Here is a 57671-nt window from a genome sequence, read left to right on the forward strand (position 1 = left end):
GCGACGTTCATGCCGAAGCCGCTGTTTGGCGTGAACGGTTCCGGCATGCACGCTCACCAATCTCTCTTCCGCAACAAAGAAAATGCGTTCTACGACGAATCTGATCCGCTGGGCCTCAGCCAAACGGCTAAACACTACCTGGCCGGCATTCTGCACCATGCACGCGGATTTGCCGCCATCACCAACCCGCTGGTAAACTCTTACAAGCGTCTGGTGCCCGGCTATGAAGCGCCGTGCTATGTGGCCTGGTCGGCGAAAAACCGCTCCCCGCTGGTACGCATCCCGGCTTCCCGTGGTTTGAGCACGCGGATTGAAGTGCGCAACCCGGACCCGGCTGCAAACCCGTACCTGGCTCTCGCTGTCATGCTGAAAGCAGGGCTGGACGGCATCAAGAAAAAACTGGAGCTGCCGCCGTCGGTGGACCGCAACATCTACGTGATGACCGAAGAAGAGCGCGAAGCTGCCGGCATCGAAAGCCTGCCGGCAACCCTGAAGGAAGCGATCGACTGCCTGAAGGCCGATCCGGTCATCTGCGAAGCGCTGGGTGAGCATGCCCTGGTACACTTCACCGAGGCAAAAGAAATCGAATGGGATATGTTCCGTACCCGCGTCCACGATTGGGAACGCGAACAATACATGAACACCTACTAATCAGCGAACCCCCTTTGCCTGTTGGGGCGGGGAAGTTCCGGGAGTGGGGCCGAGTGATGGCCCTGCTCCTTTTTGTTATTTTTGAGGACGAGGGCGTATGGGCTCCAGAGAGCAAAAAAAACAGCAGCCCCATGGCAGGGGCTGCACAGCGTGTAGACAAAGTCCGCGGCACATGGGAGATCAGGCCCGCTCGCTTGCTTGACGCCCAGCACAGAAGCGAATGATGTCCGCTCCAAAACGAGACGCGGGCAGGGGACAAACATCTGGGTATTTCGAGGAAGTGAGACTTGTGTCCCCTGTTGATTCCCGCGTCTTCGTTTTTCAGCTGAGCAGGTCGTCAAAGGAGCTCGCTTGGCCCATCCCGCCATGCGATGAACATTGTCTTCCGCTTCGGTTGATGAATAGGCAGGCCTTTCGGCCTGGAGATCATTTTTTGTGGACGCTAACTCAATGAACCGTTTGTCTTCAGTCTGAGCAGCCCCATGGCAGGGGCTGCGTTATGATTGTTCGTTTTCCAAACGTTTCTTTTTCACCCATTCATTCCAGTATTCAACTTCCTCAGCGCCTTCACCTAAAACTTCAATTTCGCCTATACAATATTCACAGATGTTATAGATTTCTCCATCGCGGAGAATGGAGCACTTCTTTGGTCTCAAATGCTCGATTTCGCACCAAAAAGAAAGTTTCTTGCAATGTTCGCATCTTATATCATCGTCTTCCATATTACTTTTGTACCTCCTAAGTATTAATCGACCGTACACTTACAGACGTATTCCAAAGAATACATTAACCATAATGATAAAATATGTCAATTATTATGATTTATGGAAAAAGAAAAATCTGTTTATTTTTACTGATACGTGCATATTGACCAAGATGAGTCATATGAAAAACGAATCCAGGCAGTGATAAACCAGTAATTCGCTTGCTTTCCAGCACGGATGTGAATATGAAATGGAACCGCATGGGGCCGTGTAATTTTGCAGCCTGGCTGGCTTCTGCAAAAATGTGGACGAGAATATATAGAAGGATGCAACGATTGGCGAGGTAATCCGTATATCCTAAGAGAAAGGAGTGTGCCCGATGGAAATACTGCTGTGGATTGTCATCGTGGCGTTGTTTGTCGCAAGCATCGCCGGTATTTTTCTTCCGGTATTGCCGGATACGATTTTGCTTTGGGCCGGGTTTTTGCTGTACCACTTTGTCCTCGCCGAGCCGGGGGCCGGGCTGCCGGCATCGTTCTGGTGGGGGATGGTGGTGCTGAGTGTGCTGCTGTACGGAGCCGATTTGCTGACCAACATGTACTTCGTGAAGCGGTACGGCGGTTCCAAGTGGTCGTCGATTGCAGCGGCGGTCGGTATCTTTCTCGGGATTTTCCTGTTCCCGCCGTTCGGGATGCTGATCCTGCCGTTTTTGTTTGTGGTGTTGGTAGAGCTGTTCGTATCCAACCAGCCGTTTGAACGGGCGATTAAGGCGGGGGTGGGATCGCTCGTCGGATTTCTCGGCAGCGCAGTCGTCAAGGTCGTCCTGCAAATCGTGATGATCATCTGGTTTTTCATCGCCGCCCTGTAGATCATGCTCCAAGGGGGCGAGATGCAATTCCTGCACCGGATCGTGCCGGTCTGACAGCGCCATAGAAAAAACGAGCCCGTATCTTTCGACGATGGTCGGGAAAGATACGGGCTATTCGTTTTCCTAGTGAATCAACCGGTACACTCCGATGACTTTTCCCAGAATGGTGACCGAGTCCAGGATGATCGGCTCCATCGTGGAATTCTCCGGCTGCAGGCGGAAGTGGTTTTTCTCCTTGAAGAACCGCTTGACGGTGGCTTCGTCCTCATCGGTCATCGCCACGACAATGTCGCCGTTGTTGGCCACGTTTTGCTGGCGCACGATGACGTAGTCGCCGTCGAGGATGCCTGCCTCGATCATGCTGTCACCCGACACGCGAAGCATGTACACCTTGTCCGAGGTGACAATGTGTTCCGGCAGGGGGAAGTAATCCTCCACGTGTTCCACGGCCGTAATGGGCTGCCCGGCCGTTACCTTCCCGATGACGGGCACGCGCACGACGGATACTTCATAGTCATCCTGATAGCGGTCGCCATCGGTCAACAGCTCAATCGCGCGCGGCTTGGTGGGGTCGCGCCGAATCAATCCTTTCTTTTCCAGACGGGCCAGGTGACCGTGGACGGTGGAGCTGGAGGCCAACCCGACGGCCTCGCCAATTTCACGAACGGACGGCGGATATCCCTTGTCGCGGACTTCCTTGCGAATGAAATCGATAATGGCTTGTTGTCTGCTGGATAGCTTGGACATGGACCACACCCCTGTTTTCTCGAACATGTTTTCTATATTGTACCATGGGATCTTGCGTTCGACAAACGTTAGTTCGATTTCGCTTGACACAAAACACATGTTCGCATTATGATGAAAACAAGAATATAGAACGTATGTTTGCAGGGGGATGGTATCATGCATGCTGTATCCGCACACAACCGTTTCACCAAAAAACAGGAGCGCCATAGCCGCACTGGTGTGAGACGCGGTGGGGCATTGATCTTTTTCGTGGTATTCTCTCTCTTTTTTTACTTCCTGACAGAACTTGTGTTCGCATCGGAGTCGTCGTCGATCGTGCCTGTGAAGGTAGTGACCGTTCAGAAGGGTGACAGCTTGTGGAAAATTGCCGTTGAGCACCAGGACGAAGCCGACATGGAGGTGCGCGAACTGGTGTACGCGATCAAAAAGATGAACCGACTGGACAACTCCGACATATACCCCGGACAGCGCCTGGCTGTTCCCGTCGGAGAGTAGACGGCAGCCAAGACAGCGGAGCAGGCCAGCGTATATCCTTTCGCTTGCGTTGTGCCGCCGATGTGTTATAATAGAGCGGCATTACAGAGAGTAGGGGGAGAGGCTGTGGTAACCGACGCGGAAATCAAACGGATCAACGAGTTGGCCAAGAAATCCCGCGAACAAGGCCTGACCGACGAAGAAAAACAGGAGCAGCAGGCACTGCGGCGCAAGTACATCGACGCTGTCAAGGCGTCCCTGCGGGCTAACCTGGAATCGATCCGCTATGTGGAAGATCTTGAGGACAACGGTCCCAAACATTAAGATAACGTGTACTGGCACAAAAAGGCATCCACGCGCTTCGCTTGGATGTCTTTTTCTACGACGAAACGGAGCGAACAGGGAGGAATGCGCATGTCGTGGCTTGTTGTGGCAGTGGGGGGCGCTGTCGGATCAATCGTGCGGTATGGATTGGGCCTGGTGCTGAATCAGCCGGGCTGGCCGGCAGGTACGTGGGGAGCCAATGTTGTCGGCTCGTTTTGCATCGGTCTTTTGTACGCCTGGGGAAAGGAGCGGGGGTTTCTCCCGCCGGAGCTGTACCTGCTTTTTACCACCGGGCTGTTGGGCGGCTTTACGACCTTTTCTACCTTTTCTCTGGAGGTCATCACCTTTTTTGGCGACGGGAACATTGGACGCGGATTGGCGTACGTGCTGCTCAGCGTCGGCATTGGGCTGTTGGCCTGCGGAGCCGGAGTCTGGCTGGGCCGGCATGTGGGCTGACGCCAGCGCGTTTGAAGCGAAGGGAGGATGGACGTGACGATTCGGCATCCCGATTACGAACAGGAACAAAAGCGGCTGGATGAAACGGTGTCCGCCATTGAACGGGAGATCGAGATACTGCGCGAGGAAGTAAGGGAAGTGACCGACGACTACGTGAAGCAGGTGGTCGGGTACAAAAAGGCCAAGGAACTGCGGTATCTGGAAGACCAGGGGAAGGACAAACCTTACTTCGGCCGGGTGGACTTTCTCAAGGATGAGACATACGAACTGGACATCGTCTATATCGGCAAGCGCGGCATTGTCCGCAGCGATACGTTTGATGCGCTGGTCGTGGACTGGCGGGCTCCGATTGCCAGCCTGTACTACAGCGGCGAAAGCAAGGACGCCTTCTACCGGACCGACAAGGGCATCGTCCGTGGAGAAGTTCGCCTGAAGCGCAACTTTGCGATTGAGAAGGGAAAGATTACCGGCATCTACGACGGGGCGGTCAAGGAGACGATCCGCCGGGGTATCGGCCATCCCGACGAGTTTCTCGAGGAAGGGTATATCGATGAGTTCCTCGCCGCCAATCTCAACCAGACCAACGACAGTCGGCTGAAGGACATCGTGGCGACCATCCAGTCCGAACAAAACGACATCATTCGGGCGGACAAAGACCGTCCCATCGTCGTCCAGGGGGTGGCCGGGAGCGGGAAGACCACCATCGCGCTGCACCGCCTCTCCTACCTGATCTACAACTACCAGGATACGATGATGTCGAAAAAATTCATGGTGTTTGCGCCGAACCGCCTGTTTCTGAACTACATATCGGACGTGCTTCCGGAACTGGGGGTGGATGACGTCCAGCAGGCCACGTTCTTGGACTGGGCGGCCAAGCTGGCCAAGCCGCTTCTGCCCAAAGGCTGGCGCATCACCGACCCGCAGAAGCTGCTGCGCCTGTTTTTTGAGGAAGGACAGGACCTGAGGGAACGTGAGATAACGCAGCGCCGCCTGCGGTTTAAAGGTTCGCTCGCCTGCAAGACGGCTTTGGACAACTACCTACGCTATCTGGCCGAGCAGGAGATCCCGTTCAAGACATTGAGTTTTGTCTACAGCCGGACCCAACAGGTCTTTTCCATCAGCAAAGAGACGATCAGGGAACTGTTTACCACCGTATTCGGCCACCTGCCTTACCGAAAGCGCCTCGAGGCGCTGCGCAAGCATCTGAAGCAGGAGATGAACAAGCAGCTGTTTGCCCATTTGCGCGAGATGCGGATTGATTTGGACAAACAGGGTTTGACAAGGTTTGAGCGGATGATGGAACAGATTCTGGAGAAGTACTTGTCGTCCTTCCCGCAGGTGGATGTATTCGCGGCGTACCGGAAGCTGATCACGGATGAGACGCTGCTCAGACGCCTGGCGCCGGATGACGTGGAGGACAGCGTCATTGCGGACGTCTGTCAATCATCGGAGGCGCTTTTTGCCAACGAGCGGATCGAGCCGGAAGACGTGGCGCCGCTGTTGTACCTGCGCCATCTGGTGGACGGGCTCGAACAGGCGGGGCAGTTCGACCATACGGTGGTGGACGAGGCGCAGGATCTGAGCGCCTTGGAGATTGCTGTGATCGCCCTGGTGACGAAGCGGCAGTCCTTGACCGTGGTGGGCGACATCGCACAGGGCATCCACGGCTACCGGGGCCTGCAGACGTGGGACGAATTGACAGGCGGTGTGTTTGTCCAGCCTCCCGCTGCGTATTACACGCTGGCGCAAAGCTATCGGTCCACGATTGAGATCATGCGCTGTGCCAACGAGGTGCTGCGCAGGATTCGCCTGCCCGAGTCGGTGATGGCCAGGCCGGTGCTGCGGCACGGAGAAATGCCGAAGATGCTGTCGTATGCGGCTCCGGCCGAAAAGTGGGAACAAACGGCACGGCTTGTCCGGGAATTGCAAGAAGAAGGCTTTCAGACCGTCGCCATCGTCACCAAGACAGCCGAAGAGAGCAAACAGGCGCACAAGGCGCTGCGCGGCGCGATCAGCGAACTGGTCCTGCTCGGCTCCAAAGACAGCCGATACCCCGGCGGTGTAACGGTCATGCCGGCGTATCTGACCAAAGGGCTGCAGTTTGACGCAGTGATCCTCTTGGATGTGGAGCGATACACGGACAGCGAGTGGGACGCCAAACTGCTGTACGTGGCGATGACCCGTCCCGTTCACCGGCTGTTGATCCTGCACGAAGCGGGCCGAATCAGCCCGCTGCTGTGCGATGTTCCCGACGAGTTGTTGTCCGTTACATTATAGAAACGCGTTGTTCAATTTTGCTAAACAAAGAAAAGAGCTCTCTGCGCAGATTGTCGTGCAGAGAGCTTTTTCGTTGGAATCAGTGATCCCCGTGATTGCCTTTGGACGGATTGGTGATAACGTAGCCTTCTTCCGGCAGGTACAGGTAGTCAATTTTTACGCCATCCAGCAGCGGCTCGTTTTTGTTGACGATCACGTCGATCTCCTTGTCGGTGGAGACGACCTCGTCGTCGGCACCGGGCTTGTCCAGCGCCAGGCCGTAATGGGCGTGGTCGCCGTGCTTATGCGTGATGTAGACGCGCAGTTTCAGCTCTTTGTCTTCTTCTTGATCCAGCACAGCTTTCAATTGCTTCGCAGCGTTGCGGGTGATTTTTACCTTCATGCGGGGCAGTCTCCTTACTTGTAAAAGTGTCTTCTTCATCTTACCAACAGAAAAATCGCTGTGCAATGCGCAAAGTGTGAAACGTCAGCAAGACGCGTGTGATCAAGCGCATCGCCCTGACGAAGCAGCGGCGGAAACGTGCAGCCTGGGTCCATCGTGCTGCACATTTTTTTGCCTGAAACCCACGAGCCCTCTTGATTTGCTTTAAAAAACAGGGTATACTATCACTCGTCACGAATACGGATGGGTGTCCGAGTGGCCGAAGGAGCACGATTGGAAATCGTGTAGGCGGTGTTGAGCCGTCTCGTGGGTTCAAATCCCACCCCATCCGCCATTACGCGTACACCATACGTCTTCCGGAAGCGGGAGGCGTTTTTTTGTTCCTTTTTTTGTTCCTCAGTGTGTAGACAAAGTCTGTGTCGCATGGGTGATGGGGCCCGCCCGCTCTCTTGACGACCAGCAAGGAAGCGGAAAGTGTCCGCTCCAAAACGCGACGCGGGCAGGCGGCAAACAGCTGGGTAGTTCGGTCTCTACCTTTGATCAATGTGCAGGCCTTGCAGCCTGGGACCGATGGGAAGATCAGTTCCTTCTAATATCGTATAAAAAGGCATGCCCTGATGGACATGCCTTTTTTTCTTTATATATCACTGTAGTTCGGTGCTTGCCTGCGGTGAGGGGGTGTTTACTGTCGTCTGTCGCGGCGTCATCACCGGATAGAGCAGCAGCCCGACTGCGTAGAGAGCCAGTCCAAACAGCAGCGTTTTCATGTCGGCTGTCCCCGTCTTGATGACCCAGAGCGAGAACAGCACAGCCAGCACAGCCACCACACCATCAAAGAGGCGTGCGGCCGGCTGCCGTTCATACGTCTGACCGACAACCACCAGCTTCAGCTGGAAAATGGCAGAAGCCAGATAGGGCAGGAGGATGGCCAGTGTTGCCACCGTGATGACAAAGTGGTACGCTTCGGCAATCGTGCCGGAGATCGTCGAAAAAATGAACAGTTGCGACATGAGATTCGTAACGGTCAGCGAGCGAACCGGACTCCCGCTGGCGTTTACCTTGGCAAACGAAGCGGGGAACATGCCGGCGCGGGCCGCTTGAAACGGCGGCTCTGCTCCGATCAGGAGCCAACCGATTGTGCTGCCGATCAGCGAAATGATGGCCAGCACAGCCATGACGATCCCGCCGGTGCTGCCGATGACTTGGGACAAGGCGTCTACCAGCGGCTTGTCCGACACGCGCAGTTGTTCGAGCGGCAGGACCCCCATCGTCAGGAAGGTGATGCCCATGTACAGGACGAGCGAAATCAGCAGCCCGGCGATCGTGGCCGACCGCACGTCACGTTGGGAACGGGCCCGACCGGAGAGGACCACGGCCGATTCAATCCCGATGAAGGCCCACAGTGTAGCCACCATCGCCATGTTTATCTGACCGGGCAGATCGTACACCGCACCGTTTTCATCCGTGATCGAGGCATAGAAATCGCCCATGTTGGCCGCATTGAACGCAAACAGGCAGACGACGATAAACAGCACGAATCCCAATACCTTGGTGGCGGTGGACAGGAAGTTCAGCTTGCCGGCACCGTTCAACCCTCGCACCAGCAAGGTGTGGAAGCCCCACAACAGCGCGGTGCAGACGAGAAATGTCGTGAACTTTCCTTTTTCCACCGGAAAGGAAAAGAGCGAGAACAGGACGGTTTTGTCCTGCATAATCGGGAAAAATGCGGACAGATACCCGGCAAACGTGGTGATGACAGCGACATTGCCCGCCCAGTTTGCCACCCAGTACCCCCAAACCATGCTGAAGCCGGCAACCTTTCCGGCGCGCGGATTATCAAACATGGCGCGGGCGTAGCTCTGCGGGCCGGCAGTCAAATCGGGCCGGCGGACGGACAGGTTGCCGAAGACGAGCGCGATCATCAGCACGCCAAACCCGGTCAGCAGCCAGGCGAACAGCACAGCGAGCGGACTGGACGCTTGCACCAACGTGTTGGGCAGCATGAAAATGCCGGAACCGACCATGTTTCCCACCACGAAGGCGGTCAGCAGCCAGAAGCCCCATTTTTGCGAACTCATTGGAATCCCTCCACAGTCATGAAGTCATACCTTGATGTCAGCCCATCCGTAAAGGCGGGGTCCCGGCCGTACAAAACCGGACAAGCGGGAATGTGTGCAATAGAACAGTGACGTACCCGCTTCCGCATAAGGTTTTACCATTTTACTTGTTTAATTATTTAATTGGATAAAGTAAAACGAACGTTAAAAAGTATAGCAATGTTGAAATTGACCGTCAACAAGAAATGTGCGGGAGGAGGGCGTCCGCTTTCGGGGAGTAAATCGCCCGAAGCGAGCAATACTATAGGTAGCCAACAATAGGGAAAAGAAAGAGGGATGACGATGATTTCCCCCAAACAGCGCCAGTTGGTGCAGCGTCAGATGCAGCGGGACGAAAGCAGGATCGTCAACATTGTGTTGAGTGACGCCAGACAGGTGGCGGGTGAAATTGAAAAAGCCACCCATCAGGGTGTATACCTGACGGATGGCAGCTACTACCCGTATGCGGATATTCGGGAAATCAACGGATTGTACTGAGGGAACGCGACGCCGTTTTTACAGCGGCAGGGCGGGAAAAAAGTGGCGCAGACCGTCCGGCAGTTCCTTTTGCCACAGTCCCCAAACGTGGTTACCCGGTTTTTCGCGATACGACACGGCAGCATGCTTTTCCATGAGCGACTGCCGGGCGGCGCGGTTCCACTCCACAAAATCAAATGTGCCGATATGTGTCTCCACAGCAGTTTCCTCCAGCCCGACCACCATCCAGATGTCCAGCCAGGAGAGAGTGGATTCCTGAGCGATCCGATCCAGAGTCGGCTGGAAAAAAGCGCCGGAGAGAGACAGCACGCGTGTAAACAGATCAGGACGGTCCAGCGCGATGTGCAGGGAGACTGTTCCCCCCAGCGAGTCGCCCGCCAGGACGCGGGATTTTGGATCACGACGCACCGGATAACGCTCCTCGATGTAGGGGAGCAGTTCGTCTGTAAAGAAGCGTTTGTATCCGTCATGGCGCGAACCGACGGGGGAGTATTCACTCGTCCGTTTGCTTCGTTCCACGGATACGCCGACGATGAGAAACGGCTCCACCCCATCTTCCAGGATCAGTTGATTGGCGATGGTGGCAATCCGGCCCATGGTAAAAAAATCGTTGCCGTCCTGGCAGTAGACGACTGGATATGAGAGCAGTTCGTTGTATCCGGGCGGAAGGTATACCTTGACGGAACGGGGAGTGTCCACGTGAAGGCTGGGCACTTCTTCTTTGACAATTGTACGTTTTACATAGTCGGACATGGCGATCCGCCTCCTAAGTGCAGGAATTTCCGAACTTAGCCTTGAAAAAAACTGATACAGATTTTATAGTAAATGATAACAGCAAGGAAATAAACCCTGTAATATCAATAGTATAACACGTTAAACAGATGATTGTACTGAGATATAACAGGGTGTGCGATCGTGTTTGTAAGCACTTTCAGCACAGGTGAAATTTCCCCAATGTTTTTTAGGCAGTTTTCCCTTTCTGCACGAGCGCGGCTTGGTTGCGCCGGTGTCGGTGAGGGGCTGTCTCGTTTCCACGATACCAGTGACGAGGTGAAAGTGATGAGTGTGAAAACTGCTGTTGAAAAAACAGGCAACAACACCCCGCTGCAAATCCTTGCTCCAGACGGTACAGTTGTTCGTCCTGACCTGATGCCCAAGCTCTCCGATGATGAACTGCGTGAACTGATGCGCAGAATGGTCTTTACCCGTGTGTGGGACCAGCGTGCCATCAGCCTGAACCGTCAAGGCCGTCTCGGCTTCTACGCCCCTGTGGCCGGTCAGGAAGCGTGCATGATCGGATCGGAAGCGGCCCTGTCCAAAGAAGACTTCATCCTGCCGAGCTACCGCGACATCCCGCAAATGGTGTGGCACGGCTTCCCGCTGTACAAGGCGTTCCTGTACTCCCGCGGGCATATTGAAGGCGGCCGCATCCCCGAAGACGTCAATGTGCTGATGCCGCAAATCATCATCGCAGCTCAATGTACCCAAGCTGCCGGCGTTGCCATGGGGTACAAGCTGCGCGGCGAAAAGCGCGTGGCCATCACCTACTTTGGCGACGGTGCCACCTCTCAGGGCGACTTCTACGAAGGCATGAACTTTGCCGGCGTCTACAAACTGCCGGTGATCTTCTTCTCGCAAAACAACGGCTACGCCATCTCCGTTCCGTTTGAGAAACAAACCGCTGCTGAGAATATCGCGGTCAAAGCGGTTGCAGCCGGTATCGCCAGCGCGCGTGTAGACGGCATGGACGTCTTGGCCGTTTACCACGCTGTCCAAGAAGCGAAACAGCGCGGCATCAACGGTGAGGGCGCTACTCTGATCGAGGCGCTTACCTACCGCTATGGTCCGCACACCATGGCCGGCGATGACCCGACCCGTTACCGCACCGGGGAAGAGCAAGGCGAGTGGGAGCAAAAAGACCCGCTGATCCGCTTCCGCAAGTTCCTGGAAAGCAAAGGTCTGTGGAGCGAAAAAGACGAAGAAGCCGTCATTGAAGAAGCGAAACAGGCGGTTGCCGACGCCATCAAGAAAGCGGACGAAACGCCGAAGATGAAAGTGAGCGAACTGATCGACGTCATGTTTGAAACACTGCCGCCGGCGCTGGAAGAGCAGAAGGCAGAATATCTGGCGAAGGAGTCGAAGTAAGCCATGGCACAAATGACTATGATTCAAGCCATCACGGATGCATTGCGCTGTGAACTGAAGCGCGACGAAACCGTTCTCGTCTTCGGGGAAGACGTAGGGAAAAACGGTGGGGTCTTCCGCGCGACAGAAGGTCTGCAAGCTGAGTTCGGTGAACATCGCGTGTTTGACACGCCGCTGGCAGAGTCCGGTATCGGCGGTCTGGCCGTGGGTCTGTCCGTCAACGGCTTCCGTCCGGTTGCGGAAATCCAGTTCTTTGGTTTTGTGTTTGAAACCTTTGACGCGATCGCGTCCCAGGCTTCCCGGATGCGCTACCGTTCCGGCGGGCGCTTCCACAGCCCGATCACGTTCCGCTCCCCGTTTGGCGGCGGCGTGAAAACTCCGGAGCTGCACGCTGACTCGCTGGAAGGCCTGATTCTGCAGACGCCTGGCGTGAAAGTGGTCATCCCGTCCAACCCGTACGATGCAAAAGGGCTGTTGATCTCCGCGATCCGCGACAACGATCCGGTCGTGTTCCTGGAGCACATGAAACTGTACCGCTCCTTCCGTCAGGAGGTGCCGGAGGGCGAGTACACCATCCCGCTGGGCAAGGCCAATGTGGTGAAGGAAGGCAGCGACGTTACCATCATCACCTATGGCGCCATGGTTCATACCAGCCTGAAAGCGGCGGAAGAGATCGAGAAGGCGCGCGGCGCGAAAGTGGAAGTGATCGACCTGCGCACCATCAATCCGATCGACATCGACACGATCGTGGAATCGGTGAAAAAGACCAACCGTGCCATCGTCGTGCAGGAAGCGCAAAAAACTTCCGGCGTAGCTGCCGAAATCATCGCTCAAATCAACGAACGCGCCATCCTGCACCTGGAAGCGCCGGTGCTTCGCGTGGCCGCGCCGGATACGGTATACCCGTTCGCGCAGGCAGAAGACATCTGGCTGCCTGATGTAAAACGCGTCGTGGACGGCCTGACGCAAGTTCTCGACTTTTAACGATTGAACTGCACATGCGGCGGAAAGATCAGCTTTCCGCCTTCTTTAGGCACACCTGTGAGCGATTACGTCGGAGCGTTTATTTTAAGGAGGAGATAACGTGAGTCGTTTTACATTCAGACTCCCGGAGCTTGGCGAGGGCATCCATGAAGGCGAAATCGTCAAATGGCACGTGAAGCCGGGGGATACCGTTGAAGAAGACCAAGTAATCATGGAAGTGCAAAATGACAAGGCGGTCGTGGAAGTACCGTCTCCGGTCAAAGGGAAAGTGCTGGAACTGAAAGTGACCGAGGGCACTGTTTCCGTCGTCGGCGATCCGCTGATCGAATTTGAAGTCGAAGGCGAACTGCCCAACCTGCCGGATCACGGTCATGGAGAAGCTCCGGCTGCGGCCGAGCCTGCAAAAGAAGACAAGATGGAACCGGGCTGCGACATTGGCTCCCAAGTAAGCGCCAACGCCAACCAGCCGATCGACACGCCGATGGCGCAGGCGACTGCAGCAGCAGCACCTGTAGACCGCAAACACGTGCTGGCAACGCCGTCCGTGCGCAAATACGCGCGGGAAAAAGGCGTTCAGCTCGCACTGGTGCCAGGCACCGGCAAATTGGGCCGCATCACGCGCGAAGACGTAGACCGCTTCCTCGCAGGCGGCGCGGCACCCGCACAAGCTCAAGCTGCCCAAGCACAGGCTGAAGCGGCTGCACCTGCAGATCAAGCGCCGACCGGCGTACAGCAAGCGGCTGCTGCACCGACCGTACACTACACTGCACAAGCAGGCGAAGTGGAGGAGCGCGTTCCGCTCAAAGGCATTCGCAAAGCCATCGCCAAAGCAATGGTCAAATCGGCGTACACCGCTCCGCACGTTACCATTTTCGACGAAGTGGATGTCACCGAGCTGGTGGCCATGCGCAAGGAAGCCAAACCGCTGGCAGAGGAGCGCGGTGTAAAACTGACCTATCTGCCGTTCATCGTCAAGGCGGTCGTGGCCGGACTGAAAAAGTTCCCGGAACTGAACGCTTCCATCGACGAAGAAAAACAAGAGATCGTCTACAAAAAGTACTATAACATCGGCATTGCCACTTCCACCGACGACGGTCTGTTGGTGCCGGTTGTCAAAGCGGCAGACCGCAAATCCATCTTTGAAATCGCCGGCGAAATCAGTGAACTGGCGAAGAAATCGCGCGAACGCAAGGCGACGGCAGACGAGCTGAAAGGCTCCACCTTCAGCATCACCAATATCGGTTCCGCTGGCGGCATGTTCTTCACGCCGATCATCAACTACCCGGAAGTTGCCATTCTCGGTGTAGGCCGCATCAGCGAAAAACCGGTAGTGAAAAACGGCGAAATCGTGGTCGGACAAGTGCTGTCCCTGTCGCTCAGCTTTGACCACCGCCTGATTGACGGCGAACCGGCGCAGCGTTTCGTCAACTACGTGAAGCAGCTCCTGGAGAATCCGACGCTGCTCGTCATGGAGGGATAACAACAATGGTAGTAGGGGAATTTACCACAGAAGTTGACGTTCTCGTCATCGGCGCCGGTCCGGGCGGTTATGTGGCGGCCATTCGCGCCGCCCAACTGGGCAAATCCGTCGCCGTGGTGGAGAAAGCAGACCTGGGCGGTGTGTGCCTCAATGTCGGCTGCATTCCGTCCAAAGCAATGATTCACGCCGCTCACACGTATGAGCATGCTCAGCACACGGCGAACATGGGCATTACCATGGAAAACGTAAAAGTGGACTTCGCCAAAGTCCAGGAATGGAAAAACGGCATCGTCAAGCAGTTGACCGGCGGCGTTGCTTCGCTGTTCAAGGGCAACAAGATTCAGGTAATCCCCGGCGAAGCGCTGTTTGTCAACGAAAACGAAGTACGGGTCTTCCACGGTTACGACGTGAACCGCTACCGTTTTAACCACTGCATCATCGCGACGGGGTCCCGTCCGATCGAACTGCCGGCGTTCCCGTTTGGCAAGCGCGTGCTCTCCTCGACGGAAGCCCTGTCCCTGACGGAAATTCCGAAGAGCCTGGTCGTAATCGGCGGCGGCTACATCGGAATTGAGCTGGGTACCGTCTTTGCCAAGTTTGGCACCAAGGTAACCATTTTGGAAGGCTCTGACCAAATCCTGCCGGGATTCGAGCCGGAGATGACCCGCCTGGTAGAACGCAAGCTGAAAAAGCTGGGCGTGGACATCAATGTCAAAGCGCTCGCCCAAGGCATGGAGGAAAAGGAAGACGGCGTGGTCGTCACTGCGGAAGTAAAAGGAGAGCAGAAGCAGTTTGATGCAGAATACGTGCTGGTAACCGTCGGCCGCCGTCCCAACACGGACGAACTGGGCGTACGCGACATCGGCATGAACCTGACCGATCGCGGCTACATTGTGGTGGACAAACAGGGCCGCACCAACATCCCCAACGTCTACGCGATCGGGGACATCGTTGCCGGTCCGGCTCTGGCCCACAAGGCGTCCTACGAGGGCAAAGTGGCGGCGGAAGCAATCGCCGGTCTTCCGTCCGAAGTGGACTACAAGGCCATCCCCGCTGTCGTTTTCTCCGATCCGGAGATCGCCAGCGTCGGGATCAGCGAAAGAGAAGCCAAAGAACAGGGCATCGACTACGTGGCGGGCCGCTTCCCGTTTGCCGCGAACGGCCGCGCGCTGTCTGTCAATGCCGGTGAAGGCTTCGTGAAACTGATCGCCGAAAAAGGCACCAACCTGGTGCTGGGCGCCCAGATTGTCGGACCGGAGGCGTCCAACATTATCGCCGAAATTGGTCTGGCCATCGAGATGGGAGCGACGCTGGAAGACATCGAGCTCACCATTCACGCTCACCCGACCCTGGGCGAAGTGACGATGGAAGCTGCGGAACTGGCTCTCGGCCATCCGATTCACGTGCTGAACAAGTAAACGCACAACATGCCCTGCATCAGCAACAGATGCGGGGCTTCCTTTTTTTGATGCGTTCTCGCTGGCATTCTCCTCTTTCCATGCATTATCAATTAATGTAAAATAGTGGTTGACTGAGTCGGTGGGGGTCTGGCAGCATGAAAATTACGCAGAAGAAGATTGATGATCTGCGGCAGCAACTGGAACGCGCAGCCAAAGATGCCGGTTACAATTTTAACGACCCTAAAATTGTGAGGATGAGTCAACAACTGGATCGGTTAATCGTTGCGCACATGCTGCAATACGCAAAACGCCCTTAACAGGGCGTTTTTCATTGTTCAAAACGATAAAGCAGGTGAGCAGTTTCCCCTTTTTTGATGAGAGAAGCAGCGGCAGTGTAAAAATGGCTGGGGGAGAGGACCAACTGCTGGACGGGTTGAGCGCCGGGATCTCCGTTTTCCCATACGAGCTGTTCCTGCTCGTCGTCATAGCGGAAGCGGGGATCGATTATCCGCAAATAGGACGTGATCTCATCCAGTGACCGCAGCGACAGATGGATGCGTTCCGCTTCCCGTACAAACCGGGGCGCCAACGCCTCCCACTGCGAGGCGAAAAAAAGCTGCCAGTAGGTGGAGAGAAACAGATTGAAGCGCCCTTTAACAAACGCAGGGTCTTCCCTCAGGTCAGCTGCCAGCGGAACATCCTCACAGCGAGTCTCCCATGCGTCCAGCATCGGCCGCAGGTTGTCCACAAACGCTTCTTCGGACAGCGTGAAGAAGTAATTGTATTGATCGTCAACGGCCATCACGCCTCGCGTTTGCACAGGATCAAACGCGTCGGGGATGGCGCGGGTAAACATCGGACGGAAGTATTCCCAGTCTGATGAAATGCGGGCGGCACGAAAGCCGGCCAGTACGTCCGCGGCCCAGTCGGCCAGACGCGGGTCGGGCGTTTCCTGAGCCAGTGCGTGGAGGCTTGCCGCCAACTCGTACAAGGGAGAAACACTGTAGCTGATTTTGTGCGGAAGTGGGCTGCCGCCCGAAAGCGGAATGAGAATCATGATTGGTTGACCTCCATCCAAGGATACTGTATTCATGATAGTTCATCCTTGTGGGACAATTCAATCATTTGATTGTAAAAAACAGGAAGGCTCAGCGGATCAGCCTTCCCTCGTCTTTACCTGGCGCGAGTGATTCGCCTGTTTTACCTTTTTGGAGCCGGGCATCGGCTCGCCGGTCTGTTCCATGGGTTGGTAGGTGTTGTTGTACATCTGATGGGGATTTTCTTCGCGTACGCGATCCTTGTCCATCATCATATCAACTCCTTTTTGTATAGCATGCCGGACAAGCAGGATGACGAACCATAGGAATTGCTGGTATTCTATAAGGAAGCATGTTGCAGACTGCAGAGTAGATGACATAACATTTATTATGTAATCTTTTTGGGCTGAACCAAGACTGCCCGTCGGCTGCACGTACCTGTCCAGAGCCGGAAAGGAGAGACGCCCATGCCGTATCTGATTGCCCCGGTCTTTAACTCAACGACGCTCAGACCGGTTCGGATTGAATTGCCTCAGTCGTTTCTGCTGCTGTCGGGAGAGGAAAAACTGTACAAGCTGGCCTCCCGTTTTCTTAAAAATCAAATGGACGAGAGCCGTCTGCTGTTTGACCGCAAAGTAAGGGCGGACAGCCTGTTTTTGTTTGCCGAATACCCTGATTTGAAGGTAAGGCAGGACCAAGCCTGGATCGAAGAAATTGAACAAAAGCTGAACCTGGCGGCATTGGACGGCATCTGCTCCATCCCGTACATCATCACGGCCCAGCCGCCGGTGTTTGGGATCACCTATTTGAAGCGGTCCAATGACGGGAAGAAATTTATCTTCGACGAGCGGACCGAAGAAATTTTTCAGTCCCTCATCTGGGACAAGCCGTCTTTGCCTCAACTGGCCGTTCGCCGCTACGCCCTCTCCCTGGAGAAGAAAAATCTGGAGGATCAACTGCTGGACTTGTGGATTGCGCTGGAATCGCTGTTTGTGCCCGACGGCAAAAAAGGAGAGATCACCTACAAGCTGCGGCTGCGCATGGCCTATTACTTCGGGGATACGTTTGCCGAACGGGAACAGGTGGCCCAGTTTGTCAAGCGCTCCTACAACCACCGCTCGGAGATCGTCCACAGCGGGAAGATGCTGGGCAAAGCGTTGGAGCACGATGTGCGCCGCCTGCGGCAAATGGCGCGCGCGGTTATTTTAAACACGGCGATGGAGGGCATTACGCTGCAAGAATTGCGCATACGGCTGGACGAGCTGGTCATCGCCGGAGAGAGTTACGCCAGCCGGTACAAGCCCGCCTTCTTTGAACGAGTAAACTTGGAGTCGATAAACAAGCGGAAATCATGAGTGTTCTCCTGGAGATAAACTCCAGGTGCCGGACAAATCGAGTGGATGCAAAACAGGCAGCCCGACACTTTCTGTAAGCGGGCTGCCTGTTTTTGATGCGTGAGACTGACCATGGGCGTGGTGGAATGCGGCGGATGGGGCGTGGTTCAAACCGGACAACGATTGGTCTTAGTAGACGGCCCATGCATTGGGCAAAAAGCGGCCGCGTTCGTACGGGCAGGATGTCCTGGTGATGGCTTCCCCGTTGTACAGCATCATCGAGCTGGACCCGCCGTCCATGGCCATCGCATTGACGACGCCCCGTGCTGCCAGGATTTCCGCGACGTCGTTCATGCTGGCCCCGATGGAGTGGCCGGGCTGCCGTCCGTCGATGACCAGGAACACGATGGTGCCGTCCGCTTTTTGGCCGACAGCGGTGCGCGGCTGTATCCCCCAGCTTTTGGCGGGCTTGTCCGCAAACAGGTTTTTGCCGTTGACGATGAGCTGCGGCCGGAAACTCATCGCGTCCCGAACGCCCATGTTTACCAACTCCTGGGCGGAGTAATTGCCGGTCACCAGCCTGCCGTCGTAAGTGATGCCCAAGGCTGTTTCCCCGCTCTTGGGGTTGTACCCCTGCAGGATTTTGCCGTCCTTGATCACCACGCCGTAAGCTTTGGTTCCCTTGCCGTAGCCGTCCGGGTCGTAAAACCCGCTGGCGTTGACGATCCCGATGGCGTTGTACTTCTTGGCGAACTCGTCGAGAAGATCGCCCCGGTCTTTGCGCGTGGTGACAACCAGATGGACGCGGTTGGGATCGCTGATGTACATCAGCTTGCCTTTGAAATAATAACTGCCGCGCGCTTCGTCGATCTCCTCGATCTCGATCAGCTCCTTTGGCTTTTCCGGCGCGGGGATGTCGACCGGCCGGACGTCCGGCTGCTTCGTGTCCGCCACCGAATTAATGACGACAGGATTGCGAATCTGTCTTTTTAGTTCTTCCAATTTGTCGTCGGGCAAAAACGTGTACGGTGCCCAGTAGTCGTGCTGCGTCGTCAGCAGCGTGCCGGCTGCCCATTCCCGCAGCTCTTCGCCCGTATCCGTGCAAAACAGAAAGAGCGCGCCTCCCAGGGCAAGGGTGGAAAACGTGAACGTGCAGACAGCCGTCAACCGCCAGAACCAGTTCCACCGCCGGCTGCGCCGATGCCTTCGCTTCCGCGTCAAGGTTCGTGACAAGGTGGTCATGCGTGATCTTCCCTACATTCATATTTATTTTTGTCGTATAAGTTTGACGATCGGACGGGAAAAAAGTTTCAGGGGACAGCGGGAGCGTTGGCGGACAGACTAACTGCAGGAGGTGAGGCGCATGCGCGGTTATGACAAGGAATTTCAACAACAGGTGGAAGAGTACATGAAAAATCCGCCCGGGACGCACAACCAGCACAGCGAGAAAGATCGGCACGACAAAATGGAAAAACGGGAAACCCGTCTCGATTCCAACAACCGTTGAGGGCATCAGGCGGATTTCAGCCGGATGGATCAGGTGGACGTACGGGTAGGATCAAGCGTTGAGGCATCCTGATTGGCGGTTTCGCTTGGCAGTCATTTGTGGTAAGCTTACCCATGATCATGTCTTGCCAGGAGGATTGTTGTGAGTACCACGTTTGCTGATTTCAAGCTGAGCGCACCGCTGTTGGAAGCGCTTGAGGAACGAAACATGAAGCGGCCCACATCCGTGCAGCAGGATGCCATTCCCGTCATTCAGAGCGGCCGAAACGCTCTGGTGGAATCGCCGACGGGAACGGGGAAAACGCTGGCCTATCTGCTGCCGCTGATCGACAAAGTGGAAGCGGACACCAAGGAGCTGCAGGTGCTGGTGCTGGCACCGACGCATGAATTGGTAATGCAGATTGCCAGAGAGGCGGAGCCGCTGCTTGCAAAAAAAGGGGCAACCGTGGTGCCGATCATCGGCGGCGTCGATGTGAAGCGGCAGGTGGAGCGCCTGAAAAAACGGCCGGCGCTGATTGCCGCCACACCGGGACGTCTGCTGGAGCTGATTGAGCAGCGGAAAGTAAAGGTGCACACCGTCAAAGCAGTGGTGGTGGATGAAGCCGACCGTCTTTTGGACGAAGGGTTTTCGCGACCGGTCCAGGACGTGTTGAAACGGACGATGCGGGACACGCAGCGGCTGTTTTTCTCCGCTACCTTATCAGAACAGGTGGTGCAGCTTGCCTCGGCGCTTGCCGCCGAACCAGTGGTGATCCGATCGGCGGCGCCGGAGAACACGGCGGGTGTGGCGCACATGTACCTGGTCAGCGATCCCCGCAAAAAGGCGGACACGCTGCGTCGGCTGCTGCGTCTCGTCAACGCACGCGCGTCGATCGTGTTTGTCAATCAGATCGACAAGGTGGAGGAGATCACCGCCAAGCTCACGTATCACCACCTGCCGTGCCGGTTGCTGCACCGTGACGCCAGCAAGGAGGAGCGGGCCCATACTTTGCAGCAGTTTCGCAACGGTGCATTTCCCGTCCTGATTACCACGGACGTGGCGGCCCGCGGTCTTGACATTCCGGGCGTGGAATGCATCGTCCATTACGATCCCGCTCCCGATGCGGATACCTACATCCACCGCAGCGGCCGTACCGGCCGGATGGGACGGGCGGGTCTGGTCTTTTCCATTGTCACGCCGCAGGAGTTGTTTATCGTCCGCAAGTTTGCCAAGCAGACCGGTTTGTCCATCGTGGAAAAAGCGATGTCGTACGGTGCGCTGGTCGATCCCTCTGACCTGCGCAAAAAGAACAGCGGCCGCGTACATAAGAAAGGACGCTTTCGTACAAAGTAGGAAAAGGAATACCTATTGATGCCCACAGGAGGTCTCCATGCGCAAAGATCGATTGGATGAAGAAGCTCTGCTGGTAAACGGCCCTGTTGGCGGCGAGCGCCTCTCCAAAAGCGAGCGGCAAACGCTGCGCCGGGAAGCGGGGGAACTGAAACGGCAGATGGAAGCGGCCAAGAAGCAGCCGATTCACGAGTAAGCAAAAAAGAGCAGACGCAATCGGTATTGTTCATCGATTGGACTGCTCTTTTTTCACGTTCAAATACCCATCCAGATCAGCGAGCCACTCCTCGACACTGTCGTATGCCGGGTCGATTTGCAGCAGGCGGCGGATCATCTCCCGGATCTGCGGGGAGAGCGTCAACTCTTCTTCCCAACTGCGCTCCGGCTGGTTCTCATCTGCGCGATACCCGGAGTAGAGCAAAAACAGGAAAAAGTGGCCGAGGGCATACAGGTCGCTTGTCGGCTCCACTTGCCGCTTCAACTGTTTTTCCTCCGGATAGTCACTCAGGTCCTGGGCGATGCAGGTGGGCGGGTCTCCCCGGAATCGGGCCAGTCCAAAGTCGATCAGATGGAGCCTGCCTTCCTGCCAGATCACGTTGGGGATGCGGATGTCGCGATGAATGACGTTTTTTTCGTGCAGATAGGCGACCAGCTCACCCACCTGCCGCATCAAGCGGGCCGCTTCCCACTCACTGAGCGCGGTCCCCTCTTCGAACAGCAGCTCTTCCAGCGTCGGCCCGGCGATGTATGACATCACCAGAAACGAATCGTTCCCGTGCCGAAACGACTCCAGCCAGCGCGGGATCTGCGGGTGGGAGAGGGCAGCCAGCACTCGCTGTTCGTAGTGCTGCATCACTTCTCCCTTGGGGGAGCGGCGCAGGCTGGGCTTCACCTGTTTGATCACGACAACCCGTCCGGACGGGAGATGGACGGCCCGGTAGGCGATTCCGTAGCTGCCCATGCCCAGCACCTCTTCGATCCGGTAGCTGCCGACCAGCGTGCCGGGCTTGTACGGTCTGTCGCGCACGTTGAGGTTCCACCAGGCGCAAAACTGTTTCCACATGAAGTGTCCCTCCTGTCTCCATGATACCATTTTCGGAAAAACGCCTGACCGTTTTTTCCGGCTTTGCTATAATCATGTCGTTCAGATATGGGACAGGAGCGAAGAACGGATGAATTTTGTCATCGATTGGCTGACGTTTTTTTTGATCGAACAACCGGAAGGAGAGGGAGGAGCCAAGCACGTTCGGATGAGCCGGTTCTTGTCCGGGGATGAATATCAGAAAAGCGAGCTGCGCCCGTTCTTGGACGGGGAATTTGCCCGGATTGCCAAGCGCAAGGTGGAGCCGAACCCGAAGAGCGAGGCAAGCCCAACCAAGCTGGGCCGCTTTGTGCTGGAGGAGGGGCATCCGCTGGAGTCCAACCCCAATTACGCCCTGCTGCAGCGGCTCTTGGCCGCAGAGACGCCGGGGGAGAGCAGGGAACCTTGTCAGGAGCTGGTTCAGTCCTATCTGCGCACATCCCAGGTGAGGGGCGGGGTGCTCCTGGTCGTCCGCACACGGCTGGAAACGCTGGACGACCGGTACGTATTCATACTCAAATGCGACTTTGAACAGAAAACGGCCATCATCACTGATGAACACAGCCTGATCGCCAACGTCAACATGGCGATCAGCGCGAAAAACATGAAGTCGCTGATGTACCCGCACATGGTCGAGCAGGGGATGAACGATCCGTATCACGTGAAGATCCATCAATTTTCCCATGCCCGGTACTTTGAAGAATTTATGCGTTTCATTGAATATCCGCAAACGCTGACCCAGCTCGTCTCGGAAGAAGTGCTGTCACTGGCCCGTCAGCACATCGAATACGTCTATCCGGAAGAAACGGAGGAGCGGCTGCGGGCAGAAGAGGAGATCGAGCTGATCGCCGCCAGCCCCAAGCGGGAACTGGCCGAAAAATGGGAACACGACACGGTGATGGAAGCCGCGCAGATCATCACCGAGCGGCAGCCGGAAGCAGAGCTGAAATTCAAGCTGGACCACATGCAGGTGCGGGCACTGTTGGCCGACTACGGGATCAATCTGCACATCGCCAAGACAAACGGCCGGTACGTGGTGCTGCTGGAAGGAGATACGCTGCAGTTTGAACGGGGCGTATCACCTGTGGAATTTGCCAAGCCCAAAAGCCTGCATGAGGTCATAAGCGAGATTGAGGAACGCAGCCGTTCCTGCTCGGCAGCGCCGCCCGCCGCCGATCCGGACGACCGGCCGCCGTGGGAGTGAGATATGACAAACGAGGGGGAATCATCATGACAAACAATGTGCGCCAGTCACTGAAGCGGCGGGTTGTCGAACTGATCGGCAGGGAACTGCCGGACGAGCTGTTTTGCGAAGCGGAGGAGGACAGCCTCAGCATCATGCGGAGAGCGGACCGCTCGCCAGTCGTGTCCGTGATCCCGTTGGAGCCGCTTTATCGCCGCGTAGAGGACAAGCCGGACGAGCGGCGGACGGCTCTATACGCATTTGTCTCCCGCGTGCTCGCCGCCGTTCGCGGGCATACGGCTGATCGCACCTTGGCCGGACGGGAAAGTCGGATCTATCCAGTCCTGCAGCATGCCTCGCTGCTCCGGGAAAATTCCGGGCGCTGGGTGTCTCGTCCGCACACGGAGGAGACGGCCATCCTGTACGCCTTGGACCACGGTGAGGGGTATACCCTGATTGAACGGGAGGCGTTGGCGGAAGCGGGCTGGTCGGAGGAGGAGCTGCACCGCCATGCGATGGCCAATCTGCAGGGACTGCCCGTTCCCATCAAGACACAGCTGGTGGGACTCAACCGCATTCATTTTATCAGTCCGCGCGACGGGTATGCAGCCAGCCGCGTGCTGCTCACATCCATGCTGGAGGAGATGGAACGCAGCAAGACAGGGGATGCCCTCGGCGTGGCTGTTCCCCATCAGGACGTGTTGATCGTGGCCGATCTGCACGGTGAGACCGGGGCCACGCTGCTGGCCCGGCTCGCGCAAGATTTCGCGGCCAAAGGGCCCGTGCCAATCTGTCCGCTTCCCTTTTTCTGGGAAAAGGGTGAATTGGTGCCGTTCCTGGTGGTGCAGCATGGCACTCACCACCGCGTCAGGCGGCAGACGAACCGTCGAGATTAGGCGGCGGATGCACCGGCAGCCTGCATCAGTTCGATAAACCGGCCCGATTCGTGGATGAGCCAGTAGGGATGGCGTGGACCGCGTATGTACAGTTCAGCCGCAGTCTGCAGCATGCGCTCCACCCTGCGCACGTCGCCCACCCGTCTGGCGCATTCTCCCATGATCATCCAGGGGTACAGGTCGCCGGTCTGAAAGATGTCGTAGTGGGGAAAGGCGGCCGTAATGCGCTCGTACAGGCCGCTGGCTGCATCGGGGGAGGCCAGTCCGTACACGATCGGAAACGCCTGGGAGGTGACGTCCGGGTACCACTTGCGCCAGCCGGGATACTTGCGATCGTACATCGCGTAGGCTGCCCGCGCCGGGCTGTACATCGCCGCAATTCCCCTGCGGCAGGCTTCCGCCCGATACTGCGCTTCCTGCGCCAGCGCGTCGTCACCGATAGCTGCAAACAGGGTGGCCGCATCTTCCAGTCCGACGGCCACTTCGCAATTGTCCATCAAATATTTGACCCGATACGAATGCTTCGCCCAGGTCAACCCGTCTTTTTGCTGCAGCCGCCCCACTGCCTGAAGCATTTTGGCCAACTCATCCCGGCGCTGCCGCAGCCAGTCTGTGTCGCCGGTGAGCCGCAGCCACTCCACAAGCAGACTGAAAAGCGTGGCGTGATAGCTGTCCTCGCTGTCGGCATCGCCGGTGTCCACTTCCCGTTCGCCGTCCAGCCGGTAGTCGTTGATGTAACCGCGTTCGTTGACGTGGTCCAGATACCAATCCACGTACTTTCGCACTGCCTCCCCTTCGCCGAGCCGGACCAGGGAGATCAGCGCCAGGTTGGTGAAGTACGGATTGATCTGGACGCGCCTGGGGGCCAGCCGAAATGCGCCGCTCGACAGTTGGCAGCCCAGCAGATACGCCTTCTGGTTTTCGATCAATGATTTCACGCTTCCGACACCTCCACATCGTGTCATTTCATGGCCGTAATCCTCTCCAACCCTTTCTCGGCGAGCTGCAGCGAGCGCAGATACGCCTCGCTCTCCATCGTCGGCAGATCATCCTCGTCTTCCAGCGCCTCCAGCCATTTCTCGTCACGATACCAGTCCACGCCGTCAGCCGGGGCGTGTTCCACATCCGGCCAGACAGCGCTCAGCACTGGGCTGTACAGCTTGGGACAGCCCGGCCGCAGCGCAGTGCCGTCGATGCGCGGCACGTAGACGGGGGCCGCTATTTCGTCGTGAGGTTTGGGAGAAAACAGGTGGGGCCAGTAATCGGCACGCGATCCCGTATGCGGAATGCGCTCCGCCCACCTGACAATCGCCTCGTGCCGTTGGTCATCGGCGTAGAGGAGCCGGTACAGCGTCTTGCCTGTGGATATGCGCTGCCGGACAGCGGGAAAACGGTTTGTCGCGATGCCGACGATGCTCAGCCGCCGGTCGGCGGGATGGGCCTTGTAGGGAAACAACACCTGGTTGAGCGAAAGCACGGACTGCACCTGATCCGTGAGGTTGGCCAAGACCTGCTCTCGGATGAACGGTTTGCGCACCACGCGCTGCTCAATGTACTGCTGTTCGTTGACGATCAGGGCGCGGGTGAGCCGCACGCTGTCCTGCTTTTCCAGAAACTCGCGCCACACTGGCTGCATGAAGCGGGAGACACCGAGGTGGGGCAGGAGGTGAGTCAGATCGGTTCCTGTCCGCTTCATCTCCGCATAGAGCAGCAGTTGGGCGTAGGCGTCGTGAAAAATCAGCCAGTTGTTTCGCTCCAAAAACCAGAAAAACGCCCGGATGTCCTGCTCGTCGATCAGGCGGGGGAGCCATTCGCCGCACAGATCGGTCATGCTCCAGCCGCTGTTGCGGGAGACCAGGTGGGCAAGCAGGGCCCAGTGCACTTCCGGGTGCTCGCGATAGAATGCGAGGTAGGCGGCCGTGCGGCTCACATTGTTGCGGTTGGCTGCCGCTGTCCGCCGACGAATCTCAGCGACCAGCGACATGTCGTGCGTGATGAAGGAAGACATGATGTTGCGCTCCTTGTGCAGTGGTTTTTCAGCAGGTGATACGCCAAGCGGCCCATTGGAGAACAGGGCTTTGGACGTGTCGGTGAAAAGTCATCCAACGGCTTGGGGCGTGAAAAAAGCAGGTCTCTGGCGACCCGCTCCTTCTGTCATCCAATCATTTCCAGAACGAGAAGCCTCATCTGCAGCCTCTCCCAGGCTTCTTCCCATGAGTTTCCGCAAATGACGACCAGTTCCGATTGGTATTCCGCTTCTGCGATGAAGATGCCGTCTCGTTCGTATATGCGCATGTGCAATCGTCCTTTCCTTGCTGCCTTTCAACTATTCTATGCTATGATGGGAAGGAAGATGCATCCAAAACGGACAAGACGGAAGAAATGGAGGACCATGCATGCGTGTAACTTTGACGGATGCAGCCCGTTCTGTTCTCACTGCGCTGGCCAACGAACGAAAGCAGGCGCTGCGAATCAACGGAGAACTGACAGGGGGCTGCGGCATGACGGTGGAATACAGCCTGTGTTGGGACGAACCGCTGAGCGGCGATCGGGTGCTGGAGGTAGAGGGGATGACCCTGTTGGTGGACAAGGAGACCGAGACCTATGTCGGAGCGGAGGAGTTGGTCATCGATTACCGTGAGCAACAGGGCTTTCGGCTGGTGACGCCGCAGGAGATTCTCGCCTACGGCCTGAAGGTCAAGGAGCGGTGGGGCTGACACCGCCGCTCACTTTGGGAGAAATTGCAGGAGAAAGGCGAGCATGCCGGCCGCAATGAGCGGTCCGACCGGGACGCCGCGGAAAAAGGTGACACCAATGATCGTGCCGAGCAAAATGCCGGTGACGACCAGCGGATTTTGCGTCATCAAGCTGGCCCCCTTCCCGCCCAGATAGGCGACAAAAATGCCGATCAGGACGGCGAGAACGGACTGCCAGTGAGTAAAGATGGAAAGAATCGTATCAGGGCGGATCTTGCCGCTCGCCAGAGGCGAAAGCACCCCGATCGTTAACACGACAATGCCAATCTGCAGGCCGTACTGTTCCAGAAAAGGGAACGTTCGCTCCAGGTGGAGCAGGCGGATGAGCAGCAAAATCGCCACCGCAATGGAGACGGCCGGATTGTTGCCGACAATGCCCAGCGCCAGAAGCGCGAGCAGAACAAGATTGATGACATCCATAGTTGACGAAACTCGCTTTCTTTTTTTGCCCCTATTATATCCAATGCGGGCAGTGTGTGGACAATATTTGACAGTCAAGCACCGCATCCGGGCCGTCCATGGAAGGAACGCGCGGCGCTTCTGAAACGGTGTGCAATGAAACAGCCGGCTGCAGCGAAGCGCCGGCTGTGTGGCGTCAGCGTCAATCACAGGGACAACGGCCGCAACCTTCCCCAGCTGCTATCGCCTACACCCACGGCTCCAGCATGCCGACGGGATAGCCGACAGGCTCCGGTGAAGCGGGAAATTTGCCCCAGGCAAACACGCCGTTAAAGTATTCGATCGTAAACGGTTCGTCGTGGCTGTAGACTCGATAGGTACCGCCGACGCGAAACTCTGCGGTTCCGATGTAATACGATTTGGCCAGGAAAAATTTTTGCTGCAGGACGGCGTACTGTGACTCGTCACCGGCCTGCTTCTTTTCTTCTGCCGCGAGGCGCAGCCGTTCCATCTCTTCCTGCAGTTCGGCAAGGGTCATTTGACTGTACAAGCGCACGGTGCCCCCCTCCTTTCATCCCTATCATTGTAACAGGAAACAGGGGTTTCGGCCATGGAGCAAAGGCGGCGGATAAAAAAATGGCACTCCCAATGCAGGAGTGCCCAAGGGTAGGGGGCGATTGAGAAAAAAACCGATGGGCGCGGCGGACGCCGTTGGCAATCAGGCCAAACGTCACCGCCAGCAACAAGGTGCGTCACAGTAATCATGACGAGTTGGGGTCACAATTGAGACTTGCATGACGACAAAAGCATCGGTGCTTTTCTCAATGATTGAAAAAGTGCGTACTGGTACAGATTAGCAAATGATTGTAAACAAACGGTAAAATAAAAATAAAGTTATGTTAAATGTGATGCCAATAACGTGCATGCCTGCGGTCAGCGCGCAAACACGTGGTTGGCGATTCGCACCGTCAGCGGTCTCGTCCGAATCCAATCGGACGTCGCCGTTTTCGGATTGTAGAAGTAGAGGGACCCGCGAGATGGATCCTTGCCGTTAACGGCGTCCCGGACGGCCTTGCGCGCCGTATCGTTCGTCTTATACGTTAGATGGCCGTCATTTACAGGTGAAAAGGCGTTGGGTTGATAGATGACCTCTCGCACCGTGTTGGGAAATTGGGGCGATTTTACACGATTCAATACGACCGCCGCGATGGCCACTTGGCCTTCGTAGGGTTCGCCCCGGCCTTCCGCGTAAACGAGTCGGGCCAGCAGTTCCAGTTCACGTTCGGTCAGCCGAACACGCGCTCTTGTGGCCGTGCGCCGCTCGTCACGACTCGCCCGGACCGCTGGGCGCCGCTCCTGTTGTCGGGGTTCAAGAGTTTTGGGGACGTCCGTCGCCCGTGCCATAGGTCCATGTGGTCGAGGCTCGTTCTGGACGGGCGCGGTTTTTTTCGCCTGGGGTGCCGTTGCGCTGGTCGGCGTCACCAGAAGGCACACCAAGAGCAGCAAAATGCTGCCGGAAAAGAAGAAAAAGCGCGTTCGCGCCTCTCGTTTCATCACGAAGACATCACACTCCTTTTCGCTCTTAGCTTGCGGTCGCGTAAAGCGAATCGGGTCATTTGCAAGTCTATCGGTGAAACAACTGTGGTTCAAGAGGGAATGGATTCCATGCCCGCCAAAACAGCTCAGCCGGACCGCCGCGCGCATTGGGTGAACACGAGCGGACGGAACCGGAAAGGTCGGGCTGCGTCAAAAGCAAACGGCGCCGTCAAGAGACTGGCGCCGTTTGCTCCGCTTATTTTTCCTGAATGGTAATCGTTTTGATTTTGATCGGATCAGCAGGCATGCTCGCTTCGCCCGTAAGCGGGTTGTTTTTCACCTTGACGGATTCAATTTTTTTCACGACGTCCATGCCGCTGATTACCTTGCCGAAGATGGTGTAGTACGGGGTGTGCTTCAGGTTTTTCACATCATCGCCGGAGCCGATGAAGAACTGGCTGCCGTTGGTGTTGGCACCAGCGTTGGCCATGGCGACGACGCCCGGTTCGTAGACGTGGCCGTTGTTCAGCTCGTCTTCGAAATTGTAGCCCGGACCGCCGGTTCCGTTGCCCAGCGGATCGCCTGTCTGGATCATGAAATCCTTGATCACGCGGTGGAACGTCAAACCGTCATAAAACTTGTCCTTTGCCAAAAAGACGAAATTATTTACCGTTATGGGCGCGTCTTTGGCAAACAGTTCCACCGTGATGTCGCCCATCGTCGTGGAGATAACCGCCTGGTATTTTTTGTTTTTGTCAATTTGCATGGCCGGAGGTGTGGCGTACTTTTTCTCGCCCGTCGGCCCCGGCGGCTGTGCCGGTTCCTTGGAATTTTCCTTGACAGGCGGCTTCGGTTGAGGGGGCGCCGTTTCACTGCTTCCGCCGGAACATCCCGCAATCAATGCGGCTGCTGTCAGACATGCGAGTAGGGTGGTAAACAGTCGTTTCATCTTGTGCACCTTCCTTTCCTGCTTGTCCTGATATGGGGACGCAGAGGATTATAGCACAAACATGCAAGAGAACGCCAATAGGGTGGTCGGAATGGCCGGCGCGTGATAGAATGTTAGAAAAGTTGACGCTGGAGGGATTTCAGGTGGGCGAGCACTTCGAGACGAAAACAGTACATATCGGCCACAAGCCGCTTCAACAGGTGGCCAGCAAGTCTACCCCCATTTATCAAACGTCCGTGTTTGCCTTTTCTGGGCTGGAGGATGTAGAGCGATACTACGCAGGAGAAGGAGAGTACCTGTACACCCGCAACGGCAACCCGAACCAAACGGAACTGGCATTGGCTGTTGCCCGGTTGGAACAGGCGGAGGCAGGCGTCAGTGCCGCGTCCGGGATGGGCGCAATCATGGCCGGCCTGCTTGCCGTACTGGGACCGGGCGACCACGTACTCGCCTCCCATGAACTGTACGGCGGAACCTATGCGCTGCTGCACAAGGAACTGTCCCGGTTCGGGATCGAACTGGAGTGCATTGACCTGAGCCGAAAGGAATCGCTGGCGGCCCATGTCCGGCCGCAGACCAAGCTCCTTTTCACCGAGACGATTACCAACCCGCTGCTGTCGGTGCCGGATCTGCCATATTGGATACGCGAAGCAAAACAGTACGGACTCGCCGTCATGGTGGACAACACGTTTGCCACTCCGTATCTGGTCCGGCCGATTCAACTGGGAGCCGATCTGGTGGTGCACAGCGCGACGAAGTACATCGGCGGCCACAGCGACGTCACGGCGGGCGTTCTGGTCGGCCGGCAGGATCTGGTGGAAAGGGCCGCGGAGATCGTGGTCAACTACGGCGCGTCCCTCAGCCCGTTTGAAGCGTGGCTGACCGCCCGCGGGCTGAAGACGTTGGCGCTGCGCATGGAGCGGCAGTGCGACAACGCGAGTGCAGTGGCGCAGTTTTTACGGAACCATCCGGCGGTCAAGCACACCTATTATCCGGACCCGGCTTCCACTTCGTTTTTTCACACCGACAAGCAAGGGGCGATGATCTCGTTCTGCCTGGCGGACGAAGAAAAGGTGTACGACTTCTTCCGCTCCCTCGACTGGATCAAGCTGGCCCCGTCTCTGGCGGGTGTGGAGACAAGCGTGTCTCATCCCGTCACCACCTCCCACCGCGCATTGTCGGAAGAGCAGCGGCGGGAAGCCGGCATCACCCAGGGGCTGATTCGCCTTTCGGTCGGCATAGAGGCGGTAGAGGACATCATCGCCGAACTGGACCGGGCACTCTAGGTCCTGAGACGGCAGCTTTGCATCACCTCAAAAAATTTTCTGCCAGCCTTGTGACTTTTTTCCGCCTCCATACGTAATACTCATTTGGATAATAAAGCATCTGTATGAGGTCCGTTCACGGGACGGCCGCATTCGCGGATGCTTTTTCCTCGTCCGCAAGCGCTGACCGGAAAGGGGTGCTTGCTTTTGCGTTTGAAACGAGAAGACCTGACCGCGTCGGAGTGTGCCCGCGTCGTTGGAACACGGCGATCGGGCTTCCGGCCGATACGGCGGGGTGGAGGAAATCACGATGGCAATGGCGATGAAGCGTTCGACGCGCCCGTCGTCAGACTCTTCGGCCGAGTATTACGAGTCCCGCGATTTTACCGAGTTGTACGACGAGTACTTTGACCGCGTCAACCGCTATTTGCGCTGCCGCGTGCAAAATCCGTGGGATGCCGACGACTTGACGACGACAGTGTTTTTAAAAGCGCTTGAAAAATTTGATCAATACAGCAGAACAAGTCCGTTTGCTTCCTGGATATTTCGCATCGCTCACAATACGTACGTCGATTTCATGCGAAAAAACCGGGAGTTTCCAGTCGATCAGGACGACCTGCTCGGCGGTGAACCGGACGATACATGGCAGCCGGAACGGCAGGCGCTGACCAACGAAGAGATTCGCCTGCTGCGCGACCGGTTGGACAAGTTGACGCAGGATCAGCGTGACGTCCTGACCCTGCGTTATTTTGCCGATCTGAAAATCAGCCAGGTGGCGGAAGTGCTGGGCAAAACGGAATCGAGCGTAAAGATGATCTCCTATCGCGCTTTGCATCAGCTACAGAAGATGTACGAAAGGGGAGAGGGCGAATGAGAGACGAGAAGCACATCCCCACCGACTGGTCAGAAGATCATTCCGTCGCCCAACTGCTGGCCCATCTGCAAAAGCTTCGCCGGTCCGTGCCGGTGAACTACCAGCTGAAAGCGGAGTTGAAAAAACAGCTGTTGCAGCGGATCAAGGAACTGGACAAGGAGCGGCAGCAAAGCCTGGTGGGGTCCCGGCCAAACAGGTTCCGCCTGGTCTGGAGCCTGGCAGGCGGGGTGGTCCTGCTCGTGCTGGCTGTCTGGTACGGCTTCTGGCCGCATGGTGTGCTGTCGGTTCGGCAGCCGTCGCTGCTCGCCATGGAAGCGGTGATCGATCAGGAGCGGGTCGATCTGAATGCCGACGGTACGCGGATCGCGTACGTGACGGGCGGTTCAACCATCCGCACGTATGCGCTGCATGAGCCAGATAAAAAAGTGGACCTGTCACTGCCGGTCGATCACGGCGATTTCACTTCCCTGTCCTGGAGCAATCGGGCCGACCAGTTGGCCGTGGTGGAGCAGCAGGGAGAGACGTCCCGGCTCTGGATCGTGGACGTGCCCGACGACAAGCAGTCGGGCAGCAGCCGTTTGATCAAGGAGGAAGAGGGGGCTGCGTTTCGTTCTCCCAATTGGTCGCCGGCCGACGACAGCATTGTCTATACGCGCACGAGCGACGGCGTGGAGGAGATATGGGTAAGCAGCATCGTTTCCATGCGGGATTGGAAGGTGGCAGAAGGCAGTCAACCGGAGTGGTCGCCCGACGGACGCCTGCTTGCCTTTACAAAACAGGGCAGCGTGTTCGTGATGGAAATGCGCTCCGGTCGGACTACGCTCGTCGGTCGAGGCGGCTGGCCGTCCTGGAACAGTGAGTCCAGCCTGACGTTCACCACTCCGGAAGGCACCCTCGCGGAAGCGGAAGTAAACGAACAGCCGCCTGTGCTAAAAGAGGTGCCGATCCGATCATGGAAGGGCGGACGTCTGGTGCGGGCTCACTGGGCGGCTGACCGCGAGCACTTGCTGCTGCTCCAGGCTGGCGACGAGACAGAGAACACATTGGTCGTCTCACTGGCGTCACGATAACGAGCGGAGGAGAACGAGATGAACAGGAGTTGGCTGCTCGTCTTCGCGGTCGTGTGGTTGAGTTTCGCCGCTCAGCCGGCTGCCGCCGAAGGCAGCGTTGAGATGAAAGTACACATGCCGTTCAACGGAGTGTTCAAATACGATGCCTGGGTACGACTGGAAGTGACCGTGCACTCGCAGGAACAGCCGTTTTCCGGTTTGGTCGAGCTGTCCAATGCAAGAAAACCGAGAAAAACCGGGTATGGCGTGCTTCGGCAGCCGGTAAAGCTGACGGCAGGCGAAAGCAAGACGATCGCCTTTGACATGCCGGCGCAATTGTTTTTGGAAGAATGGCGGCTCTGGCTGACCCAGGGTGACAAGGTGGTCGCGTCGGAAAAGCTGCGGATGCGTTTTCCCAATGAGGGACGCATCATTGGCGTGCTGGATTCCGGCAGCGGCGCTTTTCATGTATTGACGCTGACACAGCGGCAGATGGACGGCGGCCACGTCCTCGTGCAAAACCTGACCGCCGAGATGCTGCCGGACGAGCCATGGCTGTACCGCAACCTGGATATTCTCGCGCTGAGTGGAGAACAGGTGAAGCAGCTGCGCGATGAACAGGTAAGGGCGATTACAGAGTGGATCAAGAGCGGCGGCGTCGTCATTTTGTCCGCCGGACCCGGTCAGGAGGAAGCAGTCCGGCGGTTTGCCGATGTTTTGCCGATCGAGCCGAAAAGCGGACGCGTCGATCTGAAACAGGCGCTCTCTGCCTATATGCCGGCGAAAAATCTGCCTGACGGAAGCATTCCCGTTTTCAACAGCACGCTGCCGCTGTTCGTTGCCCAAGAGGCGGGCCACGGCCGGCTGCTGTTTGTCAATTATGACGTGACGACAGAGCCGCTTGCGTCCTGGCAGCACGGTGACGAGTTGTGGCAAAACGTCCTGATCCGTCATGGTGTGCAGGATGTGCTCGAACAGGGACGGCGCATCAACCAGTTCAATCGCCACTTGCTCGAGCTGAGCCGCTACATTCCCGACGTGCAACCGCCTCATCCCGTCTGGATCGCCGTGCTGTGGGTCGTGTACGTAGGGGCGGTGGCCCCCGGCACTTATTTGCTGTTGAAACGGTTGAACCGGCGGCAGTGGGCGTGGGGCGTCATTCCGGGAATGGCTGTGCTCTTGATGGTCGGGGTCATTTTCATCGGCAAGCCGATGGTCGTCCGGGAAAACAGCAGTTACTCCGTCAATCGGGTGCGGATTCTCGATGAGCAGCTGGCTGAGGTGGAGTCCGCGTCCACGTTTCTTTCGGTCAGCAAAGATCGTTTCAGGACGGAGGTCCAGCCGGGGATTGTTGCCCTGCCGCTTTCCTACAACCGATATAATTTCCAACCGGACGGGTTGATGTCGGAAAAGCAGGCGGACACGACATACGTCCTGGAGTTTCAGAAAGTGCCGTATCTGACGCCGCGGCAGGTGGTCGGATTCGGACTGATGCGCGATGCAGGCGAGTTTGCGGCCAGTCTTTACGTGCGAAAAGACAGGCTGCGCGGGACGGTGACCAACAACACGGCATTTCCGCTGGAGACGGCCTACGTGGAGGTGGGACCGCAGCGGATTCCGCTCGGCAGCATGCGGCCGGGAGAAACGAAGCGGGTCGACGCCAAACTGGAGCCGCTCTACCTGCCCAGCCGAAGTGATTACGAGAATACGAGTCCCTCTGTGGAAGAGCGTATCCACTGGATGAAGGACGACGTGCTGTCAGTCGAGGGCGGTGATTCTGTGCGAATTCTCGGCGTCAACAGCCAGCCCATCCCGCTCATCACCTTTCAGGAAGAGCATCGTTCCCACTACTGGAACGTGATCAGCCAAACGGTGCGGCTTCAACCGGATAAGCGCGGCGTGATCACGTATCCGTACGGTCTGCTGGACGTGAGCATACAAGAGTCGACCGGAGAATTGGAGCCGAAATCGCCTTATCTGTGGGATGTGGCAAAAGGCAGCGTCACGTTTTCGCTGAAGCTGGGTCAGGCGAGACACCACGCGGAGCGGCTCATCGTGCCGCTCGACCACAGTTCGTTCCGCCCGTTTCAGAAAGCGATTTTCCACCAAAAGAGCGGACAGTGGAAGCCGCTGCCAAGAGACAAGCGATTGGTCCTCGAGGCGGACTTGAGCGAGTACCTGACGCCCGATGGCACTGTCCTGCTTCGCTTCTCCCACCCGGGTGCAAAGCGTCTTTCGCTGCCGATCCCGTTCTTCCAGGTAGAGGGGAGGGAACCTGTCCGCCATGATTGAAACGATCCATCTGAGCAAGCGATACGGCAGCCTGCGGGCGCTTAGCGACCTCAATCTGCGGATTGAGCAGGGAAAGGTGTTCGGCTTCATCGGTCCCAATGGCGCGGGGAAGACGACCACCATGCAGATTTTGTCCACGTTGCTGGAGCCGAGTGAGGGACAGGCGTTTGTCTGCGGCTACGACGTGATGAAGGAGCCTGCGGACGTTCGGCAGTCGATTGGGTACATGCCTGATTTTTTCGGCGTTTATGACAACCTGACGGTGCGAGAGTACCTGGACTTTTACGCCGGGGCCTACAAGATTCCGGCGAACAAACGGAATGCCCTGATCGCCGATCTGCTGGAATTGGTCAACCTGTCCAACAAAGTGGACGCCTACGTCGATTCGCTCTCCCGGGGCATGCAGCAGCGTCTGGGACTGGCGCGGTGCCTGGTCCACGATCCCGCGGTGCTGATTCTGGACGAGCCCGCTTCCGGACTTGACCCGCGCGCCCGCATTGAGCTCAGGGAAATCCTGAAACAGCTTCGCGCGATGGGCAAGACGATCCTGATCAGCTCCCACATTCTGCCAGAGTTGGCGGAGCTGTGCGACGAGATCGGCGTGATCGAGCAGGGCAGGCTGATCGCCTGCGGAGCGCTGGATGACGTGAGCGTCCGAGCCCGCGGCATTACGCTCATGCTGGTGCGGACGCTGACCAATCGCCATCAGGCGGGACACGTTCTGTCACAGTGTCCCCTGGTAAAGGATCTGGAGGAACAGGAAGACGGGTTTCGCTTTCGGTTTGTCGGAGGCGAAGCGGAAAAAGCCCAATTGCTGCAAGAATTGGTGAACGCGGGTGCGACTGTCACGTACTTTGGCGAGTCCAGCGAAAACCTGGAAGCCGTCTTTTTGGCCATCACGGAAGGAGTGGGAGGCTGATGCGGGATTTTCTGTCCAATCCGATCCTCGTCAAGGAACTGCGGGAACGGTTCCGCACAAAGCGGACCGTGTGGATTCTCACGCTGTTTCTGCTGATCATGGGAGGCATTCCGCTTGGGCTGCTGCTGATCAGCCCGTCCAGTGCGGGAACGCTGGGAGAAAACGGGGAACTGTTCCTCATCTCGGCAGCGATCCATTACGCCATGATCTGCTTTGTCGTTCCGGCGCTGACAGCGGGCGCCATCAGCGGCGAGAGGGAACGTCAGACGCTCAACATTTTGCTCACTACCCAGCTGTCGCCCCGCACGATCGTCTGGAGCAAGCTGGTCACGTCGCTCGCCTTTACCAGCCTGCTTCTGACCGCGTCCATGCCCCTGTACAGCCTGGTCATGCTGTACGGCAACGTGTCGCCGGAACAGGTGGTGAAGCTGGTCCTGTTCTTCGCCGTCAACATCCTTTTTCTGGGATCGCTTGGCTTGTTCTGTTCCACCTGGATCAAGCGAACCGCCGTCAGCACGATTACCGCGTACGGCATCGCGTTTTGCTTTGTCGTCGGAACCGGCCTGCTGTTTTTCTTCCTCGGCGAAATTTTGCAGCAGATCGATCCGGAACGGTATTCCCAGGCAGTGGTGTGGAGTCTTCCGGAACTGCAAATTCTGGCTGGAATCAACCCGGTGATCGTGCTCTTCGCCATCCTCGACGATTCGCTGATGCCGTCGGTGGAGTTTGCCTTTACCCCCTGGCTGTTTTTTGCCTGCTGTTACCTGGCGCTGAGCGTGCTGTTCATGCTGTGGAGCGGATATCTGCTGAAACCGGTGCGGCGCAGGTGGTGGAGTTGGAAGAAGCGCCCGGTTCGTGTACAATAGGAAGGGTATAAGGGGGGAACGTCGTGAGCGACCAGCAAGTCCAGATTCTCGACTTTGAAGAACTGCTTCGGTATATCGAACGCCGCCTCGCCGAATCCGGCAAATACGTCCAGCGGGATGCCATCATTGCCATCTTGCAGGCGGAAGAGGCGTTCCTGATGGAAAAAGGCGTGCTGCAAGAAGTAAAAGAATAGAATCGAGGGCAGCCTGCGGGGGGACCGCAGGCTGTTTCTTTTTGGCGGGACTACGGCTTGCCGAGCAGGTCGAACAGCGCTGCCTCCAGGTCGGGATGGCGGAAGCGAAAACCGTGATCCGCCAACCGCTTTGGCACACAATTTCTGCCGGTCAGCGCCAGGCTTGGTTCCGTCCGCATGAAGACGTATGCTCCCAGCCACACCAGAGGCGCAGGAGTCGGGGGTGCCCACCCCTTGTTCAGCACCTTTCTCAGCACAGCCATGAATTCCTTGTTTGTGACCGGGTGCGGCCCGGTCGCGTTGTAGATGCCGGTCATCCTGTCGTCTTCGACAGCTGCGAGGAAGATCTGGTTCATATCGTCAATATGCAGCCAGCTGATGTACTGATTGCCCTTCCCGATGGTTCCTCCTAGGTTGTACCGGGTCAGCTTGATCATCGGTTCAAGCGCGCCGCCGTCGCGACCCAGCACAAAGCCGATCCGCAATAGCACTTGTCTGGTCGAAGGCAGCTCCCTGGAAAAAAAGGCTGTTTCCCATTGTTTGCAGACGTCAGCGGAAAATCCCGTTCCATGTGGGGCATCCTCGTCGCAGAGGTTTCGCGTGTCGCCGAAAATGGCCAGGGACCCCGCCTGAACAAAGACTTTGGGCGGATGCTTGCAGGTCAAAATGGTGTCGGCCAACACGTTGACGGAATCCAGGCGGGAGCGGATGATTTCGTCCCGGTTTTTTTTGGTATAGATGCAGTTGACGCTTTTCCCGGTGAGGTTGATGACGGCATGGCTTCCGTCGATTTCGTCCGTCCACGTGTCGATGGTCGCGCCGTCCCAGTGAACGTACCGGACATGATTTCGTTCGGTCGACGCGCCTCTCGTCAAGATGACGACGTCATATCCTTTCTGAGTCAACAACGCAGCCAGTGATTGCCCAAGAAAACCGGAACCCCCTGCGAGAATGATTTTTTTCTTCACACGACCACCCTTTCTCGGAGAGATGTGCCCACAACCCATCCAATTATACCAAAAATAGAAAGATTTTGACAAAACCATGCGGGCGCAGATTGCGGAAGATACGATTTTTTTAGGAAAAAAGAGGAAACGTGGAAGGCACAGCGAATTCTTGTTGCATCTCATTCTCAGGGTAAAGGAGTGCTCGCCTGTTGCAAGCAGGGATCTACACCGGAAAACCGTCGGTCGACTTGAACAAGGACGAACTACGCCGAACTGTGGAAAATCTGCACAATCACATTTTCAAGTACAAGCGTGACGCAGACGGTCAGTTCGTGTTCACCCTCTCGGAAGGAAAGTTGGCCAGAGAGTTCGGACTGACGACGGACAGCATCAGCGGCAAGCGGCTGCAAGACGTATTGCAGTTGTGCAGCGATGACATCATGTCCATGTACGAAAAGGCGTATGACGGCCATGTGGTGGAGTATGAGTCAACCATGGGGGAACGAATTTTTACGACGACCCTCTCCCCGATCATCGAACAGGGGCGGGTCGTGGAAGTGGTCGGCTCCTCGACGGAGATTACGGAGCGCAAGCGCATCGAGCATGAACTGCAGGAAGCGGAGGAATTGTACCGCAGTCTGGTCGAGGACACGTTGGTCGGCGTGTACATTGCGTACGTGAACGAACACAGCTTCGTCTACGTCAATCCCCGCATGGCCGAGATGTTCGGCTACACCCAGGAGGACATGATGCGGCTGGGAGCGGTCGATCTGGTCGTGCCGCAGGAACGGGAGATTGTGCTGAAAAACCAGAGCCGCCGCAGCAAGGGAGACCGCTCGCCCATTCGTTATCAGTTTCACGGTCTGCGCAGCGACGGCAACATTGTTCATCTCGAAGTGCTGCAGAAGACCACGATCTACAAGGGGAAGCCGGCCGTAATCGGCATTCTGCAGGACATCACGGAGCGAAAACAGGCGGAGGAGATGGTCCGCAAGTCGGAACTGCTCTCCGTCATCGGTCAGCTGGCGGCCGGAGTGGCGCACGAGATCCGCAACCCCCTGACCTCGCTCAAGGGCTTTTTGCAGCTGATGTACTCCCACCATCAGGACAAGCAGCAGTACTTTACCATCATGTTGTCGGAGTTAAACCGGATCGACAAAATTATCAGTGAACTGCTCGTGCTGGCCAAACCGCAGGACATCGCCTTCAAGGAGAGGGACGTCGTTCCCATGCTGGAGCATATTATCGTGCTGGCGGAGACACACGCCGTCATGCACAACGTCCGCATCTTCATCCATCACGAACCCAATCTGCCTGCGGTCATGTGCGAGGAGAACCAGCTCAAACAGGTGTTTCTCAATCTTTTGAAAAACGCCATCGAGGCCATGCCGGACGGAGGCGAAGTGCACGTGAGCGTGCGGCGGGAGGAAGACACGGTTGTCATCAGCTTCCGCGATCAAGGCTGCGGCATTCCCGAAGATCGCCTGGCGAGACTGGGGGAGCCGTTTTACACGACCAAGGAGAACGGGACAGGTCTGGGGTTGATGGTCAGCTACCGGATTATTCACAACCACGGCGGAACCATTTCCGTCACGAGTCAGCTGCACCAAGGTTCCACCTTCGAGGTGAGGCTGCCTGTCAGCTGACAGCCATGCGTGTTTGCGTCTTTGCGAAAAAACCTGTATGATGGACACGTATCATGAATCTTTCAATAAGGACGTGAACACATTGACCGCAGAAAACAAAGACCTGGAACTGGGCGACATCATTACGCTGGACGACGAAAACGGCGAACCGCTTGGCGACTTCGAAGTCATCGCCTTGTTTGAACTAAACGGAAAGGAATACGTCGCCTTGACCGACGCTGTTGAAGACGAGGCGCAAGCAGACGACGTGGATGAAGAAGTGGACATCTTCGTATTCCAGGTCGACGGCGGTGAAATGGTGCCGCTGGAGGAAAACGAGGAAGCAGCCGTCTACGTCAAGCTCAACGAAGTGCTGGAAGGCATCGAACTGGTCGACGAAACAAAGTAAGCATCACAAAAACACATGCAATAAAGCCGCTGCGGCATGGCAGCGGCTTCAGCGTGTAGACAAAGTCCGGTGGTGTCATGGGTGATGAGGCCCGCTCGCTCACTTGACGACCAGCAAAGAAGTGGATGATGTCCGCTCCAAAACGCGACGCGGGCAGGGGGGCAAACATCTGGGTAGTTCAACGAAGTGAGACTTGTGCCCCCTGTTTTCCCCGCGTCCTGCGTTTTTTCGCTTGGCAGGTCGTCAAAGGAGCTCGCTTTGCCCATCACCCCATGCCTCGTACTTTTTCTCCACCTTGGTTGATCAATGTGCAGGCCTTGCGGCCTGGAACCGATGGGAAAATCGGTTCCTTACGAACTCGTAATGATAAAAAATGCACTTTGTCTTCAGTCAGAGGCCGCTGCGGCATAGCAGCGGCTTTTTTCAGTGCGCGAAAGGCACCTCTCTTATGCGAGGAATCAGTTGCTCATCTTTATGATATTGTCCTTGAGATCCCGCACGACCAGCAGGCAGGAGTAATCCGACTCCTGCAGCTCGCGGAACAGTGCCGAGGCTTCGTCCTTGCTCAGCCCCAGCTTCTCCAAACGAGTCCGCAGCTCTTCGCCGCCGTTTTCAAAGACATGTGCTTTGCTGTCGATATCGCCGATGACATCCTCGGAATGGCTGCTGTACTTGTAGTAGTTGTCGCGCTGGTTGGAGTGGTTTTTGTCCGGATTCCACCGTAGGACCCAGATATCGTCCTTGTGGTAGCCGGAGGAATTAAGCGCCTGAATGTCGGAGACCAGCTCCTGGTCATAGCGGTGAAACTTCACAAACGGTTTTGTTGCGCTGATCAAGGAACTTCCCCCTTTGTCTGCCTTGGGTTTTCAACTCCTCCATAGCTTGCCCCATCTTCAGGCAATTAGCCGAAAAACATGGTGTTGACCACACGGTTCGACGTTTGAAAAGAACAAAAAGTTTAAAAAATTGGAAAACGTTGTATGTTTTTGGAGGAAAACCGTGCATTTTGTAGAACTTTTTTCCTGTTTCAAAAATCTCATCCCATCCGTGGCCGTCCGCTGTCGACAGACACGGCGCCCTGCATGGGAGATTGGAGGAACAAACGGAATGGTGTACTCCCGCTCTTGTCAAACGGTAACAGAATTGGTCCCTTTTAGTTCCAGCCCATTCAGCTTGCTGCCGAACGATTGGTTGGTGCAGTCTTCCTCAGCGGGTATCAAAAACACCAAGCTGACCTGCTTGTTCGACAAGCTGGTGCGTCCCGTCCGTGAACAGCGAAATGCATGTCTCGATGCCGCCCTGTACGAGTGCAGGACACTGGACGAGACGGAAACGCATCTGCACGAGCAGGTGAACGACATCGTCAATTTCAGCTACAACCTCCACTATCTGCATGACCAGCTTGAGTTTGAAGATGTCGGCACCCATACGGAAAAACAGGCGCACGTGTTTGCCGTCGTCCAGCAGGTCGGCAGCCATCCGCTGGTGCTGACGACCGCGCGGGCCGTGGTGGACGACGAACTGGACTGTTACGAGCTGTTTGCTGGCGTAAACAAGCCGGCAAAAGCGGCGGAGTTCGTCCGCTTCGCTTTTCATCCGCTGCTGGATTTTATCGGCAAAGACGAAGGGACGAAGCGGTATCGACCGCTCCTCGATCTGCACAAGCGCTACCTGTTTCGCCTTCTGCTCCGCCACATGTTCGCGTTCATGGAAGCGCGGGAAATCCGCACGGTCTTTGCCATCCTGCCGCTTCACGTCAAAGTGTTTCTGGAACAGACAGGCATTCAGCTAACCAGAGTGCCCGCTGCGGTTCCTGCTGCATCGGACAAACACGCGTTCATGCGGCAGGCTTTTTACAAGTACTGGCGGCCGGATGCAAAAACCTGCCGGCAGCCGGCCCTGTACACGGTAGGCTTTTGCATGTCGCCGCTGGTGCAGACCGTGGACGGGCTCAGCATTGTGATTGATCAGGAGTGACGAAAGAAAGGGGGAAGTTTATCATGACGGACCTGCGTTCGCTGCTGGCCGCACATACAGAGACGAGGAGGGAGGAATGGCTGTATACGCCGCTGTTTTTCCGCCTCCGGCAGGAGGATGACCGCCGCCGCTTACAGGACCTCTGCCGCTGCCAAAACGATCTCGTGATGCTCAATCCGTTTCGCGGACAGGTGGAGGAACTGATCAAGACAAGGCACCCGGACCGCCAGTTCAGCCGGGAAGAGCTGCAAGCGGCGGTCGACGAGTATCTGGGGGATGCCCCCGAGGAGAAAGGCGTGTGGGTGTACTACCCCTGGCGCAAGACCCTCGTGCACCTGCTGGACGAAGAGGAATTCGTGTTTGTGCGGACGAATCGGAATCGAAACAAGATCACACAGCAGGAACAAGAGGTGTTGGCCCGAAAGGCGATAGGGGTGATCGGCCTTTCCGTCGGCCAGTCCCTCGCGCTCACGCTGGCGATGGAACGGGTGTGCGGCGAAATCCGCCTGGCCGATTTTGACACGCTGGAACTTTCCAACCTAAACCGCATCCGGGCCGGCGTTCACCATCTGGGCATGCCGAAAGTCATCGTCACGGCGCGGGAGATTGCGGAGATCGATCCCTTTTTGAAAGTGGTCTGCTTTGCAGACGGGGTGAACGAGGAGAATCTGGACCGCTTTCTGGTGGAAGGAGGGCGGCTGGACATCCTGGTGGACGAGTGCGACAGCTTGAACATGAAGATTTTATGCCGGCTCAAAGCCCGGGAGCTGGGCATTCCCGTCGTGATGGACACCAGCGACAGAGGGCTGTTGGACGTGGAACGGTTTGACCTTGAACCGGACCGGCCGATTTTACACGGGCTGGTCGACGGATTGGACTACGACACTCTAAAGGGGCTGTCCAACCAGGAAAAAATCCCGTATGTGCTGCGGATCGTCGGGGGTGACGCCATCTCGGCGCGCTTGCGTATGTCGCTTTTAGAGGTGGGCAAAACCGTCTGCACCTGGCCGCAGTTGGCCTCGTCCGTCACGCTGGGAGCAGCAGTTGGCACCGATGTCTGCCGCAGAATCGCCCTCGGCCAGTTTCGCGCGTCCGGCCGATTTTATGTCGATCTGGAACAGTTGATCGCCGACGGGAACTGCCTGGTCGTGTGAGGTTTGGCTTTGACCGATCTTCTCCTCTAGTGCTACACTTAAACATGGTATTTTTGTTTGAGATGAGGAGAGTTGGTTATGCCAAAATTCAAACTGTTTGCCGCCAAAAAAGGCGCAGCCGACCAAAAACGAAACAACTTGTTTGTCAAATTTGCCCGGCAGATTTACGTGGAGGCAAAGAAAGGCGGCCCGGACCCGAACGCCAATCTGAAGCTGAAATCGATCATCGCCAACGCGCGCGCGATCAATATGCCGGTGGAAAATATCGAACGTGCGATCAAAAAGGCGACGGATACCGGCAACATGGACAACTACGAAGAAATCCGCTACGAAGGATACGGACCGGGCGGCGTGGCCGTCATCGTCGAATGCCTGACAGACAACCGCAACCGGACCGCGGCCGACGTGCGCGCCATCTTCAACAAGCGCGGCGGCAACCTGGGGGAGACCGGTTCCGTCAGCTTTATGTTTGACAAGAAAGGCGTCATCGTCATCGACCGCGAAGCGTTTCCCGTCGACGAGGACACCATCCTGATGCAGGCGCTCGAAGCCGGCGCCGAGGATATGGTGACCAGCGAAGACTCCTACGAGATTTTGACCCACCCGCACGAGCTGGAACAGGTTAAAAACGGACTGGAAGCAGAAGGTTACACGTTTGCCAACGCCTCCGTTCAGTGGATTCCGCAGAACACCGTCAAAATCAGCGGAGAAGATGCAGCGAAAATGCTCAAGATGATGGAGGCATTCGAAGAAAACGACGACGTCCAAAACGTCTACGCCAACTACGAAATTGACGACGAAGAAATGGAACGGCTGCTGAATGAAAAATAATGCAGCACAATCGGCCATCTCGCGGGGACGAGGTGGCCTTTTTTCAGAGTTCACCCGTCACCGCACAAGACGGACGGGCGTTTTTTTGCCCGTCAACATCGCATTTTCTTGCCGTTTGCTGCCAGCAGGCGTTGAATACAGTCAATTCCATACGGTACAATAGCGATTAAGTGTTCGCTTTTTTACCGGACAAAGACCGGAAACGTCACGTCCGTTACGCATAAGGGCGACCACGGCGCCGCTTTTCGCCACGGGCGGCCGGCGCCGCGTTTCCTTGCGCAAGTTGAAGAAGCAGAGGGGAGAACGCGATTGAAGGAAACAGATACACTTACGTATACCGAAGAAGACATTCAGGTGCTGGAAGGCCTGATTGCTGTGCGCAAGCGGCCGGGCATGTACATAGGTTCCACCGGCAGCCGCGGTCTGCACCATCTCCTGTGGGAGATTGTGGACAACGCCAAGGACGAAACGCTGGCCGGTTTTAACGATACGATCATCGTCACCCTGCACAAGGACGGCAGCGTCAGCGTGGAGGACCACGGGCGGGGTATCCCCACCGGCATGCACAAGACGGGCCGCCCGGTGCCGGAAGTGATTTTTACCACGCTGCATGCCGGCGGCAAGTTTGGCGGCGGCGGATACAAAAAGAGCGGGGGACTGCACGGGGTCGGTTCCAGCGTGGTAGTCGCCCTCTCCAAATGGCTGGAGGTGGAGATCCACCGCGACGGCAAGATTCACAAACAGCGGTATGCCTACGTGGTGGACGAACAAGGCAACGAACACGTGGGCAAGCCCGTGACCGGCCTGGAAGTGGTCGGCACCACCAGGCGAACCGGTGTGACCGTGCGCTTTCTGCCGGACGACGCGGTGTTTGGCAGCGCCCGGTTTGATTACGAGACGATCCGCGACCGTTTGCGCGAGACGGCGTTTTTGCTGAAAAAGCTGCGCCTGGTGCTGATTGACGAGCGCGGACCCGAGGTCAAACGGGAGGAGTTTTACTTCGAGGACGGGCTTAAATCCTACGTGGAGTACCTCAACGAAGGCAAACAAACGCTCCACCCGGTGGTCTATTTCGAGGGGGAAAAGGAAAACGTTTACGTCGAGCTGGCGTTTCAGTACAACGACGGCTACACGGAAACGCTCGTCTCGTACGTCAACTCCATTCCGACGACGGACGGCGGCACGCACGTAACCGGCTTCCGCAACGGAACCACGCGGGTGTTCAACGAATTTGCCCGTAAAAAAGGCTTCCTCAAGGAGAAGGACCCCAACCTGTCGGGCAACGACCTGCGCGAAGGCTTCCTCGGGGTGCTGTCCCTGCAGATGGCCGATGTCCAGTTTGAGTCTCAAACCAAGGACAAGCTGGGCAACGAAGAGGCGCGGACCATTGTGGAGCAGATCGTCTCGGAAAAACTCGGATTTTTCCTCGAGGAAAACCCGGAGATCGGCAAGTTGTTGATCGAAAAGGCGATTCGTTCCGCGGAAATTCGTGAGGAACTGCGCAAACAGCGGGAAGCGCTGCGCGGCGACAAGAAGGGCAAAAACGCCAAGAAGCGGAAATCCATCTCCGACAAATTCGCGCCGCCGCAGTACAAGGACCCCAAGCGCAATGAGCTGTTCCTCGTCGAGGGGGATTCGGCCGGCGGTTCGGCCAAGCAGGCGCGCAACTCCGAGTTTCAGGCGATTTTTGGCCTGAAGGGTAAACCGCTCAACACCGAAAAGGCAAAGCTGTCCGACATCCTCGCCAACGAGGAGTTCCGCACCATTCTGGAGGTGCTGGAGACCGATATCGGAGAAGACTTTTCCATCGAAAACTGCGCGTTTGACAAAATCATCATCATGTCCGACGCCGACGTGGACGGGTCGCACATCCAGACGCTGCTGCTGACGTTTTTCTTCCGCTACATGCAGCCGCTGATCGCCGCAGGCAAGCTGTACATCGCCCAGCCGCCGCTGTATCAGGTGCGAAAGGAAAACCGCGGCAAGCCGGCGGACGTGGTCTACTGTTGGAACGACTACGAGCTGGAGCAGGCTCTCAAGCGGCTGGGGCGCGGTGCGGAAGTGCAGCGCTACAAGGGCTTGGGCGAGATGAACGCCGACCAGCTCTGGGAGACGACGATGAATCCGGAGACGCGCAAGCTGATCAAGGTGCAGTTGGAAGACCTCGCCCATTGCGAAAAACTGGTCACTGTCCTGATGGGCGACAAGGTGCCGCCCCGGCGCGAGTGGATCGAGAACCACGTCACCTTTGAAGTGGGAGAGGATGAATAAGCATGCTGTCCAATCAGATCATCGAACAGAGTTTCGCGGAAATCATGGGGAAGCGTTTCAGCGACTACGCCAACCTGGTCATCTTGTCCCGCGCCATTCCCGATGCCCGCGACGGCCTCAAACCGGTGCAGCGCCGCATCCTGTACGCGATGTACCAGGAGGGCAATACGCATGACAAGCCGTACCGCAAATCGGCCAAGACGGTCGGGTATGTGATGGGGACCTACCATCCGCACGGGGACAGCGCCATTTACGAGACGATGGTACGGATGGCGCAGTGGTGGAAAATGCGTCAGGTGTTGATTCAGGGTCATGGCAACTTCGGGAGCCTGGACGCCGACCCGCCGGCAGCGATGCGTTACACCGAGTCCCGCCTGTCCGCGCTGGCCAACGAAATGCTGCGCGACATCGAAAAAGACACGGTCACCTTTATCCCCAACTACGACAACTCGGCACAGCAGCCGGCCGTGCTGCCGTCCCGTTTTCCCAACCTGCTCGTCAACGGAGCGTCGGGGATTGCGGTCGGGTTTGCGACGGAGATTCCGACGCACAACCTGGGGGAAGTGATCGACGCGGCGATCGCCCAGATGAAAAAGCCGGACATCACGCTGGACGAGCTGATGCAGCATATCAAAGGGCCCGATTTTCCCACCGGCGGCATCGTCCAGGGCACATCCGGCATTCGCAAGGCGTTTGAGACCGGGCGCGGACAGTTTGTCATCCGCGGCCGCAGCCACGTGGAGGAGCCCAAAGGCACCAAGGTGAAAAAGATCGTCATCTCGGAGATTCCGTATGACGTGATCAAATCGAAGCTGGTCGCCCAGATTGACGAACTGGTGATGGAGCGCAAGATCGAGGGGGCGCTGGCTGTCCGCGACGAGACCGGCCGTAAAGAGGCGGAGCAAAAGAAGGTGCGGATTGTCATCGACATCCGAAAAGACGCGGACGAAAATGCGATCCTCAACTATTTGTACAAAAACACCGACCTGCAGATCTATTACAACTACAACATGAACGTCATCCACGAGGGAACGATCCGGCAGATGGGGCTGAAGGAGCTTTTGGCCGCCTACATCGACCACCAGAAAGACGTGGTGACGCGCCGTACCCAGTACGACCTGGACAAAAAGCAAAGACGGGAGCACGTCGTACAGGGGCTGATCCGGGCCAAGTCGATCCTGCGGCAGATCGTGGAGACGATCATGAACTCCGAAGACCGGGCCGACGCCAGAAAAAACATCATGGAGCAGTACGGGTTCACGGAGGCACAGGCGGAGGCGATCCTGTCCATCCAGTTGGCGTCGCTCACCCGGTTGGATATCGTCAAGCTGGAGAAGGAGCTGGCAACGCTGTCCAAAGAGATCGAGGTATTGAAGGCGATTCTTGGCAGCGAGAAAAAGCTGATCCAGGTGATTACCGCCGAGCTGAACGAAATCAAGAAAAAGTACGCGGAGCCGCGTCTGACCGAGATCCAGGGAGAGATCGAGGAGGTCAAGGTGGATATCGCGATGCAGATCAACGCGGAAGACTGCGTCGTGACCTTGACCAACGAAGGCTACATCAAGCGCACCAGCCCGCGCTCGTTCAAGTCGATGGGCGGGACAATCGAGACCTGCGGCGTCAAGGAAGGGGACAAGGTCCGCTATTTTGCGGAGGCCAACACCTCCCACACGGCCTTGTTCTTCACCCAGGACGGCAAGTATTTTGCCACGCTGGTCAACTCCATTCCCGACGACAAGTGGAAAGAGATCGGGACCGCGCTGGTCAACGTCATCCCGCTGGACAAGCAGCAGCACATCGTCGGGTTTGCGATCGTGGACGATTTCAAGCAGCCGCTCTACGTCTATCACGTCAGCCGCTCCGGCTTGATCAAGCGGACGGCGCTGACCGAGTACGAGACAAATCGTTCCGGCGCGCTGGTGGCGGCCAAGCTGAAAGCAGAGGGAGACGAGTTTGTCACGGCGTTTGTGGCAGGTGAAGAGGGTGCCTTCCTCGCGGTGACCAAAGACGGCATGGGCATCCGCTTCCCGCGCAGCGAGGTGAGTGCGACCGGCCGGGCGTCCAGCGGCGTCAAGGCGATTTCGCTTGCGGCTGGTGACGAGGTAGTCGCCCTGCTGCCGACGGAGGCGGAAGATGCGCGGTCGTTCAATCTGCTGACGGCCGAAGGACAAGTGAAACGCACCTTGATCTCCGCCATCCCGCTGCAGGGCCGGGCAGGCAAAGGGGTCCAGGTGATTCGCAAGCGGAAAACCAATCCGCATCGGGTGGTGGCGGTGACTGTGGAAGACACGCTCTACGCTTTGACGGACAGAAACGAGTGGGTACTGGTGCCGACCGAACAGGTGGCTGTGACGGAACAAGGGGGGCGGCTCGCAGCGTGGTGGACGGCGGCGTGGAAGCCGTCGCCTATGAAGCCGTTTTGCCGGACGAAGCGGAAAAAGCGGCGGAGCCCCCGAAAGGGTCGGCCGAAGCGGAACCGGACAAAACACCCCGGGATGGTAATGCGGTAACCCAATTCAGCTTGTTCGACAATTCTGCGGATGAAAAGGAATGATGCACATGGCCAAGCCGTTTGAACGATTTGCTTCTGAACTGAACGCTCAGCAGGTGTCGCTGCTGCTGGATACCGTCCAGTATTTTGAAGAGGCGCCGAAGCTGCTCTCCATCCCTGACCGGCAGGGGACAAGCATTCCGGTGCCGATTACGGCCGACACGCTGCGCGCAATCCTGGCCGTTCTGGACGAAAACAAGCCGATGGACAAACAAGTGTTTGTCTTTGACTGGCAGGAGGGCAGCCAAGAGGAGACTGATCTGCTGCTGGTCGAGCTTCCGGATGGTACCATCATACGCCAGCCGACTGACTACCAGGCGTTTTCGCCGGTATAGGGTCCTGTCGGATATGAATGTCCTGTCCGCGACTGCTTACTCCCTGACCGCATGCAGCCTGCGGGACGCACTGCCAGTTTCACTGTGTTTCGCTGTGCCCAGGCAGGCAGCAGCCGCGTCTTGAGCAGTCGAAGCGCACTGCCCCGGGGATGAAGCGGGCCGCAGGCGGACACACTATGGCGGGAGGTGTGTCCGAACGATATGGAACGAACCATCAACGTGAACGGCAGCGCATACACGTTTTCCGCTACGTACGACGGTGATTCGCAGTACAACGTGCAGGTGCACAGCGGCGACAAACTGATTACCATGTTCAAGGTCGCCGCCGAGTCGGAACAGGACGTATTTGCAGCAGCCCAGGCCCGCTTCAAGGCCGACGTGGACATTGGCAACGTAAAGCTGTAGTGTAGGGAACAACACAACAGAAACGAGCAACCTCCTATGACGGGAGGTTGTTCAGCATGCAGACAAAGTTCGTGGCGCATGGGTGATCGGGCCTGAGCAACCTCCTAATGACGGGAGGTTGCTTTTTTGCCGTGTGCCAGGCGTGTGCTTTCGATCATTGCCTTTTTCACCAAAATTGAAGTATGGTACAACTGGAGTACACACGAAAAACCAGAAAAGGAGAGGGGCACGATGCAGCAGCGAGCAGCGGACCGGTTGGAAGTTGTGTGGAGGTGGCGGGAGCACCCACCTGACATACGACAGCTGTCGGAAGGGGAGCTAATCCCGCTCCTCCGCTTGATCGAGGAGCGGCGCGGAACGGACGAGGACAAACGGCTGGATCAGGCGGAAGCGGTGGTGCTCACCTGGCTGGCTGCTCTCCGCATGGAAAAGCGGGGAGGCTACGGGTTGGCCGAGGAATGGCTGTCCCGTGCCGTCCGGCTGGACCCTGCCTACCGGCCGTCCGCCGAACTGCGGGTGCGCCTGTACCTGACCCGTCTGAAGGAACACCGCCTCGACGGCAGCTATCCGCTGATCCGCGAAACGGATAACGCCGCTACCCGCAGGCGGAACGCAGAGCAGCTGAAACAAGCCGCCGAGGCCGAGTTGCAAGCCCTTCCGTCATGGCAGGCTCTGGCTGCCGCCGCGCGCGAAGCGGCCGAAGCGGCCGGGGACGAAACAGCGGTGCACGCGGCAGCCGGCGTGGAGCGGTTGTACGCGGAGCGGGAGCGCCTGCTCGGCGATATGCTGGAGAGGACCCAGGCCTATGCGGCCTCGCTGCAGGGCATGTTTTATTCGGCGGAAATGCTGGCTGCCTTGCAGGAGAGCGTCAAACGCTTGACCGCACAGCAGGAAGAACATGAACGGCTGCTGTCCATTGACGGGGAATCGGACGATGCAGAGATGCCTGGAGGCGGGCGCGGGCAGTCAGCCCTGGAGGAACTGGAAGGGCTGATCGGGCTGGACGAGATCAAGGAGCGCGTGCGCAAGCTGGCCTGCTTCCTGCGGTATCGGCAGCTCCGTGAGGAAAAAGGTTGGCACCTGACCGATCAGTTGCCCCTCCATCTGGTGCTGATGGGCAATCCGGGGACGGGGAAGACCACGCTGGCCCGTCTGATCGGCCGTCTGTATCACGAGCTGGGACTTCTGGAGCGCGGCGACGTGGTGGAAGTGGACCGCTCCCATCTGGTCGGGGCGTATGTGGGACAGACGGAACAGCGGGTGATGGAGGCGGTCAAACGGGCGGTCGGGGGCGTGCTGTTTATTGACGAGGCCTACAGCCTGAAGCGGGCTGACAGCTCGGGCAGCGATTACGGCCAGGCTGCAATCGACACGCTGGTGGCCGCGATGACCGGCGGTGAATACGCCGGCCGGTTTGTGGTGATGCTGGCCGGTTATCCGGAGGAGATGCGGCAGTTTTTGTACGCCAATCCGGGGCTGCGCAGTCGTTTTCCAGAGACGGGCCACTTCCTATTGCCCGACTATACGACCGACGAACTGGTGGCGATTGCCGAGCAGGTGGCCAGCCGAAACGATTTTTCCTTCACGCCGGAAGCGCGGCGGGCTTTGCGGCAGCGAATCGAACAGGCGCGTGTGGACCACACCTTCGGCAATGCCCGAACGGTGGCCAATCTCGTGATGGAAGCGATTTTTGCAAAGGGGCGGCGTCTCGACGAACCGGATGAACTGAAGTGGGACGACTTCACCATTCTCTACCCCAAAGACGTTGGCGGTCTGGACGCGCTGCCGGATGTCCAGCCGGCGAGAGAAAAGCTGGCGTCCTTGATTGGCCTGGATGAAGTAAAGGCGGAACTGAACAAAATCGCCGCGTTTGCCTCGGTGCAGCGGAAGCGGGCCGCCTGCGGACTGCCGACCGTTCCCGTTGAGCTGCACGCCGTATTCACCGGCAGTCCGGGCACGGGGAAAACGACGGTCGCCCGCCTGTATGCGGAGATGCTGCAGGAAATCGGCTATCTGAAACGGGGCCATCTGGTCACGGCCAGCCGGGCCGATCTGGTAGCCGGATACGTCGGGCAGACGGCGGCGCTGACCCGGCGCAAAATCCGCGAAGCGCTGGGCGGCGTCCTGTTTATCGACGAGGCGTACGCACTGCTGGAGGGCGGCGAACGGGACTACGGTCGGGAAGCGATTCACACGCTGGTGGAGGAAATGTCCCGTCATGGCGAAAACCTGGTGGTCGTGCTGGCCGGCTATCCGTCGGAGATGCAGCGTTTGCTGGCGAGCAATCCGGGCCTGTTTTCCCGCTTCAAAAAATACCTCCACTTCCCCGATTACACGACAGAAGAGCTCACCCGCATGCTGCTGCAGGCGGTCACGCAGGCGGGATACCGGCTCGGCGGCGATGTGGAGGAGCGCATTCGGCAGCAGTTGGAACAAGCGGCTCAAGCGGGGACGCTCACTGGCAACGGTCGGATGGTGCACAACCTGCTGCAGGAAGCCATGCAATACCAGGCGCTCCGGCTGACGCAGGCGGGCGACGACAGCCCGGACATTGAGCAGTTGAGCCGTTTGGAATGGGTTGATTTTCAGCCGTTGTTTCCAAATGGCGCACCGGCGTCAGGAACGTCTGTCCACGGAGGGTGACGAGTCGGTGCAGGGAAGTTCTTCATCCTGGATCGGGGACTGTTCCTCGATCCTTTTTTGTCTAAAGGAAATATTCAGACTCTTTCCCATCGTCGAATTTTGCCGTATAATGGAAACATTATACAACAATGGGAAGAGGGTGTTGATTCTTTGCGGTTCAAATGGCATGCGGCACTATCCATGACACTGGTCGTATCCTTGATGGTCGGTCAACTGCCTGTCAGCGCCAAGCGGGAAGAGGGGCGCAAGGGCAGACTGGCGATCGAGGCGAAGGAGGAACTTTCACTCGCTTCCCAAACGTCGCAGAAGGGAAGCACGGATCTGATCGTCATTCAGTTTGACGGTCCGGTGGTGGAAGAGTGGAAGGAGCAGGTGGAAGACCTGGGCGTAACCCTGGGGGATTACATACCCGATTACGCGTTCATTGCCCGGGTGGACGAGGAAAAAGCGCGGCGGGCGCTGAAAAAGCTGCCGTTCGTCAGGGACGTCCTCCCGTTTCATCCCGTTTCCAAGGTGTCGCCGTCGCTGCGCTCCACCCTCGGCAAGCGGGCGGATGTGGAGGTAGCGGTCATCGGGTTTGACCACCGTGTCGACATGGAGCGCACCTTGAAGCGGATCGTGAAAGACGGGGAAGCCAGACAAGTGAAAAGCCTGGAGGAAGCTCCCCACATCTCGATGGCGCGGCTGAGCGGCCGCAGTCTGGAAGAGGTAATCCAATCCGACGAGGTCATCGCCGTCGTTCCCGTTTTGGAGCGAAAACTTCGCAATGACCGGGCGGCGGCAATCATCCATTCCGACTACCTGGCCTCCACCGGCTACACCGGCGAAGGGCAGATTGTCGGCGTAGCGGACAGCGGCCTGGACACCGGCGATCCCGATCAGATCCACCCGGATTTTGAAGGCCAGGTGAAAGAACTCTATGCCATCGGGCGCCAAGGGGATGCCAGCGATCCTGACGGCCACGGCACTCACGTGGCGGGCTCGATCGTGGGCACCGGCAAAGCGTCAGACGGCCAGTACAAAGGCATGGCTCCCGATGCGAAGCTCGTCTTTCATTCCATGCTGGACGAAGACGGATATCTGGCAGGAGATGTCCATGACATTCTGGAGGAGGCTTACGCGGAAGGCGCGCGCATCCACTCCGATTCCTGGGGCGTCGATGACTATGGCGAATACGGCCTGGACTCGTTTTTGTTCGACCAGTTCCTCTGGGAACATCCGGACATGACGGCGTTGGTGGCGGCTGGCAATTCGGGCGTATACGGATACGAGACCATCGGCACGCCGGCGACAGCCAAAAACGTGATCGCCGTGGGCGCTACCGAGAACGACCGGCCGGAGCTGGATGATTACGAAGCGGACGACCCGGACGAGGTAGCCGAATTCAGCAGCCGGGGGACGACGGCGGACGGCCGCCTCAAGCCCGATCTGGTCGCGCCGGGAAGCTACATCCTGTCCACGCGTTCCTCTTTGGCACCCGACGAGAATTATCACGGACATTTTGATGAGTTCTACGCCTATCTCAGCGGGACAAGCATGGCGACGCCAGTGTTGGCCGGCGGTGTGGCCCAAGTCCGTCAGTACCTGCAGGAAAACGGCGTGGACAATCCAAGCGGGGCGTTGATCAAGGCAATGCTCATCAGCGGCGCCGACGATTTGGACGAAGACATGCGCTTGCAGGGTTTTGGACGAGCCAACCTGCAGCGTGCGATCGAGACGAGCTTTGTGGATGAGAAAAAGGGGATGAAAACAGGGGATGAAGCGACATACCGTCTCAAGGTGACGGACGATTCCCAACCGCTGGCCATCACCCTGGCCTGGACAGATTACCCGGCTTCCCTGGCAGCCACGCGCACGCTGGTCAACGATCTGAACCTGCGAGTAGTAACGCCAAGCGGCGAGACCTTGAACGGCAACGACTTTTTCCGCTATCCCTACGACGATGAAGTGGACAACCTCAACAACGTGGAGCAGGTCTGGATCAAGCATCCCGAGGAAGGCATCTACACGGTGACGGTAGAGGGCTACAACATCCCCAAGGGGCCTCAGCCGTACGCTCTGGCAGCCAACGGCAAGCTGCTGTCCGACGATTGGATAACAGAAGTCAAAACGGGGCGACTTATCGAAAATTCGCGTAATAACAGGGATCACACGTATTGGATCCGGGCCAAGCAGGCGGGTGAAATGACCGTGACTGCGGAATGGATCGGCGATGCCGATGTCAATCTGTACGTCTACGATGGTGACAGAAATCTGATCGGCTCCACCGACAGCGAAGACAATCCCGAAACGCTGACGGTGGATTTGGCCGAACCCGGACCGTACCGAATCGTCATTCAACTGGAAAAAGGCAGGATGGCTTGGTATGACATGCAAATTACCTATCCGGCCAGATCCCGCCGTTGAGGCAGACACACAGACAACCCCAATTGAACGGCGCGTCCCGTCACGTCAGCGTGACGGTCGCGCCGTTTGTTCGTCCGGACGGAAGGGGGCAGCGGCCGGTCTGTGGTTCAGCCATTCATAGGCACGCAGGGCAATTTCGAGACAAAGCCGGTGGTGCGGATGGGCATAGTCAGGCGGAAGGATCTCTTCAATCTTTTCCAGACGGTGATACAAGGTTTGGCGGTGAATGTAGAGTTTCGTGGCCGTCTCCTGCTTGGAGAGGTTGGAATCAAGGTAGACACGCAGTGTGTGGACGAGCTGTGTGCCGTGTTTTTCGTCGTAGTCGATCAGCGCCCCCAGGTAATCGTTGATGAACGGCTTCAACACCGATTCATGCGGAACGTGAAAGAGCAGGCGAAACAGGCCAAGATCGGCAAAATAGGGGCTTGGAGAATCGTGCTGAAAGGCGAGCGCCTGTTCCGCCTCTGTCAGGTGCCTGCCGGCCTCCCCCAGCCGAGTGCCTGGACGGCTGACGCCAAACAGCACGTCCGTGTCCGCTCCCATCACCTGCCGGCAGATGCGTTTCATCTCGGCCATTGCCTTGTCCAGAGAGCGGCGGGCGTCTGCAGCTTTGTACGGGCCGATCACGAGCAGGTAAAAGCGGCTGCCCTTGCAGCGGATAAACGGGCGAAAGCCCAGCCGCGAGAGGAGCGAACGGAATACACCTGTCAGTTCGTGCGGCGGCAGGGGAGCGGCGTGCTCGTCGCCGTCACGCCGCAGGGACATCAGCAGGATATGGTAGACGGGCGCCTTTCCTGTCCCGGCCAGCCCGAGCAGCGCGCGAATCTGCTCTTCCGTCAGCGAACGGTTGATGATCAGGTCGTCAAACAACCGGTTTTCCGTCGCGAGCGCCTGCTCTTCGGCAAACATTCGGCGCATCAGGACCTGGGCCAGAGCGCTGACTGTGTAATCCAGCGTGAGCAGCAGGTACTCGTCCGCTTCCCGTTCGTACAGAATCACGCCGAGGTACGCAAGCAGATGGCCCATCGCGGTCACCGGCTGGTAGATGATGCGCTTTTTGTCGGACAGGGCGAGGACGCCATTTCCCCCCTCCGCCGAGGGAACAGCGGGAAAGGCGGAGCGCATCATGGACGCAAGTTCGCTCTGAACGGTCTGCGGGAGCGGCGGCACAAATTGCGGAGGCGCTTCCGGTGTGTACAAAAACACCTGTGTTCCCACGGCCGCCTGAAAATGCTGCAGCATCCTGGAAATGCCCTGCGTCTGCAGGCTCAAACGCTGCAGGCCGCGCGAGTAGGACTCCAGATTGCGCAGCGCCTGCATCTGCCGGTTGATCAGATGTTCATGGAGATCGAGCGTGATGTCGACGAATCGCACAGGTTGGTGGAACACGATCAGGGGAAAATCGTGATGGTCGGCCAGTTCCAGCATGTCATCCGGCACGTGCGGGATATAGGCGCCCAGCTCGATACAGAGGCCGACCGCTTTGCGGCGAATCAGCTCGGACAGATAGGCCAGCCGTTTCTCTTTGGCCTCGCCGAATCCAAGGCCGGTGGACAGGATCAGTTCGCCGCCGTTGAGGAACTGACAGGTGTCGGCCGATTCCAGCACGTGGACCCAGCGGATGGGACGGGACAACCCGCGGCTGCCGGCCACCACCTCCGCGTCGCAAAACAGCGGCCGTCTGATGACATCGGCCACGGTAAGACGCCAGTCGCTGTTCATGCTTTTCCTCCTCTTGACAGTATGTATGATGAATACTACCCAACTACTTGCAGTTTGTCTAGTGATGTCGTGTGAAAAATTCAGATAAGATGGAACTATCAAACAAATAGTAAGGAGTTGAAGCAATGAGTACGACGACCGTAGGGCCCATGCTGAAGAACTACATCGCCGGCGAGTGGGTGCAGTCCCAGTCCGACCGTTACGAGGACATCCCCAATCCGGCGACAGGCGAGCTTTTGTCGCGCGTCCCGCTGTCGACCAAAGACGACGTGGACAAGGCTGTCCAGGCAGCCAAGGCGGCGTTTCCCGCCTGGAGCGAGACCCCGGTGGTGGAGCGGGCGCGCATCATGTTTCGCTTCCAGCATTTGCTGTGGGAAAACCAGGACGAACTGGCGCGGATGATCACGCTGGAAAACGGAAAGAACCTGCCCGAGGCGCACGCCGAACTGCTGCGCGGGATTGAGATGGTGGAGTTTGCGGCCGGGATGCCGACGCTGTTGATGAGCGAGTCGCTGCCCAACATTGCCAAGGGCATCGACTGCCAGGTAATCCGCTTTCCGCTGGGCGTCGTGGCCGGCATCACGCCGTTCAACTTCCCGCTGATGGTGCCGATGTGGATGTACCCGATTGCCATTACAGCGGGCAACACCTTTGTGCTGAAACCGTCCGAGCGCACGCCGCTCTCCTGCATCCGGATTGCCGAACTGCTGAAGGAAGCGGGCCTGCCGGACGGGGTGTTCAACGTGGTCAACGGCGCTCACGACGTCGTCAACGGCCTGCTGGAGCATCCGGATGTGAAAGCCATTTCGTTCGTCGGTTCCCAGCCCGTCGCGGAGTACGTCTACAAAACGGCTTCTGCTCACGGCAAACGGGTGCAGGCGCTGGCCGGCGCGAAAAACCATCATCTCGTCATGCCTGACACCGACCTGCGCCGCGCCGCCAAAACGATTGTCAGCTCAGCATTTGGCTGTGCAGGGGAGCGCTGTATGGCGGCCAGTGTCGTCGTCGCGGTGGAGGAGATCGCCGACGAGCTGATTCAATACCTGGTCGAAGAGTCCGACGCGCTGAAGATGGGCAACGGACTGGAGCCGGGCGTCGATCTGGGGCCAGTCATCCGGCCGGCTCATCTGGAAAAAGTGCACGGCTACATCGAGAAAGGGATCGCTGCCGGTGCCCGTCTGGTCCGGGACGGCCGGGAAGACGCCAAGGCCAAACGGGAGGGCTTTTTCCTCGGTCCGACCATCTTCGACCACGCGGATGCGGAAATGGTCATCGTCCGCGACGAGATTTTTGCGCCGGTGTTAAGCGTGCTGCGGGTCCGCGATTTTGAAGAGGGGCTGGCGGTCATCAGCAAGTCGCGTTTCGGCAACGGTGCCACCATTTACACCAACAACGGCAAATGGGGGCGGGAGTTCGTCCAGCGCGTCGAGGCCGGCATGGTCG

56 protein-coding genes, 1 tRNA gene and 1 pseudogene (2 of these 58 running past the window's edge) are annotated in these 57671 nt (G+C 57.5%); 39 read left to right on the plus strand and 19 right to left on the minus strand.

The window, feature by feature from the left end; genetic code table 11:
* Positions 1-651: the 3' portion of a type I glutamate--ammonia ligase gene (glnA, locus tag Q7F15_RS09420; protein WP_304415466.1), read on the plus strand. 684 nt of this gene lie to the left of the window's left edge; the window shows 651 of its 1335 coding nt (coding positions 685-1335); its start codon lies beyond the left edge, outside the window; its stop codon occupies positions 649-651.
* 497 nt (positions 652-1148) lie between these two features.
* Here glnA and Q7F15_RS09425 read toward each other — a convergent pair whose 3' ends face one another.
* Complete coding sequence (locus Q7F15_RS09425) at positions 1149-1373, minus strand: hypothetical protein (RefSeq protein ID WP_304415467.1); 225 nt, start codon at positions 1371-1373, stop codon at positions 1149-1151.
* 361 nt (positions 1374-1734) lie between these two features.
* Between Q7F15_RS09425 and Q7F15_RS09430 the strand changes: the two genes are divergently transcribed.
* Positions 1735-2223, plus strand: coding sequence for a DUF456 domain-containing protein (locus Q7F15_RS09430; protein WP_171566704.1), 489 nt, complete (start codon positions 1735-1737; stop codon positions 2221-2223).
* Positions 2224-2346: 123 nt separating this feature from the next.
* Here the strand turns inward: Q7F15_RS09430 and lexA are convergent, their stop codons facing one another.
* Positions 2347-2970, minus strand: coding sequence for a transcriptional repressor LexA (lexA, locus tag Q7F15_RS09435; RefSeq protein ID WP_171566705.1), 624 nt, complete (start codon positions 2968-2970; stop codon positions 2347-2349).
* 156 nt (positions 2971-3126) lie between these two features.
* On the opposite strand from lexA, the gene yneA reads away from it, so the two are divergent.
* The 4 genes from yneA (at position 3127) to Q7F15_RS09455 (ending at position 6501) form a co-directional block, all read left to right on the plus strand.
* Entirely contained in the window at positions 3127-3465 is a 339-nt protein-coding gene (yneA, locus tag Q7F15_RS09440) for a cell division suppressor protein YneA (protein ID WP_171566706.1), read from the plus strand.
* A 105-nt stretch (positions 3466-3570) separates the two neighbouring features.
* Complete coding sequence (locus Q7F15_RS09445; RefSeq protein WP_230076985.1) at positions 3571-3768, plus strand: DUF896 domain-containing protein; 198 nt, start codon at positions 3571-3573, stop codon at positions 3766-3768.
* Positions 3769-3858: 90 nt separating this feature from the next.
* Complete coding sequence (crcB, locus tag Q7F15_RS09450; protein WP_304415468.1) at positions 3859-4224, plus strand: fluoride efflux transporter CrcB; 366 nt, start codon at positions 3859-3861, stop codon at positions 4222-4224.
* A gap of 33 nt (positions 4225-4257) precedes the next feature.
* A complete protein-coding gene (locus tag Q7F15_RS09455; RefSeq protein WP_304415469.1) occupies positions 4258-6501 on the plus strand; it encodes a HelD family protein in 2244 nt (747 codons plus the stop codon).
* A 79-nt stretch (positions 6502-6580) separates the two neighbouring features.
* Here Q7F15_RS09455 and Q7F15_RS09460 read toward each other — a convergent pair whose 3' ends face one another.
* Positions 6581-6883, minus strand: coding sequence for a HesB/IscA family protein (locus Q7F15_RS09460; RefSeq protein WP_171566710.1), 303 nt, complete (start codon positions 6881-6883; stop codon positions 6581-6583).
* Between the two features lie 241 nt (positions 6884-7124).
* On the opposite strand from Q7F15_RS09460, the gene Q7F15_RS09465 reads away from it, so the two are divergent.
* A tRNA-Ser gene (locus Q7F15_RS09465) sits at positions 7125-7217 on the plus strand.
* A 310-nt stretch (positions 7218-7527) separates the two neighbouring features.
* Here the strand turns inward: Q7F15_RS09465 and Q7F15_RS09470 are convergent.
* Complete coding sequence (locus tag Q7F15_RS09470; protein WP_304415470.1) at positions 7528-8961, minus strand: amino acid permease; 1434 nt, start codon at positions 8959-8961, stop codon at positions 7528-7530.
* 321 nt (positions 8962-9282) lie between these two features.
* Here Q7F15_RS09470 and Q7F15_RS09475 point away from each other — a divergent pair, with 321 nt between their 5' ends.
* Positions 9283-9477: a hypothetical protein gene (locus Q7F15_RS09475; protein WP_171566712.1), complete on the plus strand. Its 195-nt coding sequence runs from the start codon at positions 9283-9285 to the stop codon at positions 9475-9477.
* Between the two features lie 18 nt (positions 9478-9495).
* Here Q7F15_RS09475 and Q7F15_RS09480 read toward each other — a convergent pair whose 3' ends face one another.
* Positions 9496-10230 carry an alpha/beta hydrolase gene (locus Q7F15_RS09480; protein WP_171566713.1) on the minus strand — a complete coding sequence of 245 codons (735 nt, stop codon included), beginning with the start codon at positions 10228-10230 and terminating at the stop codon, positions 9496-9498.
* A 306-nt stretch (positions 10231-10536) separates the two neighbouring features.
* Here Q7F15_RS09480 and pdhA point away from each other — a divergent pair, with 306 nt between their 5' ends.
* The 5 genes from pdhA to Q7F15_RS09505 all read left to right on the plus strand — a co-directional run bounded on the left by pdhA (position 10537) and on the right by Q7F15_RS09505 (position 15803).
* On the plus strand, positions 10537-11622 hold the full coding sequence (gene pdhA, locus Q7F15_RS09485; protein ID WP_171566714.1) for a pyruvate dehydrogenase (acetyl-transferring) E1 component subunit alpha: 1086 nt from the start codon (positions 10537-10539) through the stop codon (positions 11620-11622).
* 3 nt (positions 11623-11625) lie between these two features.
* A complete protein-coding gene (locus Q7F15_RS09490) occupies positions 11626-12606 on the plus strand; it encodes an alpha-ketoacid dehydrogenase subunit beta (RefSeq protein ID WP_171566715.1) in 981 nt (326 codons plus the stop codon).
* 100 nt (positions 12607-12706) lie between these two features.
* Entirely contained in the window at positions 12707-14086 is a 1380-nt protein-coding gene (locus Q7F15_RS09495) for a dihydrolipoamide acetyltransferase family protein (RefSeq protein WP_171566716.1), read from the plus strand.
* Positions 14087-14091: 5 nt separating this feature from the next.
* Entirely contained in the window at positions 14092-15504 is a 1413-nt protein-coding gene (gene lpdA, locus Q7F15_RS09500; RefSeq protein WP_212132533.1) for a dihydrolipoyl dehydrogenase, read from the plus strand.
* Positions 15505-15641: 137 nt separating this feature from the next.
* Positions 15642-15803 carry an aspartyl-phosphate phosphatase Spo0E family protein gene (locus Q7F15_RS09505; protein ID WP_171566718.1) on the plus strand — a complete coding sequence of 54 codons (162 nt, stop codon included), beginning with the start codon at positions 15642-15644 and terminating at the stop codon, positions 15801-15803.
* 11 nt (positions 15804-15814) lie between these two features.
* Here Q7F15_RS09505 and Q7F15_RS09510 read toward each other — a convergent pair whose 3' ends face one another.
* Positions 15815-16579: a DUF5937 family protein gene (locus tag Q7F15_RS09510; protein ID WP_230076980.1), complete on the minus strand. Its 765-nt coding sequence runs from the start codon at positions 16577-16579 to the stop codon at positions 15815-15817.
* A 63-nt stretch (positions 16580-16642) separates the two neighbouring features.
* A complete protein-coding gene (locus tag Q7F15_RS09515) occupies positions 16643-16795 on the minus strand; it encodes a small acid-soluble spore protein P (protein WP_230076979.1) in 153 nt (50 codons plus the stop codon).
* 195 nt (positions 16796-16990) lie between these two features.
* On the opposite strand from Q7F15_RS09515, the gene Q7F15_RS09520 reads away from it, so the two are divergent.
* Complete coding sequence (locus Q7F15_RS09520) at positions 16991-17878, plus strand: HEPN domain-containing protein (RefSeq protein ID WP_304415471.1); 888 nt, start codon at positions 16991-16993, stop codon at positions 17876-17878.
* A 168-nt stretch (positions 17879-18046) separates the two neighbouring features.
* On the opposite strand, the gene Q7F15_RS09525 is transcribed toward Q7F15_RS09520, so the two are convergent.
* Entirely contained in the window at positions 18047-19099 is a 1053-nt protein-coding gene (locus Q7F15_RS09525; RefSeq protein ID WP_304415472.1) for a phosphodiester glycosidase family protein, read from the minus strand.
* A 121-nt stretch (positions 19100-19220) separates the two neighbouring features.
* Between Q7F15_RS09525 and Q7F15_RS09530 the strand changes: the two genes are divergently transcribed.
* From Q7F15_RS09530 to Q7F15_RS09540, 3 genes are all read left to right on the plus strand, one after another.
* Positions 19221-19364, plus strand: coding sequence for a hypothetical protein (locus Q7F15_RS09530; protein ID WP_171566721.1), 144 nt, complete (start codon positions 19221-19223; stop codon positions 19362-19364).
* Between the two features lie 141 nt (positions 19365-19505).
* The gene (locus tag Q7F15_RS09535; RefSeq protein WP_304415473.1) at positions 19506-20696 is read left to right on the plus strand and encodes a DEAD/DEAH box helicase; all 1191 of its coding nucleotides are present in this window, start codon (positions 19506-19508) and stop codon (positions 20694-20696) included.
* A gap of 37 nt (positions 20697-20733) precedes the next feature.
* Entirely contained in the window at positions 20734-20889 is a 156-nt protein-coding gene (locus tag Q7F15_RS09540; RefSeq protein ID WP_212132532.1) for a hypothetical protein, read from the plus strand.
* A gap of 30 nt (positions 20890-20919) precedes the next feature.
* Here the strand turns inward: Q7F15_RS09540 and Q7F15_RS09545 are convergent, their stop codons facing one another.
* Positions 20920-21756, minus strand: coding sequence for a serine/threonine protein kinase (locus tag Q7F15_RS09545; protein ID WP_304415474.1), 837 nt, complete (start codon positions 21754-21756; stop codon positions 20920-20922).
* 109 nt (positions 21757-21865) lie between these two features.
* Here Q7F15_RS09545 and Q7F15_RS09550 point away from each other — a divergent pair, with 109 nt between their 5' ends.
* Positions 21866-22978 carry a DUF3900 domain-containing protein gene (locus Q7F15_RS09550; protein WP_304415475.1) on the plus strand — a complete coding sequence of 371 codons (1113 nt, stop codon included), beginning with the start codon at positions 21866-21868 and terminating at the stop codon, positions 22976-22978.
* Positions 22979-23004: 26 nt separating this feature from the next.
* Positions 23005-23853 carry a DUF1444 family protein gene (locus Q7F15_RS09555; RefSeq protein WP_304415476.1) on the plus strand — a complete coding sequence of 283 codons (849 nt, stop codon included), beginning with the start codon at positions 23005-23007 and terminating at the stop codon, positions 23851-23853.
* Here the strand turns inward: Q7F15_RS09555 and Q7F15_RS09560 are convergent.
* The 3 genes from Q7F15_RS09560 to Q7F15_RS09570 all read right to left on the minus strand — a co-directional run bounded on the left by Q7F15_RS09560 (position 23850) and on the right by Q7F15_RS09570 (position 26148).
* On the minus strand, positions 23850-24791 hold the full coding sequence (locus Q7F15_RS09560) for a hypothetical protein (protein WP_304415477.1): 942 nt from the start codon (positions 24789-24791) through the stop codon (positions 23850-23852). The genes Q7F15_RS09555 and Q7F15_RS09560 overlap by 4 nt on opposite strands.
* Before the next feature lie 23 nt (positions 24792-24814).
* Positions 24815-25861 (minus strand): DUF2515 family protein, encoded by a 1047-nt coding sequence (locus Q7F15_RS09565; RefSeq protein ID WP_304415478.1) that lies wholly within the window; start codon positions 25859-25861, stop codon positions 24815-24817.
* 146 nt (positions 25862-26007) lie between these two features.
* A complete protein-coding gene (locus tag Q7F15_RS09570; protein WP_171566729.1) occupies positions 26008-26148 on the minus strand; it encodes a hypothetical protein in 141 nt (46 codons plus the stop codon).
* 101 nt (positions 26149-26249) lie between these two features.
* On the opposite strand from Q7F15_RS09570, the gene Q7F15_RS09575 reads away from it, so the two are divergent.
* Positions 26250-26570, plus strand: a complete 321-nt coding sequence (locus tag Q7F15_RS09575) for an iron-sulfur cluster biosynthesis family protein (RefSeq protein ID WP_171566730.1) — start codon at positions 26250-26252, stop codon at positions 26568-26570.
* 9 nt (positions 26571-26579) lie between these two features.
* Here the strand turns inward: Q7F15_RS09575 and Q7F15_RS09580 are convergent, their stop codons facing one another.
* The 4 genes from Q7F15_RS09580 to Q7F15_RS09595 all read right to left on the minus strand — a co-directional run bounded on the left by Q7F15_RS09580 (position 26580) and on the right by Q7F15_RS09595 (position 29493).
* The gene (locus Q7F15_RS09580; RefSeq protein ID WP_304415479.1) at positions 26580-27029 is read right to left on the minus strand and encodes a DUF441 domain-containing protein; all 450 of its coding nucleotides are present in this window, start codon (positions 27027-27029) and stop codon (positions 26580-26582) included.
* 226 nt (positions 27030-27255) lie between these two features.
* Positions 27256-27564 (minus strand): YfhH family protein, encoded by a 309-nt coding sequence (locus Q7F15_RS09585; protein ID WP_304415480.1) that lies wholly within the window; start codon positions 27562-27564, stop codon positions 27256-27258.
* Positions 27565-27941: 377 nt separating this feature from the next.
* Entirely contained in the window at positions 27942-28565 is a 624-nt protein-coding gene (locus tag Q7F15_RS09590; RefSeq protein WP_304415481.1) for a cell wall hydrolase, read from the minus strand.
* 235 nt (positions 28566-28800) lie between these two features.
* Complete coding sequence (locus tag Q7F15_RS09595; protein WP_171566734.1) at positions 28801-29493, minus strand: peptidylprolyl isomerase; 693 nt, start codon at positions 29491-29493, stop codon at positions 28801-28803.
* A 110-nt stretch (positions 29494-29603) separates the two neighbouring features.
* On the opposite strand from Q7F15_RS09595, the gene Q7F15_RS09600 reads away from it, so the two are divergent.
* From Q7F15_RS09600 to Q7F15_RS09630, 7 genes are all read left to right on the plus strand, one after another.
* Positions 29604-30779 (plus strand): trans-sulfuration enzyme family protein, encoded by a 1176-nt coding sequence (locus Q7F15_RS09600; RefSeq protein ID WP_304415482.1) that lies wholly within the window; start codon positions 29604-29606, stop codon positions 30777-30779.
* Positions 30780-31068: 289 nt separating this feature from the next.
* On the plus strand, positions 31069-31632 hold the full coding sequence (locus Q7F15_RS09605) for an RNA polymerase sigma factor (protein ID WP_171566778.1): 564 nt from the start codon (positions 31069-31071) through the stop codon (positions 31630-31632).
* A complete protein-coding gene (locus Q7F15_RS09610) occupies positions 31629-32702 on the plus strand; it encodes a PD40 domain-containing protein (protein ID WP_171566736.1) in 1074 nt (357 codons plus the stop codon). Before Q7F15_RS09605 ends, Q7F15_RS09610 begins: the two co-directional genes overlap by 4 nt.
* Positions 32703-32720: 18 nt before the next feature.
* A complete protein-coding gene (locus Q7F15_RS09615) occupies positions 32721-34973 on the plus strand; it encodes a DUF8725 domain-containing protein (protein WP_171566737.1) in 2253 nt (750 codons plus the stop codon).
* Entirely contained in the window at positions 34966-35892 is a 927-nt protein-coding gene (locus Q7F15_RS09620) for an ABC transporter ATP-binding protein (protein ID WP_171566738.1), read from the plus strand. Before Q7F15_RS09615 ends, Q7F15_RS09620 begins: the two co-directional genes overlap by 8 nt.
* Complete coding sequence (locus Q7F15_RS09625) at positions 35892-36758, plus strand: ABC transporter permease (protein WP_171566739.1); 867 nt, start codon at positions 35892-35894, stop codon at positions 36756-36758. Before Q7F15_RS09620 ends, Q7F15_RS09625 begins: the two co-directional genes overlap by 1 nt.
* A 23-nt stretch (positions 36759-36781) precedes the next feature.
* On the plus strand, positions 36782-36952 hold the full coding sequence (locus Q7F15_RS09630; RefSeq protein ID WP_171566740.1) for a hypothetical protein: 171 nt from the start codon (positions 36782-36784) through the stop codon (positions 36950-36952).
* Positions 36953-37002: 50 nt separating this feature from the next.
* On the opposite strand, the gene Q7F15_RS09635 is transcribed toward Q7F15_RS09630, so the two are convergent.
* Positions 37003-37920, minus strand: coding sequence for a TIGR01777 family oxidoreductase (locus Q7F15_RS09635; protein ID WP_212132525.1), 918 nt, complete (start codon positions 37918-37920; stop codon positions 37003-37005).
* Between the two features lie 188 nt (positions 37921-38108).
* Between Q7F15_RS09635 and Q7F15_RS09640 the strand changes: the two genes are divergently transcribed.
* Together Q7F15_RS09640 and Q7F15_RS09645 are read left to right on the plus strand one after the other, a co-directional pair.
* Positions 38109-39545 (plus strand): ATP-binding protein, encoded by a 1437-nt coding sequence (locus Q7F15_RS09640; protein WP_216369499.1) that lies wholly within the window; start codon positions 38109-38111, stop codon positions 39543-39545.
* An 82-nt stretch (positions 39546-39627) separates the two neighbouring features.
* Entirely contained in the window at positions 39628-39933 is a 306-nt protein-coding gene (locus Q7F15_RS09645; protein WP_171566742.1) for a DUF1292 domain-containing protein, read from the plus strand.
* Between the two features lie 458 nt (positions 39934-40391).
* On the opposite strand, the gene Q7F15_RS09650 is transcribed toward Q7F15_RS09645, so the two are convergent.
* Positions 40392-40769, minus strand: coding sequence for a YflT domain-containing protein (locus Q7F15_RS09650; protein WP_171566743.1), 378 nt, complete (start codon positions 40767-40769; stop codon positions 40392-40394).
* Positions 40770-41040: 271 nt separating this feature from the next.
* On the opposite strand from Q7F15_RS09650, the gene Q7F15_RS09655 reads away from it, so the two are divergent.
* The 9 genes and pseudogenes from Q7F15_RS09655 (at position 41041) to Q7F15_RS09695 (ending at position 54506) form a co-directional block, all read left to right on the plus strand.
* Positions 41041-41910 carry a hypothetical protein gene (locus Q7F15_RS09655; protein ID WP_304415483.1) on the plus strand — a complete coding sequence of 290 codons (870 nt, stop codon included), beginning with the start codon at positions 41041-41043 and terminating at the stop codon, positions 41908-41910.
* A 23-nt stretch (positions 41911-41933) separates the two neighbouring features.
* Positions 41934-43064, plus strand: a complete 1131-nt coding sequence (locus tag Q7F15_RS09660) for an Rv1355c family protein (RefSeq protein WP_212132523.1) — start codon at positions 41934-41936, stop codon at positions 43062-43064.
* A 78-nt stretch (positions 43065-43142) separates the two neighbouring features.
* Entirely contained in the window at positions 43143-43895 is a 753-nt protein-coding gene (locus tag Q7F15_RS09665; RefSeq protein WP_171566746.1) for a YebC/PmpR family DNA-binding transcriptional regulator, read from the plus strand.
* A 309-nt stretch (positions 43896-44204) separates the two neighbouring features.
* Positions 44205-46166, plus strand: a complete 1962-nt coding sequence (locus tag Q7F15_RS09670) for a DNA gyrase/topoisomerase IV subunit B (RefSeq protein WP_171566747.1) — start codon at positions 44205-44207, stop codon at positions 46164-46166.
* Positions 46167-46168: 2 nt separating this feature from the next.
* Positions 46169-48720: pseudogene (parC, locus tag Q7F15_RS09675) on the plus strand (DNA topoisomerase IV subunit A).
* A 5-nt stretch (positions 48721-48725) separates the two neighbouring features.
* Complete coding sequence (locus Q7F15_RS09680) at positions 48726-49052, plus strand: hypothetical protein (protein WP_230076964.1); 327 nt, start codon at positions 48726-48728, stop codon at positions 49050-49052.
* A 201-nt stretch (positions 49053-49253) separates the two neighbouring features.
* Complete coding sequence (locus Q7F15_RS09685) at positions 49254-49457, plus strand: hypothetical protein (protein WP_171566750.1); 204 nt, start codon at positions 49254-49256, stop codon at positions 49455-49457.
* 231 nt (positions 49458-49688) lie between these two features.
* The gene (locus tag Q7F15_RS09690) at positions 49689-52100 is read left to right on the plus strand and encodes an AAA family ATPase (protein ID WP_304415484.1); all 2412 of its coding nucleotides are present in this window, start codon (positions 49689-49691) and stop codon (positions 52098-52100) included.
* A 180-nt stretch (positions 52101-52280) separates the two neighbouring features.
* Complete coding sequence (locus tag Q7F15_RS09695) at positions 52281-54506, plus strand: S8 family serine peptidase (protein ID WP_230076962.1); 2226 nt, start codon at positions 52281-52283, stop codon at positions 54504-54506.
* A 45-nt stretch (positions 54507-54551) separates the two neighbouring features.
* Here Q7F15_RS09695 and Q7F15_RS09700 read toward each other — a convergent pair whose 3' ends face one another.
* Positions 54552-56228: a PucR family transcriptional regulator gene (locus Q7F15_RS09700; protein WP_304415485.1), complete on the minus strand. Its 1677-nt coding sequence runs from the start codon at positions 56226-56228 to the stop codon at positions 54552-54554.
* 125 nt (positions 56229-56353) lie between these two features.
* Between Q7F15_RS09700 and Q7F15_RS09705 the strand changes: the two genes are divergently transcribed.
* Positions 56354-57671 carry the 5' portion of a CoA-acylating methylmalonate-semialdehyde dehydrogenase gene (locus Q7F15_RS09705; RefSeq protein ID WP_171566754.1) on the plus strand. Its footprint extends 191 nt past the window's final position, so the window shows 1318 of its 1509 coding nt (coding positions 1-1318); it begins with the start codon at positions 56354-56356; its stop codon lies off the right edge, out of view.

Origin of the sequence: Brevibacillus aydinogluensis, assembly GCF_961514395.1 — a bacterium.
Lineage (GTDB): Bacteria > Bacillota > Bacilli > Brevibacillales > Brevibacillaceae > Brevibacillus > Brevibacillus aydinogluensis.

Coding starts and splice junctions, on each gene's coding strand:
- Q7F15_RS09655 (WP_304415483.1), top strand. CDS start 41,041: ATGGTGTACTCCCGCTCTTGTCAAACGGTAACAGAATTGGTCCCTTTT.
- Q7F15_RS09550 (WP_304415475.1), top strand. CDS start 21,866: ATGAATTTTGTCATCGATTGGCTGACGTTTTTTTTGATCGAACAACCG.
- Q7F15_RS09520 (WP_304415471.1), top strand. CDS start 16,991: ATGCCGTATCTGATTGCCCCGGTCTTTAACTCAACGACGCTCAGACCG.
- Q7F15_RS09595 (WP_171566734.1), bottom strand. CDS start 29,493: ATGAAACGACTGTTTACCACCCTACTCGCATGTCTGACAGCAGCCGCA.
- Q7F15_RS09620 (WP_171566738.1), top strand. CDS start 34,966: ATGATTGAAACGATCCATCTGAGCAAGCGATACGGCAGCCTGCGGGCG.
- Q7F15_RS09570 (WP_171566729.1), bottom strand. CDS start 26,148: ATGCGCATATACGAACGAGACGGCATCTTCATCGCAGAAGCGGAATAC.
- Q7F15_RS09525 (WP_304415472.1), bottom strand. CDS start 19,099: ATGACCACCTTGTCACGAACCTTGACGCGGAAGCGAAGGCATCGGCGC.
- lpdA (WP_212132533.1), top strand. CDS start 14,092: ATGGTAGTAGGGGAATTTACCACAGAAGTTGACGTTCTCGTCATCGGC.
- Q7F15_RS09615 (WP_171566737.1), top strand. CDS start 32,721: ATGAACAGGAGTTGGCTGCTCGTCTTCGCGGTCGTGTGGTTGAGTTTC.
- crcB (WP_304415468.1), top strand. CDS start 3,859: ATGTCGTGGCTTGTTGTGGCAGTGGGGGGCGCTGTCGGATCAATCGTG.
- Q7F15_RS09470 (WP_304415470.1), bottom strand. CDS start 8,961: ATGAGTTCGCAAAAATGGGGCTTCTGGCTGCTGACCGCCTTCGTGGTG.
- Q7F15_RS09565 (WP_304415478.1), bottom strand. CDS start 25,861: ATGTCTTCCTTCATCACGCACGACATGTCGCTGGTCGCTGAGATTCGT.
- Q7F15_RS09625 (WP_171566739.1), top strand. CDS start 35,892: ATGCGGGATTTTCTGTCCAATCCGATCCTCGTCAAGGAACTGCGGGAA.
- Q7F15_RS09505 (WP_171566718.1), top strand. CDS start 15,642: ATGAAAATTACGCAGAAGAAGATTGATGATCTGCGGCAGCAACTGGAA.
- Q7F15_RS09530 (WP_171566721.1), top strand. CDS start 19,221: ATGCGCGGTTATGACAAGGAATTTCAACAACAGGTGGAAGAGTACATG.
- Q7F15_RS09685 (WP_171566750.1), top strand. CDS start 49,254: ATGGAACGAACCATCAACGTGAACGGCAGCGCATACACGTTTTCCGCT.
- Q7F15_RS09460 (WP_171566710.1), bottom strand. CDS start 6,883: ATGAAGGTAAAAATCACCCGCAACGCTGCGAAGCAATTGAAAGCTGTG.
- Q7F15_RS09600 (WP_304415482.1), top strand. CDS start 29,604: ATGTTAGAAAAGTTGACGCTGGAGGGATTTCAGGTGGGCGAGCACTTC.
- Q7F15_RS09695 (WP_230076962.1), top strand. CDS start 52,281: ATGACACTGGTCGTATCCTTGATGGTCGGTCAACTGCCTGTCAGCGCC.
- Q7F15_RS09700 (WP_304415485.1), bottom strand. CDS start 56,228: ATGAACAGCGACTGGCGTCTTACCGTGGCCGATGTCATCAGACGGCCG.
- Q7F15_RS09510 (WP_230076980.1), bottom strand. CDS start 16,579: ATGAATACAGTATCCTTGGATGGAGGTCAACCAATCATGATTCTCATT.
- Q7F15_RS09430 (WP_171566704.1), top strand. CDS start 1,735: ATGGAAATACTGCTGTGGATTGTCATCGTGGCGTTGTTTGTCGCAAGC.
- Q7F15_RS09580 (WP_304415479.1), bottom strand. CDS start 27,029: ATGGATGTCATCAATCTTGTTCTGCTCGCGCTTCTGGCGCTGGGCATT.
- Q7F15_RS09665 (WP_171566746.1), top strand. CDS start 43,143: ATGCCAAAATTCAAACTGTTTGCCGCCAAAAAAGGCGCAGCCGACCAA.
- pdhA (WP_171566714.1), top strand. CDS start 10,537: ATGAGTGTGAAAACTGCTGTTGAAAAAACAGGCAACAACACCCCGCTG.
- Q7F15_RS09540 (WP_212132532.1), top strand. CDS start 20,734: ATGCGCAAAGATCGATTGGATGAAGAAGCTCTGCTGGTAAACGGCCCT.
- Q7F15_RS09490 (WP_171566715.1), top strand. CDS start 11,626: ATGGCACAAATGACTATGATTCAAGCCATCACGGATGCATTGCGCTGT.
- Q7F15_RS09660 (WP_212132523.1), top strand. CDS start 41,934: ATGACGGACCTGCGTTCGCTGCTGGCCGCACATACAGAGACGAGGAGG.
- Q7F15_RS09605 (WP_171566778.1), top strand. CDS start 31,069: ATGGCAATGGCGATGAAGCGTTCGACGCGCCCGTCGTCAGACTCTTCG.
- Q7F15_RS09610 (WP_171566736.1), top strand. CDS start 31,629: ATGAGAGACGAGAAGCACATCCCCACCGACTGGTCAGAAGATCATTCC.
- Q7F15_RS09690 (WP_304415484.1), top strand. CDS start 49,689: ATGCAGCAGCGAGCAGCGGACCGGTTGGAAGTTGTGTGGAGGTGGCGG.
- Q7F15_RS09515 (WP_230076979.1), bottom strand. CDS start 16,795: ATGATGGACAAGGATCGCGTACGCGAAGAAAATCCCCATCAGATGTAC.
- Q7F15_RS09575 (WP_171566730.1), top strand. CDS start 26,250: ATGCGTGTAACTTTGACGGATGCAGCCCGTTCTGTTCTCACTGCGCTG.
- Q7F15_RS09545 (WP_304415474.1), bottom strand. CDS start 21,756: ATGTGGAAACAGTTTTGCGCCTGGTGGAACCTCAACGTGCGCGACAGA.
- Q7F15_RS09680 (WP_230076964.1), top strand. CDS start 48,726: ATGGCCAAGCCGTTTGAACGATTTGCTTCTGAACTGAACGCTCAGCAG.
- Q7F15_RS09555 (WP_304415476.1), top strand. CDS start 23,005: ATGACAAACAATGTGCGCCAGTCACTGAAGCGGCGGGTTGTCGAACTG.
- yneA (WP_171566706.1), top strand. CDS start 3,127: ATGCATGCTGTATCCGCACACAACCGTTTCACCAAAAAACAGGAGCGC.
- Q7F15_RS09480 (WP_171566713.1), bottom strand. CDS start 10,230: ATGTCCGACTATGTAAAACGTACAATTGTCAAAGAAGAAGTGCCCAGC.
- Q7F15_RS09425 (WP_304415467.1), bottom strand. CDS start 1,373: ATGGAAGACGATGATATAAGATGCGAACATTGCAAGAAACTTTCTTTT.
- lexA (WP_171566705.1), bottom strand. CDS start 2,970: ATGTCCAAGCTATCCAGCAGACAACAAGCCATTATCGATTTCATTCGC.
- Q7F15_RS09475 (WP_171566712.1), top strand. CDS start 9,283: ATGATTTCCCCCAAACAGCGCCAGTTGGTGCAGCGTCAGATGCAGCGG.